At 66.0% G+C, this 57671-nt stretch carries 44 protein-coding genes and 1 pseudogene (2 of these 45 cut by a window edge); 12 read left to right on the forward strand and 33 right to left on the reverse strand.

Annotated elements, in window-relative coordinates:
* Nucleotides 1-492 carry the 3' portion of an MBL fold metallo-hydrolase gene (locus ACZLIB_RS18460; RefSeq protein WP_478468371.1) on the forward strand. The gene continues 309 nt to the left of window position 1, outside the view, so 492 of the gene's 801 nt are visible here — the last part of the coding sequence; its start codon lies off the left edge, out of view; the stop codon is at nt 490-492.
* A gap of 57 nt (nt 493-549) precedes the next feature.
* Here ACZLIB_RS18460 and ACZLIB_RS18465 read toward each other — a convergent pair whose 3' ends face one another.
* From ACZLIB_RS18465 to ACZLIB_RS18475, 3 genes are read right to left on the reverse strand one after another with little or no spacing between them, the layout of a single operon-like run.
* On the reverse strand, nt 550-1113 hold the full coding sequence (locus ACZLIB_RS18465) for a hypothetical protein (protein ID WP_032127863.1): 564 nt from the start codon (nt 1111-1113) through the stop codon (nt 550-552).
* Nucleotides 1110-2312 (reverse strand): M56 family metallopeptidase, encoded by a 1203-nt coding sequence (locus ACZLIB_RS18470; protein WP_478468373.1) that lies wholly within the window; start codon nt 2310-2312, stop codon nt 1110-1112. Before ACZLIB_RS18470 ends, ACZLIB_RS18465 begins: the two co-directional genes overlap by 4 nt.
* The gene (locus ACZLIB_RS18475; protein WP_014648244.1) at nt 2305-2670 is read right to left on the reverse strand and encodes a BlaI/MecI/CopY family transcriptional regulator; all 366 of its coding nucleotides are present in this window, start codon (nt 2668-2670) and stop codon (nt 2305-2307) included. Before ACZLIB_RS18475 ends, ACZLIB_RS18470 begins: the two co-directional genes overlap by 8 nt.
* 118 nt (nt 2671-2788) lie before the next feature.
* Between ACZLIB_RS18475 and ACZLIB_RS18480 the strand changes: the two genes are divergently transcribed.
* Together ACZLIB_RS18480 and ACZLIB_RS18485 are read left to right on the forward strand one after the other, a co-directional pair.
* Entirely contained in the window at nt 2789-3346 is a 558-nt protein-coding gene (locus ACZLIB_RS18480; RefSeq protein ID WP_032127861.1) for a flavin reductase family protein, read from the forward strand.
* A 34-nt stretch (nt 3347-3380) separates the two neighbouring features.
* Nucleotides 3381-5334, forward strand: a pseudogene (locus ACZLIB_RS18485) (acetyl-CoA hydrolase/transferase C-terminal domain-containing protein).
* Nucleotides 5335-5422: 88 nt separating this feature from the next.
* Here the strand turns inward: ACZLIB_RS18485 and ACZLIB_RS18490 are convergent.
* The 15 genes from ACZLIB_RS18490 to ACZLIB_RS18560 all read right to left on the reverse strand — a co-directional run bounded on the left by ACZLIB_RS18490 (nt 5423) and on the right by ACZLIB_RS18560 (nt 22439).
* The gene (locus tag ACZLIB_RS18490; protein WP_014038309.1) at nt 5423-5728 is read right to left on the reverse strand and encodes a HigA family addiction module antitoxin; all 306 of its coding nucleotides are present in this window, start codon (nt 5726-5728) and stop codon (nt 5423-5425) included.
* Between the two features lie 11 nt (nt 5729-5739).
* Nucleotides 5740-6018, reverse strand: a complete 279-nt coding sequence (locus ACZLIB_RS18495; protein ID WP_049422655.1) for a type II toxin-antitoxin system RelE/ParE family toxin — start codon at nt 6016-6018, stop codon at nt 5740-5742.
* 306 nt (nt 6019-6324) lie between these two features.
* Nucleotides 6325-8322: a transketolase gene (tkt, locus tag ACZLIB_RS18500; RefSeq protein WP_032127859.1), complete on the reverse strand. Its 1998-nt coding sequence runs from the start codon at nt 8320-8322 to the stop codon at nt 6325-6327.
* A gap of 475 nt (nt 8323-8797) precedes the next feature.
* Complete coding sequence (locus tag ACZLIB_RS18505; protein WP_049400752.1) at nt 8798-10117, reverse strand: dicarboxylate/amino acid:cation symporter; 1320 nt, start codon at nt 10115-10117, stop codon at nt 8798-8800.
* 57 nt (nt 10118-10174) lie between these two features.
* On the reverse strand, nt 10175-11890 hold the full coding sequence (locus ACZLIB_RS18510) for a BatD family protein (RefSeq protein ID WP_478468374.1): 1716 nt from the start codon (nt 11888-11890) through the stop codon (nt 10175-10177).
* On the reverse strand, nt 11887-13725 hold the full coding sequence (locus ACZLIB_RS18515; protein WP_478468375.1) for a tetratricopeptide repeat protein: 1839 nt from the start codon (nt 13723-13725) through the stop codon (nt 11887-11889). The genes ACZLIB_RS18510 and ACZLIB_RS18515 overlap by 4 nt, the downstream gene beginning before the upstream one ends.
* Nucleotides 13722-14726, reverse strand: coding sequence for a vWA domain-containing protein (locus ACZLIB_RS18520; protein WP_049400749.1), 1005 nt, complete (start codon nt 14724-14726; stop codon nt 13722-13724). Before ACZLIB_RS18520 ends, ACZLIB_RS18515 begins: the two co-directional genes overlap by 4 nt.
* The gene (locus ACZLIB_RS18525; protein WP_049400748.1) at nt 14723-15172 is read right to left on the reverse strand and encodes a DUF4381 family protein; all 450 of its coding nucleotides are present in this window, start codon (nt 15170-15172) and stop codon (nt 14723-14725) included. The genes ACZLIB_RS18520 and ACZLIB_RS18525 overlap by 4 nt, the downstream gene beginning before the upstream one ends.
* Nucleotides 15169-16098 carry a DUF58 domain-containing protein gene (locus ACZLIB_RS18530; RefSeq protein WP_049422629.1) on the reverse strand — a complete coding sequence of 310 codons (930 nt, stop codon included), beginning with the start codon at nt 16096-16098 and terminating at the stop codon, nt 15169-15171. The genes ACZLIB_RS18525 and ACZLIB_RS18530 overlap by 4 nt, the downstream gene beginning before the upstream one ends.
* A gap of 8 nt (nt 16099-16106) precedes the next feature.
* Entirely contained in the window at nt 16107-17132 is a 1026-nt protein-coding gene (locus ACZLIB_RS18535) for an AAA family ATPase (protein ID WP_032127852.1), read from the reverse strand.
* Nucleotides 17133-17303: 171 nt separating this feature from the next.
* Complete coding sequence (locus tag ACZLIB_RS18540) at nt 17304-19277, reverse strand: type IV pilus secretin PilQ (protein WP_049400745.1); 1974 nt, start codon at nt 19275-19277, stop codon at nt 17304-17306.
* 21 nt (nt 19278-19298) lie between these two features.
* Nucleotides 19299-19805 carry a pilus assembly protein PilP gene (locus ACZLIB_RS18545; protein ID WP_478469943.1) on the reverse strand — a complete coding sequence of 169 codons (507 nt, stop codon included), beginning with the start codon at nt 19803-19805 and terminating at the stop codon, nt 19299-19301.
* 26 nt (nt 19806-19831) lie between these two features.
* Complete coding sequence (locus ACZLIB_RS18550) at nt 19832-20488, reverse strand: type IV pilus inner membrane component PilO (protein ID WP_049400744.1); 657 nt, start codon at nt 20486-20488, stop codon at nt 19832-19834.
* A complete protein-coding gene (locus ACZLIB_RS18555) occupies nt 20485-21381 on the reverse strand; it encodes a PilN domain-containing protein (protein ID WP_049422632.1) in 897 nt (298 codons plus the stop codon). Before ACZLIB_RS18555 ends, ACZLIB_RS18550 begins: the two co-directional genes overlap by 4 nt.
* Entirely contained in the window at nt 21381-22439 is a 1059-nt protein-coding gene (locus ACZLIB_RS18560) for a pilus assembly protein PilM (protein ID WP_010484061.1), read from the reverse strand. Before ACZLIB_RS18560 ends, ACZLIB_RS18555 begins: the two co-directional genes overlap by 1 nt.
* 219 nt (nt 22440-22658) lie before the next feature.
* Here ACZLIB_RS18560 and ACZLIB_RS18565 point away from each other — a divergent pair, with 219 nt between their 5' ends.
* Together ACZLIB_RS18565 and ACZLIB_RS18570 are read left to right on the forward strand one after the other, a co-directional pair.
* Nucleotides 22659-25082 (forward strand): penicillin-binding protein 1A, encoded by a 2424-nt coding sequence (locus ACZLIB_RS18565; RefSeq protein WP_132810710.1) that lies wholly within the window; start codon nt 22659-22661, stop codon nt 25080-25082.
* A gap of 759 nt (nt 25083-25841) precedes the next feature.
* Nucleotides 25842-26486, forward strand: a complete 645-nt coding sequence (locus ACZLIB_RS18570; protein WP_012511978.1) for a hypothetical protein — start codon at nt 25842-25844, stop codon at nt 26484-26486.
* Nucleotides 26487-26767: 281 nt separating this feature from the next.
* Here ACZLIB_RS18570 and ACZLIB_RS18575 read toward each other — a convergent pair whose 3' ends face one another.
* The 7 genes from ACZLIB_RS18575 to ACZLIB_RS18605 all read right to left on the reverse strand — a co-directional run bounded on the left by ACZLIB_RS18575 (nt 26768) and on the right by ACZLIB_RS18605 (nt 38558).
* Complete coding sequence (locus ACZLIB_RS18575; protein WP_032127846.1) at nt 26768-27511, reverse strand: hypothetical protein; 744 nt, start codon at nt 27509-27511, stop codon at nt 26768-26770.
* Nucleotides 27512-27580: 69 nt separating this feature from the next.
* Entirely contained in the window at nt 27581-31984 is a 4404-nt protein-coding gene (locus ACZLIB_RS18580) for an ESPR-type extended signal peptide-containing protein (RefSeq protein WP_478468376.1), read from the reverse strand.
* Nucleotides 31985-32043: 59 nt separating this feature from the next.
* A complete protein-coding gene (locus tag ACZLIB_RS18585; protein ID WP_478468377.1) occupies nt 32044-32751 on the reverse strand; it encodes a pilus assembly protein in 708 nt (235 codons plus the stop codon).
* 18 nt (nt 32752-32769) lie between these two features.
* Nucleotides 32770-33903, reverse strand: coding sequence for a CfaE/CblD family pilus tip adhesin (locus ACZLIB_RS18590; protein ID WP_478468378.1), 1134 nt, complete (start codon nt 33901-33903; stop codon nt 32770-32772).
* A complete protein-coding gene (locus tag ACZLIB_RS18595; RefSeq protein ID WP_478468379.1) occupies nt 33900-36632 on the reverse strand; it encodes a TcfC E-set like domain-containing protein in 2733 nt (910 codons plus the stop codon). Before ACZLIB_RS18595 ends, ACZLIB_RS18590 begins: the two co-directional genes overlap by 4 nt.
* 61 nt (nt 36633-36693) lie before the next feature.
* Nucleotides 36694-37194 carry a CS1 type fimbrial major subunit gene (locus ACZLIB_RS18600; RefSeq protein ID WP_478468380.1) on the reverse strand — a complete coding sequence of 167 codons (501 nt, stop codon included), beginning with the start codon at nt 37192-37194 and terminating at the stop codon, nt 36694-36696.
* A gap of 605 nt (nt 37195-37799) precedes the next feature.
* Nucleotides 37800-38558 (reverse strand): alpha/beta fold hydrolase, encoded by a 759-nt coding sequence (locus tag ACZLIB_RS18605; RefSeq protein WP_478468382.1) that lies wholly within the window; start codon nt 38556-38558, stop codon nt 37800-37802.
* Between the two features lie 93 nt (nt 38559-38651).
* On the opposite strand from ACZLIB_RS18605, the gene ACZLIB_RS18610 reads away from it, so the two are divergent.
* Nucleotides 38652-39425 (forward strand): AraC family transcriptional regulator, encoded by a 774-nt coding sequence (locus tag ACZLIB_RS18610; protein WP_478468383.1) that lies wholly within the window; start codon nt 38652-38654, stop codon nt 39423-39425.
* Nucleotides 39426-39588: 163 nt separating this feature from the next.
* On the opposite strand, the gene ACZLIB_RS18615 is transcribed toward ACZLIB_RS18610, so the two are convergent.
* From ACZLIB_RS18615 to ACZLIB_RS18625, 3 genes are all read right to left on the reverse strand, one after another.
* On the reverse strand, nt 39589-40866 hold the full coding sequence (locus ACZLIB_RS18615; protein WP_032127838.1) for a citrate synthase: 1278 nt from the start codon (nt 40864-40866) through the stop codon (nt 39589-39591).
* A gap of 296 nt (nt 40867-41162) precedes the next feature.
* On the reverse strand, nt 41163-41405 hold the full coding sequence (locus ACZLIB_RS18620) for a type B 50S ribosomal protein L31 (RefSeq protein ID WP_032127837.1): 243 nt from the start codon (nt 41403-41405) through the stop codon (nt 41163-41165).
* Nucleotides 41406-41493: 88 nt separating this feature from the next.
* A complete protein-coding gene (locus ACZLIB_RS18625) occupies nt 41494-42432 on the reverse strand; it encodes a nucleoside hydrolase (protein WP_049400735.1) in 939 nt (312 codons plus the stop codon).
* 224 nt (nt 42433-42656) lie between these two features.
* Here ACZLIB_RS18625 and ACZLIB_RS18630 point away from each other — a divergent pair, with 224 nt between their 5' ends.
* Nucleotides 42657-43985, forward strand: coding sequence for a Fic family protein (locus ACZLIB_RS18630; RefSeq protein ID WP_065427838.1), 1329 nt, complete (start codon nt 42657-42659; stop codon nt 43983-43985).
* Nucleotides 43986-44038: 53 nt separating this feature from the next.
* On the opposite strand, the gene recG is transcribed toward ACZLIB_RS18630, so the two are convergent.
* The 5 genes from recG to gmk form a co-directional block, all read right to left on the reverse strand.
* Entirely contained in the window at nt 44039-46150 is a 2112-nt protein-coding gene (recG, locus tag ACZLIB_RS18635; RefSeq protein WP_478468386.1) for an ATP-dependent DNA helicase RecG, read from the reverse strand.
* A 7-nt stretch (nt 46151-46157) separates the two neighbouring features.
* Nucleotides 46158-46544, reverse strand: a complete 387-nt coding sequence (locus ACZLIB_RS18640; RefSeq protein ID WP_049461736.1) for a RidA family protein — start codon at nt 46542-46544, stop codon at nt 46158-46160.
* 176 nt (nt 46545-46720) lie between these two features.
* Nucleotides 46721-48883, reverse strand: a complete 2163-nt coding sequence (locus ACZLIB_RS18645; RefSeq protein ID WP_019661980.1) for a RelA/SpoT family protein — start codon at nt 48881-48883, stop codon at nt 46721-46723.
* 107 nt (nt 48884-48990) lie between these two features.
* Nucleotides 48991-49290 (reverse strand): DNA-directed RNA polymerase subunit omega, encoded by a 300-nt coding sequence (gene rpoZ, locus ACZLIB_RS18650; RefSeq protein WP_005410877.1) that lies wholly within the window; start codon nt 49288-49290, stop codon nt 48991-48993.
* A gap of 110 nt (nt 49291-49400) precedes the next feature.
* Complete coding sequence (gene gmk, locus ACZLIB_RS18655) at nt 49401-50066, reverse strand: guanylate kinase (RefSeq protein WP_014038334.1); 666 nt, start codon at nt 50064-50066, stop codon at nt 49401-49403.
* 290 nt (nt 50067-50356) lie between these two features.
* On the opposite strand from gmk, the gene fdnG reads away from it, so the two are divergent.
* The 5 genes from fdnG to selA form a co-directional block, all read left to right on the forward strand.
* Nucleotides 50357-53425, forward strand: coding sequence for a formate dehydrogenase-N subunit alpha (gene fdnG, locus ACZLIB_RS18660; RefSeq protein WP_478468387.1), 3069 nt, complete (start codon nt 50357-50359; stop codon nt 53423-53425).
* A 10-nt stretch (nt 53426-53435) separates the two neighbouring features.
* Nucleotides 53436-54353 (forward strand): formate dehydrogenase subunit beta, encoded by a 918-nt coding sequence (fdxH, locus tag ACZLIB_RS18665; protein ID WP_012481154.1) that lies wholly within the window; start codon nt 53436-53438, stop codon nt 54351-54353.
* The gene (locus tag ACZLIB_RS18670) at nt 54350-54997 is read left to right on the forward strand and encodes a formate dehydrogenase subunit gamma (protein WP_478468388.1); all 648 of its coding nucleotides are present in this window, start codon (nt 54350-54352) and stop codon (nt 54995-54997) included. The genes fdxH and ACZLIB_RS18670 overlap by 4 nt, the downstream gene beginning before the upstream one ends.
* 395 nt (nt 54998-55392) lie before the next feature.
* The gene (fdhE, locus tag ACZLIB_RS18675) at nt 55393-56376 is read left to right on the forward strand and encodes a formate dehydrogenase accessory protein FdhE (RefSeq protein WP_049400727.1); all 984 of its coding nucleotides are present in this window, start codon (nt 55393-55395) and stop codon (nt 56374-56376) included.
* A gap of 4 nt (nt 56377-56380) precedes the next feature.
* Nucleotides 56381-57671, forward strand: partial view of an L-seryl-tRNA(Sec) selenium transferase gene (gene selA / locus ACZLIB_RS18680; RefSeq protein WP_478468389.1) — the 5' portion only. Its footprint extends 134 nt past the window's final position; 1291 of the gene's 1425 nt are visible here — the first part of the coding sequence; its start codon is at nt 56381-56383; its stop codon lies off the right edge, out of view.

The following is a 57671-nucleotide window of genomic DNA, read 5'->3' on the forward strand; positions in this document are numbered from 1 at the left end:
TTCGCACCGCGCTACGGCCTGCAGCTTCCTGCGGCCGATGACATCTTCGATCACCTGTTCAGCGATGGCGAGACCTTCGCCCTCGGCGAACTGCGCGGCCAGGTGATCGCCGTGCCCGGGCACACCAGCGACAGCATCGCCTACCTGATCGGCGACGCGCTGTTCACCGGCGACTCGCTGTTCATGCCTGACGGCGGCACCGCACGCTGCGACTTCCCGGGTGGCGATGCCGCGCAGCTGTACCGCTCGATCCAGCGCCTGCTGGCCCTGCCCGAGGCCACCCGCGTATTCGTCTGCCATGACTACGGCCCGGGCGGTCGCGACGTCGCCAACGAAACCACCATCGGCGAACAGCGCGCGCACAACATCCACGTGCATGACGGCGTGGCCGAGGCGGAGTTCGTCAGCGTGCGCCAGGCACGCGATGCGACGCTGGAAGAACCCAAGCTGATGCAGCCCGCGGTGAAGGCCAACATCCAGGGCGGGGCCTGATCCACGCCGCTGCGCTCGCCGGGCATGGCCCGGCGCTGCCCCGGTCATCGCAAGCGGTCATTTTCCCTGCGTACGCACCACGTGCTGTCCCTTCACGATCTCGAAGGTGAAGGCATACTGCAGGGTGACCGCCACCGGCTCGACGCGCTCGGCGCCGCGACAGTCGCCACGGTCGGCAGGCACCTTGCCAGCCGCGAAGTGGCAGACCGCTGCGGACGAGTACTTCCACATCGCCACGGCTTCCTGCGCCGCCTGCAGCAGGGGCGCATTCTCGCCTGCAGCACCTGCCGCGCACTCCGGGCGATCGGTGAGCGGCACGCTGCGTTCGACGCTGCCCTGCGCATCGACCACCACCTGCAGGCAGATGGTGGTCGGTGCCAGCTCCGCACGCGGGTCACGATCACCGACCTCCGGATCCGGCGCCGCGTACAACTGCGGCATCCGGTAGCCCTCGCTCGCGCCCAGCGAATACGTCTGCACTTGCCCGCTGCCGCCACCGGCCTGCGGCTGCAGGCGCTGATGGCCGACATTCTCGCTGCGGGTATCAACGGTGGTCAGGCGATCCTGGGTCGCGCATCCTGCCAACAGCGCCGCCATCATCAACAGCGGCGCGGTCTTCACTGGGAGTCCTCGGTGTTGTCCATGGCATAGGTGATCGGAATCTTCACAGCCCCTGCAACGGGCTTTCCGTTCTTTATCGCCGGACGATAGGTCCAGCTCCGCGCAGCGGCGATCGACACCGCATCGAACACACCCGGATTGGTTGCGCTGAGCACTTGGACGTCAGTCGGATGGCCCTTGGCATCCACTTCCACGCGCAGGTTCACCACGCCCACCTGACGCTGTTCGAACGCGGACTTCGGATAGGACGGCGGCGTCATCTTGTCGACCTCTATCCCCCGATCCATGGCGGCCCCTGTCTGGCCGTCTGCGGCTGCACCGCCCTGGCTGGCCCACGCCACCGCGCCCATTCCCAGACACAACCCGACCACCAGCACCTGCCCCGACACCCACGGCAATGCCTTCCGCTTGGACTGCTTCAACATGGCGATACGCTCCTTCAACACGGGTTGGCTGCGCCAATGGCAGACCGCTGGCGCAACCGGATGGACCAGCTGCGCCTTCAGCAGCGTGCTGGCGTAGAGACCGCGCAGCGCAGGCTGCGGGGCAATGGTGCGGGCATCGCAGGCCAGTTCCTGGTCCCGCAGGAAGCGGCGTGCAGCCCATGGCACGAGCGGGTGGAACCAGAACACCGCGCGTGCCATCAGCAGCGCCCCATTGGCCCAGTGATCGCCATTGCGACGGTGGCTGCGCTCGTGCTGCAGGATCAGGCCCTGCTCCTGTGCGGTGAACTGCTGGTCGAAATCCGGGCCTACCACGATGCGCGGACGCCACAGGCCGACCAGCGCGGGCAGGCCCGGGTCGGCGCTGGCCTGCCAGCTGCCATCGGCGCGTGCACACAGTTGGCCCATGCCACGTTCAAAGCGCCGCTGCGCACGTAGATCGCGTAGCAGACAAAGGACCGCTCCCACCATCCATGCCAGCAGCAACAGCCCGGCCCACGGCAACGACTGCCCTGCCATGCCTTCGACGGCGCCGGGTACCACTTTCAGCGGCAGCGTTGGCACATGCTCCAGAAGTGCCACCTGCGGCAACGGCAGCATCAGTGCCAGCAGCAGCAACGGCAGCAGCCACCAGCTGCGGTAGGCCAACGCCACGCCCCCCAGCCGCACCAGCAAGGGTCGCAGCACCGCCAGCACGACCACGCCCACCGCCAGCCACAGGCTGGCCTGCCACAGCCCATCGAGCAGCTCAGTCATGGTCCAGCTCCTGGATCAGTTTCTTCAGTTCGGCGATGTCCTGCGCACTCAACTGGCCCCGTTCGCTGAAGTGCGCAACCAGCGGCGCAACGCGCCCTTCGAAGACACGACCAATGAAGTCCTGGCTCTGCGCCTCCACCCAGGCCTGCCGCTGCAGCAGCGGCCGGTACAGGTAGCGCCGGCCATCGCGCTCGGCAGTAATCGCGCCCTTGGTCAGCAGGCGGTTGAGCAGGGTCTTGATGGTCGGCTCGGCCCAGTCACGGTGGGCCAGTGCGGCGACCACGTCATCGGCGCTACGCGGTGCCTGCTGCCAGAGCACCTCCATCACAACGGCTTCGGCTTCGCTGATCGGAGTCATGGTTTACATCCGTAATCGACGACCTGATTACGCGCGTAATCGAATCGTCTGTCAAGCCCCTCGACTCCAGGTTCATCCCGGCTGCGCCAGCATCGATTCCTCCCGCCCCAGGCCCCGGATGAAAGCGCTGCCCAAGAAGGAATTCCCGGTCGAGCAGGCCCGCCGCTTCCTCGAACCCGGGCCGGTCGTGCTGGTCAGCACCGCCTGGCGCGGCCAGCGCAACCTGATGACGATGGGCTGGCACATGGTGATGGGCTTCTCGCCTTCGCTGGTCGCCACCTACCTGTGGGACGCAAACCACAGCCATGCGCTGGCGCGTGGCAGCGGCGAGTGCGTGATCAATGTGCCGGGTGTGGAACTGCTCGATACCGTGGTGGACATCGGCAACTGCAGCGGCCGCGAGGTCGACAAATTCGCCCGTTTCGAGCTTGATGCGCTGCCCGCGCGCGAGGTCGGCGCGCCGCTGGTCGGCCAATGCCATTCGTGCTTCGAATGCCGCTTGTACGACGACAGCCAGGTGGCGTCGAACAACCTGTTCATCTGGGAAATCGTACGCGCCCATGTTGCGCCCCGGCCGAAACTGCCGCGCACGATGCATTACCGGGGCGATGGGCAGTTCATGGTGTCTGGCGCCGAAGTCTCGCGTCGACGGCGGTTCAAGCCCGACATGCTGTAATGCCCGCACTCCCCCACACGCAGGACCGCCGCGCATGACCGAACACCTCACCGACCTGGACGCCGCCGTCGACTGGTTGTTTGCGCGCGTGGACGGGCCGCTGCGGATCGGGGCACCGCTGGCACTGGGCAAGCCGCATCGGCTGCTCAATGCCCTTTACGCACGCGTCGAGCACGATCCGTCGCGGCCGCTGCAGCTGTATACCGCGCTGTCGCTGAACCCGCCGAAGGCGCGCGGCAACGGCCTGGAAGCGCGCTTCATGGCGCCGTTCGCGCAGCGCCATTTCGGCGACGATTTCCCGCGCCTGGCCTATGCCGATGCGATCGCGCGCGACGCGTTGCCGGCGCATGTGCAGGTGGAAGAGTTCTACATGCAGTCCGGCGCCCTGCTCGGCTCGCGGCAGGCGCAGTCCAGCTATACCAGCCTGAACTACACCCACGCTGCCGATGCGGTGGCGCAGCGCGCGCCGCAGGGTGATCGTGCAGAAGGTGGCGATGCGACCGAACGACCGCCGGCTCTCGCTGTCGTGCAACAACGACATCACCCAGGACACGCTGGATGCGATGACCGCTCGCGGGCTGCCTCGCCCGCTGCTGATCGCCGAGATCGATCCGCAGCTACCCTACCTGGGTGGCTCGGCCACGGTCGATGTGTCGTTCTTCGATCTGGTGATCACCCCGCCACCACCGTACCCGGCGTTGTTCGGCCTGCCGCGGCAGCCGGTCGGCGATGCCGACTACGCCATTGGCCTGTATGCCAGCACGCTGGTGCGCGACGGTGGCACCCTGCAGATCGGCATCGGCACGCTGGCTGATGCACTCAGCCATGCGCTGGTGCTGCGCCACACCGACAACGCGCGCTACCGCCGCGTGCTGCACGCGCTGGATCCGCAGCTGGCCAGCCACCCGCTGGTGCAGGAAATCGGCGGACTGGACCCGTTCGAAGTGGGCCTGTACGGCTGCAGCGAAATGCTCAACGAGGGCTTCCGCCGGCTGGTGCAGACCGGCGTGATCAAGCGCAAGGTGCACGATGACCTGGCGCTGATGCAACGCATCGAGAACGGCAGCACCCTGTCCATCGACCACGCCACCCTGGCTGCCGAAGGCGAGTACCTGCATGGCGCCTTCTACCTGGGCTCGCCGGAGTTCTACGAGTGGTTGCGCACGCTGCCGGAAGACGAGTGCCGTGCGATCGGCATGCGCCGCATCAGCGAGATCAACCAGCTCTACGGCGGCAATGAGACGCTGGAACGCCTGCAGCGCCGCCACGCGCGCTTCTTCAACTCCTGCATGATGGCCACCGCGCTGGGCGCGGCGGTGTCGGATGCGCTGGATGATGGACGTGTGGTGTCCGGCGTGGGTGGCCAGTACAACTTCGTGGCGATGGCACATGCGCTGCCGGAAGCGCGCAGCGTGCTGATGTTCCGCGCCGCGCGAGATGACAAGGGCCAGCGCGAATCCAACGTGCGCTGGAACTACGGGCACACCACCATCCCACGCCACCTGCGCGACATTTACCTCAACGAATACGGCATCGCCGACCTGCGCGGCCTGACCGACGAGGACTGCGTGCATGCGATGACTGCAATCACCGAGGCCCCGTTCCAGGGCGGCCTGCTGCAGCAGGCACACGCCGCGCGCAAGCTGCTGGCGGCCACGCAACCGGATCCGCAGCGCCAGCAGCGCAACACGCCGCAGGCACTGTCCGCGGCACTGGCACCGTTCCGCGTCGATGGCAGCCTGCCCGACTATCCGTTGGGCAGCGACTTCAACGAGATCGAGCAGGTGCTGGTGAAAGCGCTGGGCTGGCTGAAGGCCAACACGCAGACCCGCGGCGACAAACTGCGTACCGTCTGGGCAGCGCTGCGGCAACCGGCTGGCGACGGCGATGCGGTGTACCTGCAGCGCATGGGCCTGCAGGCACCGAAGGATTTCGCCGGGCGCCTGGACGCGAGACTGCTGCGCCTCGCACTGGCACGCACCGCCTGAAAAAAGGGGACGGAGGGGATTAAGTCGTTTGTGCATAAACGACTTAATCCCCTCCGTCCCCTTTTTCTCATCCACGCATGGCGTAGATCTACCGCTCTATCCTCACTGCATCCTCAAGATACAGACGGGCAATCGGTGGATGCGCTCGGTGCTCGACCTGCCACAGGTCGTATGCCGCCTGCATCGCCAGCCACATGCGGGCATTGCCCAGACCTGCAAGCTCAAGGCGGAATGCAAGTTCCGCGGAGATGCCAGCGTGCCCGTTGATGATGGTCGACAGCTGTCCGCGCGAATAGCCAAGATGCTGCGCCAGCGCACTGATCGACATGCTTATCGCCGGCAGGATGTCTTCGCGCAGCGACTCTCCGGGATGCGGTGGATCATGCAACGGCATCGAGCAGACTCCTAGTGGTAATCAAGGTAATCGACCAGTTCGACGTCCAGCCCACGAAAGCGGAACACCAATCGCCAACTCGCCGAGACACTTACAGCCCAGTAGCCGCTATAGCTCCCGCGCAGGGGGTGCAGGCGATTTCCGGGCAGCCCCATGTCTCCAGGCAGCCGGGCTTGATCCAGCTGCAGAAGCAAACGCCGCAACCGAGCCACATGATCGGCACGGACTCCGGACATGTCGCCCCGCTCATAGAGCGCCTTCAGGCCCTTGTGCCTGAAGCTGACGATCATGCGGCGCCAGTGTAAGGCATCACCTTACACCCCGCAAATCCACCATGGGTTTCTGCGCCGCTCTTCTTGTCCATGACTACTTCCGGGGGTACCTCGGCAGGCCCTCCTTTTCGCAAGGAATGCAGGCTAGATGAAGAGGCCAACGCGACACTGGTGCCGCAGGGCGCAACATGCCGGACGAAAAAAGGGACGGAGGGGATTAAGTCGTTTGTGCACAAACGACTTAATCCCCTCCGTCCCCTTTTCTCTCGAGCAAAGAAAAGGCCGGCATGCGCCGGCCTTTCCCTTCCTGATTCGCGAGGCTGCTTACAGCGCCTTGGCCGCTTCCACCACGTGGGCGGTGGTGATGCCGAAGTGCTTGTACAGCTGGTCGGCGGGGGCCGAGGCACCGAAGGTGTCGATACCGATCACCGCACCGTCCAGGCCGACAAACTGGCGCCAGAAGCCGGTGACACCGGCTTCCACCGCCACGCGCTTGCGCACGGCGTTCGGCAGCACCGATTCACGGTAGGCCGCATCCTGGCGCAGGAACACGTCGGTGGACGGCATCGAGACCACGCGGGTCTTGAGGCCGGCCGCATCCAGCTGGGCCTTGGCTTCGGTGGCCAGCGAAACTTCCGAACCGGTGGCGATCAGGATCACGTCCGGGGTACCGGCGGCATCGGCCAGCACGTAGCCACCGCGCTCGATCTGGGCGATCTGCTCGGCGTTGCGCGGCTGGTGCGGCAGGTTCTGGCGGCTGAACACCAGGCAGCTCGGGCCGTCCTGGCGGGTGATCGCGGCCTTCCAGCTCACCGCCGACTCGACCGCATCGCACGGACGCCACACGTCGTTGTTCGGGATGTAGCGCAGCGAGGCCAGGTGCTCCACCGGCTGGTGGGTCGGACCGTCTTCGCCCAGGCCGATCGAGTCGTGGGTGTAGACGTGGATGGCGTGGGCCGGGATCAGCGCGCTCATGCGCACGCCGTTGCGGGCGTAGTCGCTGAACACCAGGAAGGTGGCGTCGAACGGAATGAAGCCACCGTGCAGGGCCAGGCCGTTGGCGATGGCGGTCATGCCGAACTCGCGCACGCCGTAATACACGTAGTTGGCGTTGGCGTCGTCGCTGGCAACCGACTTGCTGCCCTTCCACAGGGTCAGGTTGGAGTGCGCCAGGTCGGCCGAGCCACCGACGATTTCCGGCAGCAGCGGGGCGTAGGCTTCGATGGCCAGCTGCGAGGCCTTGCGCGAAGCGATCGTCGGGCCTTCAGCGGCCACCTGGGCGATGTAGGCATCGGCCTTGGCAACGAAGTCGGCCGGCAGCTCGCCGTGCGAACGGCGGGTCAGCTCGGACGCTTCAGCCGGGTACTGGCTGGCGTACTTGTCGAACAGCTGTTCCCACTCGGCCTGGCGCAGGGTGCCAGCGCCATTGGCGCGCCAGCCGTCGTAGATCGCCTGCGGGATCTCGAACGGACCGTATTCCCAGCCCAGCTGCTTGCGGGTGGCTTCCAGCTCGTCCTTGCCCAGCGGAGCGCCGTGGCTGGATTCCTTGCCCGCCTTGTTCGGCGAACCGAAACCAATGGTGGTGCGGCAGCAGATCAGGGTCGGCTTGTCGCTCTGCGACAGCGCGGCCTCGATGCCGGCCTTGATGCTTTCCGGGTCGTGGCCATCGACATCGCGCACGACGTTCCAGCCATAGGCCTCGAAACGCTCCGGGGTATTGTCGGTGAACCAGCCCTCGACGTTGCCGTCGATGGAGATGTGGTTGTTGTCCCAGAAGCAGACCAGCTTGTGCAGGCCCCAGGTACCGGCCAGCGAAGCGGCTTCATGCGACACGCCTTCCATCAGGCAGCCATCGCCCATGAACACCCAGGTGCGGTGGTCGACCACTTCCAGTTCCGGGCGGTTGAAGCGCTGTGCCAGCAGCTTCTCGGCCAGGGCGAAGCCCACGGCATTGGCGAAACCCTGGCCCAGCGGGCCGGTGGTGGTTTCCACGCCCGGGGTCTCGTGGCGTTCCGGGTGGCCGGCGGTGTGGCTGCCCAGCTGGCGGAACAGCTTCAGCTGCTCGATCGGCAGGTCGTAACCGCTCAGGTGCAGCAGCGCGTACTGCAGCATCGAACCGTGGCCGTTGGACAGCACGAAACGGTCGCGGTTGAACCAGTGCGGGTTGCTCGGGTTATGGCGGAGATAGTCGTTCCAGAGGACTTCGGCAATGTCGGCCATGCCCATGGGCATGCCGGGGTGGCCGGACTTTGCGGTTTCAACCGCATCGGCGGCAAGGAAGCGGATGGCGTTGGCCAACTGGCGACGGGTAGGCTGCGTCATGGTTCTGTCGGAATCGGGAGGCGGCCGCGGACGTGCGGGCGGCCTATTGTCCCATAGTCGCCGGGCGGGGGGTCGGTTCACCTTGCCCGGTCGTGCCGGCCGCTGGCCGGCAGTTGCGCAGAATTCAATGAAGATCATGAAGTTGCCGGCCAGCGGCCGGCACTACCCGCCCCCGGAGTTCGGGGGCTGCGCCATAGGCGCGGGGGTGTGGAAGCCGGTAAGGGGGGCCCACGATTCGCATCGCGAAACGTGGGAGCGGCAGCGCGCATGCGATGACGCGTACCCGGCCAGCGGCCGGCACTACCCGCCCCCGGAGTTCGGGGGCTGCGCCATAGGCGCCGGGGTGTGGAGGCCGGTAAGGGGGGCCCGCGATTCGCATCGCGAAACGTGGGAGCGGCAGCGCGCATGCGATGACGCGTACCCGGCCAGCGGCCGGCACTACCCGCCCCCGGAGTTCGGGGGCGGGAATCCGGTCTCAGTCCTGCTGCGGGCCCAGCGCCGGGCCATCGTGCGATTCGCCCTTGGCCACCAGGGTGGTCAGGGCCAGGTCGCCGGTCACGTTCAGCGCGGTACGGCACATGTCCAGGAAGTGGTTCACGCCCAGGATCAGGCCGATGCCCAGCGGGTTCACGCCCACCATCGCGCAGATCATCGCCACCACCGGCAGCGAGCCTGACGGCACGCCGGCCGTGCCGATGCCACCGAGGATGCAGACCGCCATCACCATGATCTGCTGGCCGATGCTCAGGTCCACGCCGAAGAACTGGGCCAGGAAGATCACCGTCACGCCCTCGAACAGCGCGGTGCCGTTCTGGTTGGCGGTGGCGCCCACGGTCAGCACGAAGCGCGACACGCGCTGCGGCAGGCCCATCTGGTCGGCCACGCGCAGCGCGGTCGGCAGGGTGGCGTTGCTGGAGGCGGTGGAGAACGCCATCACCGTCGCTTCCTGGGTATCGCGGAAGAACGACAGCGGCGAACGACCGGACAGCCATACGGCCGTACCGTAGCTCACCACCATGTGCAGGCCGAGTGCCAACACCACCACGCCCACGTAGGCACCGAGGCGGACGATCAGCTCGAAGCCGAACAGCGCGGCCAGGTTGAACATGAAGCAGGCCACCGCATACGGGGCCAGGCGGATGACCAGGTTGATCAGGGTCATCGAAATTTCGAACACGCCTTCGATGGCGCGGCGCAGCGGCGCGACCTTCTCGTTGTCGGTCAGCACCATGCCGATGCCGAACATCAGCGCGAAGAACATCAGCGACAGGATCGCGCCGTTGTCAGACGCGGCCTGCAGCACGTTGCTCGGCACGATCGACAGCAGCATGTCCATGCCCTTCGGCGTGCCGTGGATGCCCGCGACAATCTCCTTGCTGCGCTCGGCGTTCTCCGACAGCATCATCGCAGCGACCTGCGGGTCGACGCCGACACCCGGCTTGAGCAGGTTCACCAGCACCAGCCCGATGCCCACGGCAATGCCGGACAGCAGCACGGTATAGGCCAGGGTCTTCCAACCGATGCGGCCAAGGGCGCGGATGTCGCCCATCTCCGACACACCCATGATCAGCGCCGAGAAGATCAGCGGCACGATCAGCATGAAGATCAGGTTGAGGAACAGGCCCGAAGCCGGGGTGGTGATGTAGTCCATTACCCACTTGGCACCGGCCTGCAGACCATCGACGCTGCCGCCCAGGGCGTGCACGATCAGTCCCAGGATCAGGCCGATCGCAAAGCCGATGCCCATCTTCCAATGCAGGGGCAACTTCTTCTTGTCGGCAGCAGCTGCTGTCATGCGCGGGTTTCCTCGAAAAATGAATGCACTCTAACAAAGCGCGCAAGCGGCGCCGGTTCAGGTTCGCCGCGGCGGATACAGCGGCGCCAGGCCAGTGTCAGCGGTGCCGGCAGCCGCCGACCAGTGCGGTCCGTCACGGAAGGCCTCGCGCAAGCGCGCACGCAGCGACGCCAGGTCGCCCTGCCCACCCCAGCGCGCCTGCTGCAGGTCCTGCAGCACCTGTCGCTGTCCGGGGTCAGCCAGGCGGTCGATGACCTGCTCGATACGTTCGACACCGGCCATCGCACACAGCTGCGCTTCCACCTGATCAAACCCTTCACCATCCAGCGCGCGGCGCAGTTCGGCCACGCCGGCACGTCCAGTCGCCACAGCCGGCACAGCGCCCTTGGCCGCCACGGGCGCCGCCACGCGCGGGCGACGGCCTCGCTGCCAGCCCCACAACAGCGTCAACAGCCACAGCAACGCCAGGCCGATGGCGGCGCCCATCCACGGCCATGGCCGCTCGGACAAACCACTGGCGCGCGGATCGGTCGCCGCGATACGGCTGTCCTGGCCCTCGCCACCCGGCAGCACCGCATCGGTGTCGATCGGCGGCAGCGGTGCAGGTGACGCACTGCCAGCCCCGTTACCGGCCACCACGGCCAGCGTCAGGTCCGGCAGCTTCGCTTCCTGTGCCTTGCCATTGCGCACGTCCCACCACGGCAGGCGCGGCCCCGGCACCACCAGCGAACCCGGCTGGCGCGGCACGATGGAATAGCGGCGGGTGATCTTCAGCCGCGGCGTACTGCCATTGAAGGTCTCTTCGTACTGCGCAGGTTCGGCGAACACCTGCGCGGCGTTGCCGACGTCGGGCACCGGCAGATCGGTGAACTGCGCGCGGGTGGCGCCTTCGGCAATCGCCTCCACCACCACGTTGGCCGCCTCGCCGGTACGGGCGCTGGTCGGTGCACTGGTGTAGCGCAGCTGCAGGCCCTGCAGCGGCAGCCATGGCTGCGGCGCCTGTGCCGGTTGCGCCTGCACCTGCAACGTGCGATCGGCGCCGGTGGCATTCATGCGCCCGTCGCCGCCGCCGAAGAAGTCGTCAAAGAAGCCACCGGCACTGCGCCCGCTGAAGCGCGCACCGGCCAGCCGAAGCGCACCGCTGCGCTCGGGGATCAGCAGGAAGCGGCGCTCGACCACGTTGTAGCGGCGGCCGTTGACCTGTCGCACATCGGTGCGGTCATCGCCCACCCGCTGCAACGACGCGCCGGCCGGTGTATCCAGCACCAGTTCGCCGGAGGCCAGCTGCGAAGCGAAATACAACCGCACCACCACGCCTACGCTCTGCTGCACATACGGTGTCTCGTCATCGACAGCGGTTTCGATGAACGCCACCGCATTGCTGTCGGGACCTGCCACGGCAGCGGCATCCACCTGCAGGGTCAACGGTGCGGTACGTACGCTGCCCACCTGCAGGCCCGGCACCACCAGTGCACCGCTACGCCGTGGCGTGAGTGCCACGCCATACAGATTGCGCTGCTGCATGCTGCCATTGCTCCACGCTACCTGGCGGCTGCTGGTCTGCCCGCTGAGGTCGAAGTCGGTGCGCAACGGTGTGAAGTCAGGGGCGCCCTGGTCGCTCTCGACATTGAGCGTGACCGTGTCACCCATCGCGATGCGGTCGCGGTCCAGCCACGCACGCGGCTGCGCCCAGGCCAGCAGCGGCAGCCACAGCAGCAGCGCCGCCAGTACCTGTCGGGGCCAACGCCCGTGCATGTTGATCGCCCGCGTCATCGCCCTTCCCTCTTCCTGCGTTCGTTTTCCAGCTGGAACTTGGCCCGCAGCAATGCGCCCGGATCATCCGGCACGCGCCGCATCCACGCCTCCACCGCCTGCTGCTCCTCGCGTTGGCGTGGGGTGGTGCCGTCGCTGCCTGGCACGGGCTTGCCATCCTGATCGCCTTTGCCCTCACGTGCCTGCTGCATGGCCTGCTGCATGCGCTGGCGCTGCTGCTCATCAGCCTGGGCCTGCGCTTTGGCATCCTCCACCTGTGGTGGCGCCTGCTGTCCATCGCGGCCGCGCTCGCCGGGCTGCGGGCTCGACTGGTTCTTGTCGTCACCGGGATTGGGCTGGCCCTGCTGACCCGACTGCGGCTGTCCCTGACCGGGATTCTGCTGGCCCTGCTGCGGCTGCTGGCCCTGCGGATTCTGCTGGCCCTGTGAATCGTTCTGCTGCTTCTGCTGCCCGTTCTGCGGTGGCTTCTGCTGATCCTGGCCTTTGCCACCCGACGGCTTGCGCTTGCGCGCGGCATCGACCACGGCACGGTTGGCGACCGCATCGGCCATGCCGGGATGCAGTGCCAGCGCGCGGTCGTAGGCGGCAATGGCTTCGTCGTAGTTGCCCTGGCGGGCCAGCGTATTGGCCAGGTTGTACCAGCCCGCATCGCTGTCGATTCCCTCGAACTGCTTGCGGGCACTGGCGAAATCACCGTTGCGGTAAGCCTGCGCACCTTCGGCCAGACGCTGGTGCTGCACCTGGTCGGCGCGCTTCCACAGCGTGCCCTGCGCCGGCGGTGCGGCCGGCACCGCAGGCGCCTGCGCCTGCACATCACTCATCCATGGCAACAGGCCCACCGCCAGCACCGCCGCCAGCAGCGCGCGGCGACGGAAAGCGAGCAGCGCCAGCGGCATCACCGGTGGCAGCAGCCAGAACCCTTCATCACGCCATTGCTTGCCCTCGCCGGGCCGCTGCGCCGCAGTACCCTCGCGTGCATCAAGTACGCCCAGCGCACGCAGATCACTGTCATCGGTGGCGATGCGGGCATAGCGGCCTCCGCCTGCGGTCGCCACCGCACGCAGGCTGCCTTCATCCAGCGCGGCCTGGCGGATCTGCCCAGTGCCATCCCGGTACGCCGCACCGGCAGATGTGCCCAGCCCCAGTACCGACACCTGCATGCCGAGGCTGCGCGCCTGCGCTGCGGCCAGTGCCGCTTCATCATCCGCCTGATCGCTGACCAGCAGGATCTGCCCCCGCAATGCCCCGATCTGGCGCATCAACCGCGTCGCCCAGTCGATGCCACGGTCGGCGCGTTGTCCGTCGCGCGGCATCACATCCGGCGACAGCGCGTCCAGATACAGCGCGACGTTGCTGCCGTCATCGGTCAGCGGTGCCACGGTGTAGGCATCCTCGGCATAGACCACCAGGCCCACCTGGCCACCCTGGCGGGCACGCAGCAGCTCGCCCACTTTCGCCCGAGCCTGCAGCAGGCGCGACGGCGGCAGATCGGTGGCATTGATCCGGCTGGACAGATCCAGCACGACCAGCAGCGGTGCGCTGGCCTGGAACATCGGTTGTGCCTGCTGCCGCCAACTCGGCCCGGCCATGGCCAGCGCTGCCAGGGTCCAGCCCAGCAGCACGGCCCAGGGCAGGCGTGCACGGCGGCGCGTGCCCGCAGCCAGCAGATGCGGCAACAGGTGGGCATCCACCGCTGTTCGCCACACGTCGCTGCGCCGCTGCCGATACAACGCCACAGCGATGATCAACGGCAGCGCCAGCAACGCCCACAGCCATTCCGGACGCAGGAAGTGCAGCGCGTTCCAGTCGGGAAGATTCGAAACCAACGCGATCATCGGCGACGCTCCGGCCACAGCCAGGCCAATGCGCCCAGCAGCAAGGCCAGGCCCAGCGCCCATGCATAGCGTTCCTCGCGCGGTCGCAGGCTTGGTCCCTTCGCAGCGATCGGCTCCAGCCGGTCCAGTTCGGCATAGATGCCGGCCAGCTGTGCAGTGTCGCGGGCGCGGAAGAACTGGCCGCCGGTCATGCTCGCGATCTTCTTCAAGGTAGCCTCGTCGACCGGATCCTGGTCGGCGGAAATGGGAATACCGAACAGGCGCATGCTGCCATCACCGCCAAAGGCGACGGTGTGGATACGCACACCTTCGGCGCGCGCGACTTCGGCGGCACGCAGCGGTTCCAGCACGCCGGCATTGCTGACGCCGTCGGTCAGCAGAATCAGCACGCGCTGGCCTTCAGGCTGGCTGCGCAGGCGCTTCACCGCCAGGCCGATGGCATCACCGATGGCGGTCTCGCGCCCGGCCAGGCCGACCACGCTGTCGCGCAGCTGGTCGCGCACGCTGGCCAGATCGGCCGTAAGTGGCGTCAACGTGTAGGCGCGGTCGCCGAAGATCAGCAGGCCGATGCGATCACCGGCACGACGATCAAGGAAATCGGCCAGCACGGCCTTGGCCGCGGTCAGGCGATCCACCGCCTGCCCGCCCAGCACCATGTCGCCCTCGCCCATGCTGCCGGACACGTCCATCGCCAGCATCATCTGCCGGCCCTCCTGCGGCGGCGTGATCGCTTCACCCAGCTGTTGCGGGCGAGCCAGTGCGACGCACAGCGCGCACCAACCCAGCCACAACAGCAGCGTGCGCAGCCACGACACGTCAACGCGGCCGCCACCGGACAGCGCTTCCAGTTCCGTCGCCGCATAGGGCACCCGCAGCGCAGCGCCGGGATCGGCACGACGCTTCCACCAGCGCATCAGCAACGGCAACGGCAGCGCCAGCAGGGCCAACGGCCACGCCAGCTGCAGGTCCGGCCATGGCCAGTAACTTGCCAGCAGATTCATCGGCGCCGCTCCAGCAGCATGGCCAGATAGCGCTCGCGCGCCCAGCGGCGTACTGCGGCCACCTCGTTGACGTCCACGCGTGGGCGATAGGCACCTTCGGCCAACAGGCTTCGGCGTGCTTCCGGCAATGTGCCCTGCGGATCCACGCGCTGCCACCAGGCATCATCGCGCAGGGATTCACTGCCGGGCTGCGCCTGGCGTGCGGCGCGACGCAGCAGTCCGGCGATGGCTGCCAGTTCCGCAGCAGCATCGGCGGTAGATGCCAGCTCCTGATCGAACAGCTGCAACCAGCGTTGGCGGCGACGGCGACGTTGCCACCAGAAGAATGCAGCCACCGCCAGCAACAGCAGCACCACGCCGCCGATCATCAGATAGCCCGGTGCCGGCGGCCACCATGATGGAGCGGGTGGCACCTGCACATCGCGCAGCGGCAGGTTCGCGCTCATGCCGGCACCTCGGTCGGTGATGGCGCCAGCCAGGCATCGCTGGGCGCGTCGGTGGACAGCACCTGCACATCGACGCGGCGCGCTCCCAGCTGGCGCCGCAGGTCCTGCAGCGGTTCGACGAAGTGGGCCTGCCAATGAGCCTGGACCTCGCTGCGTCGCAGGTCGAGGCCGATGCGCTGCTGCAGGGTCTGGAACTGCAGCGCGGCTGACGGAGGCTGCAGTTCCAATGGATCCACCAGCAGCACCAGGCTGAGGTCGTGGTGCTGGGCCAGCGCACTCCAGCGCGCCGGCGGAATACGGATGGCCTGCTGCGGATCGGCCAGCACCAGCACACGTGCACCCGGGCGCAGGACGCGACCGGCATGGTCCAGCGCACGTTCCAGGCCAAGGTCATCGGCCGGGGGCTGCGCATACCAGCGGGTGAGCGCGTCCAGCACGCGCAATACGCCGCGCGGGCCGCCTGCCGGTGCAATCGGTGGTTCACGGTCGCTGCCACGCAGGGCGCCGATGCGATCGCCGCGACGCTGCGCCGACCACGCGGCGACGGCGCCCGCGCGTGCAGCCTGCACCGATTTGAAGCGCACGCGGGTGCCGAAGTACAGGGCCGGCGAGGTATCGGCCACGATCAGGCTGACCCGCTCGCGTTCGGCCTGGAACAGCTTGGTGTGGGCACGACCGGTCCGCGCGGTCACCCGCCAGTCGATATGCCGTGCATCATCACCGGCCACGTACTCGCGTGACTCGGCATATTCCATGCCACGCCCGCGCAGCGGCGACGGCGCCTGCCCGGCGTTGCCGGCACGGCCACGGCGTGGCGGCGGCGGTCGCTGAGCAAGGCGGCGCAGCGCCACCAGTTCGGACAGTTGCGGGCGCAGCCCGTCACCGTCACTGACGGAGGAGGCGTGGTGCAGGGATGGATCGGTCATGCGCAGGCTCAGGGTGCCGGCACCCGGGCCAGCAGCTCCTGCACCAGGCGCTCACCATCCCAGCCTTCAGCGGTGGCTTCGTAGCTGGGCAGCACGCGATGGCGCAGCACGTCGGCGGCAACCGCACGCACGTCATCGGGGGTGACGAAGTCGCGGCCGGCCAGCCAGGCGCGCGCGCGTGCACAGCGTTCCAGCGCGATGGAACCGCGCGGGCTGGCGCCCCAGGCAATGCGGCGGCCAAGGCCAGCGTCATAGCGCGACGGATCACGCGAGGCCAGCACCAGCTCGATCAGGTAGCGTTCCAGCGCCGGCGCCATGTGCAGGTCCAGCACTTCGCGGCGGGCATCGAACACATCCTGCATCGGCAGCTTTTCCGGCGCTTGTGCGGCTTCGCCCAACGCACCACGGGCGCGCTCGCGGGCCAGGCGCAGGATCTCCGATTCGGCGGCCTGGTCCGGGTAGCCGATGCGCACATGCATCAGGAAACGGTCCAACTGCGCTTCCGGCAGCGGGAAGGTGCCTTCCTGCTCGATCGGGTTCTGCGTGGCCATCACCAGGAACAGCGGCGGCAGCGCGTAGGTGTGGCGGCCCACGGTGACCTGGCGCTCGCCCATCGCTTCCAGCAGTGCCGACTGCACCTTGGCTGGCGCGCGGTTGATTTCATCGGCCAGCAGGATCGGATGGAAGATCGGGCCGGGTACGAATTCGAAGCGGCCTTCCTGCGGGCGCCAGATCTCGGTGCCGGTCAGGTCGGCCGGCAGCAGGTCCGGGGTGAACTGCACGCGGGCGAAGTCGGCCTCCAGGCGCGAGGCCAGCGCGCGGATCGCCGTGGTCTTGGCCAGGCCCGGGGCACCTTCCACCAGCAGGTGGCCATCGGCCAGCAGCGCGATCAGCAGGCGTTCGACCAGCGCGGCCTGGCCGACGATCTCGGCCGACAATGCGTCGCGCAGCTGGCTGAAAGCGGCATGCAGGCGGGAGGTGGCCGGCGCGGACGGCGGCGAGACGGTTTCGGGCATCGGCGGTGGCAGGTTCATGGGGGCCTTTGACCGGCGCGGGACGGCACGGGTTCCCGACATCATCGCAGGGTGCCCTGCGAATGGCATCAAGAACGGCTGAACGGCCCATCCACGCATGGCGTGGATCTACGGGCGGAAACGAGAAGGGCCGCGCAGGGCGGCCCTTCTGCGTTTCGCGGAGGCGCGGGCTCAGTTCTGCTTGGCCACGCGCAGCACCTTCGGGGTCACGAACACCAGCAGCTCGGCCTTGTCCTTGTTGCGGCCGCGCTTCTTGAACAGGTTGCCCAGGAACGGCACGTCGCCCAGGAACGGCACCTTGCTGATGCTGCTGCGGTCGGTGAACTCGTACACACCACCGATGACCACGGTCTGCCCATCCTCGACCAGCACCGCGGTGTTGACCTCACGGCGGTTGATCGACGGTACCGTGCCATAGCCCTGCAGTTCGATCAGGCGGTCGACTTCGTCCTTCTTCACCTGCATGTTGAGGAACACGCGGTTGTCGTTGGTGATGGTCGGGGTCACCCGCAGTTCCAGCACCACTTCCTTGAACTGCACGTTCGGGGTGGAACCGGCGCCACCGGCAGCACCGGTGCCACTGATGGTGACGTAGCCGATTTCCTTGCCCTGCTTGATCATCGCCTCGCGCTGGTTGGTGGTGACCACGCGCGGGTTGGAGATCACCTCACCCCGCGACTCTTCCTGCATGGCCGACAGCTCCACGTCCAGCAGGTAGCCTGCGTTGAGGATCGACAGCGCCAGCGAACCCGGATTGCTGGCCGTAGCCACCGGCAGGTTCCAGTTCAGGCCACGCTTGATGGTCGGGCCGCTGGGAACCGGCGCCGGGCCGACGCTGCCACCGGCCTGCCACTCACGGACCGCCTTGGCGTTGGCCAGTGCGGTATCGACCTGCGACTTGCGGGTTTCCTCGTTGGCAGCGAGGCTGCCGCTGAAGTACACGTTGTCGCGGCTGCCGCTGATGCCGAACTTCGCACCCAGCTCGCGGGCGAAGGTGTCGGTCGCGATGACGATGCGGCTTTCGATCAGCACCTGGTCGACCGGGCGGTCGATCACGCTGATCAGCTCGCGCATGCGCGCGATCTTCTTCGGAATGTCGCTGATCATCAGCGTGTTGGTGCGCTCGTCGGCGACGATGCGGCCCCGCCCGGACAGGAAGCCACTCTCCTCCTGCGACGAGCCGCCACCACCGCCATTGCCGCCACCACTGCCGCCACCGATGCCCTTGGCCTCGGTCAGCGCTTTGAAGATCTGCGTGGCGCTGTGGTAGTTGATCTGGACGTAATCGGTGACCAGGTCTTCGCGGTTCTCGATGGCGATGCGCGCGTCTTCCTTCTCCTGCTCGAACTTGGCCAGCTCAGCCTGCGGAGCGACCCAGATCACGCTGCCATCGCGACGCTTGTCCAGGCCCTTGGCACGCAGCACGATGTCCAGCGCCTGGTCCCACGGCACGTTGACCAGGCGCAGGGTCACATTGCCCTGTACCGAATCGGAGGCCACCACGTTGAGATTGGATTCCTCGGCGATCAACTGCAGCACGGTGCGCACCGGCACGTCCTGGAAGTTGAAGGTCACCGGCTTGCCGGTGAAACCGCGCTGGCCGACGGCCTTGGCAGCCTGGGTGACGCTGCCGGCGGTCACTGCACCGACGGCGGCTGGCGCCTGCCGCGGGCTGATCTCCACCACGTACTCGTTGCCGCTCTGGTAGGCCAGTGATTCGACTGCACCGCCGGTGCTCAGCACCAGCTGGGTACCGGCACCGGACGGCTTGGCGTCGATGCGCTGCACCGGCGTAGCGAAGTCGATGACGTTCATCGGCTTCTGCAGGTTGGCCGGCAGTCGGGCATTACCGACATCGACCACCACGCTGTTGCCCTGCGTACGCAGGTCCGGAACCGCGCCCTGGCCGTCAAACTGGACGATCAGGCGCCCGGCGCCATCATCGCCGCGCTTGAAATCGATCTTGGCCACCGACAGGCCGGCCGGCGCTGCCGCCGGTGCCACGGTGGCGCCCACCGGCTTTTCCGCCGGTGCGGCGGCCAGCGCCGGAGCGCAGGCCAGCATCAGCGCGACTCCCAACGCGCTGACACGGTTCAAGGTAAAGCGCCGGATGGGACGCAGCCCCTTGGCTTGGTGAAAGGTCATCGTGCTATCCCCAGTAAACGATCATTGATCTTCAAGCGAGAGCGTTGCCGGCCGTTCCAGCCAGCCACCCGCGCCATCCGGCACCAGTTCGATCAGCTCCACGTGGTCTTCGAAGACCGCCGTGACCCGCCCGTCGCTCTGCCCCAGGTAGCCGCCCGGGCGTACCCGGTAGGTCACCTTGTCCGGCCCCATCACCAGCACCACGGTGGCGGCTCCGGTGCCGATGGTGCCGACCATGTCCAGTGCGTCCAGCGGGAAGCCTTCCAGCGGCTCCTTGCGCCGGTTCGGATCCGGACGCAATCCGCCATTCCCCTGCTGCGGATTGGTCCAGGCATCGGTGAACGGGTCGCGCAGACCCTGTGCGGAGTATTCGAAGGTTTCGAACTGCTGCATCACCGGCAGCGGCTCCAGCGGCTGCGCCGGCCGGGCACGCTCGCCTTCCACCCACTTTTCAAGATTCGGCGCATCACCCGGCGTGCTGGTCACATCGCGGCCGCATGCGGCCAGCATCAGCACGACGGCAGCCATCCCACAACGCGCAAAGAGGGAACGGATCACTTCTTCTCCTCCTTGCCGGCGTCAGCCGCCTGCTGTGCCTGCACTTCGGTCTCATCCAGATAGCGATAGGTCTTGACCGTGCCGGACAGCTCCAGCGCACCGCTGCGGGCGTTGCCGCTGGTCTTGTCCTTGGGCTTGAGGTTGATGTCGTGCATGGTCAGGATGACCACGCGCGGCAGCGACGCCACGCCACTGACGAAGGCACCGAACTGGTGGTAACTGCCCACCATGCGCAGCTTGATCGGCTTCTCGGCATAGAACTCCTTGACCTGCTCCTGCTCCGGCTCGAACAGCTCGTTGGTCAGGCCGCTGGACAGCGCAGTCTGCGAGATGTCGATGATCAGGTCCGGCATTTCGGTCTTGCTGGGCAGCTGCCGCAGCATCTGCTGCAGCACCTGTTCCATCTGTGCCAGCTGCTGCTTCAGCGGCGCCAGGTTCACCGCACGCTCCTGCTGCTTGGTGAACTCCGAACGCAGCTCGACTTCCTTCGATTCCAGGCCGGCCAGTTCCTCGCGCTTGCCACTGATCAGCAGCATCCACGCCACGAACATGATCACCAGCGCCAACAGCGAGCAGAAGACGATCTTGGCCTTCTGCGGCCAGTTGCCGATGTCGTTGAAATCCAGGTTCTTCAGATCGATTTTCTGGCTCATGCGCGATCCCCCTGCAGCGGGGCGTTGAAGGCCTGCGGCGGCTGCGCCAGGCGGCTGCCCTCGGGCTTCGGCGCAGGCTTTGCAGCCGGGGCTGCCGGCTGGTTCGGCGTAGCCGGGGCCGGGGTGGCAGCAGGTGCGTTGACCGGCGCGGCGGCGGGTGCGGGTGCAGCCGGTGCAGCAGCGGGCTGGCCTGCGGCCGGTGCAGCAGGTGCCGCTGCATCCGGGCCGGCTGCAAGCGGTGCCACTGCGGGCGGAGCCGGCGTTGCCACCGAACCATCGGCGTTGAGGCCTGGCGTACCGGCCACTTCCTCACTCTGTGCCGGCAGCTTCACCTTGACCACGAACACATAGGGCAGCGCCTTGATGTCGGCCAGCGGGCCCACCTTGCCGTCCTTGTCCTTCTCGGGATCACGCGCTTCGATGATCGACAGTTCCGGGTTGGTCATCCAACCGGAGGTCTCCAGGTTGCGCATGTACGCCGAAACACGGGCATTGGACTGGGTACGGCCTTCCAGGGTCAGCACGTCGCCTTCCTGCTTCAGCGCGGTCAGCACCAAGCCATCGGGAATCGTGCGCACCAGCGCATCGAACAGGTGCACCATCTGCGAGCGCTTGGCCTGCAGTTCCTCGATCACCTTCTTGCGGGCCAGCAGGCGTTCCTTCTGCGCGTCGAGGCGGTCGATCTCCTTGTTCTGTTCCTTGACCTTCTCGATCTCGGCTTCCAGATAGGCGTTGCGGTCCATCTGGCCGCTCACCTGGCGGTCGTAGTAGAACCAGATCACCAGCGACAGCAGCAGGCCACCGATCGCGGCCATGCCCAGCATTGCGTAGAACTCGCGCTGGCGTTGCTTGCGCCGCTCGGCGCGCCAGGGCAATAGATTGATGCGTGCCATCAGTCGAAGCTCCTCAGCGCCAGACCGGTTGCGATCATCAGCGCGGGGGCATCCTGGGCCAGCGCATGCGCGTTCACCTTCGGCCCCAGGGTCATCTGCGCCAGCGGGTTGGCGACCACGGTCGGCACGCCCAGCTGTTCCTCGACCATTTCCGGCAGACCGCCCAGCACGGCGCAGCCGCCGGCCAGCACGATGTGATCAACGCGGTTGAACTCGCTGCCTGCGTAGAAGAACTGCAGCAGGCGGCTGATCTGCTGGACCGTGGCTTCCTTGAACGGCTCCAGCACTTCCATCTCGTAGCTTTCCGGCAGCCCGCCCTGGCGCTTGGCCAGGCCGGCTTCCTCGTAGCTCAGGCCGTAGCGGCGCATGATCTCGTCGGTCAGCTGCTTGCCACCGAATACCTGTTCGCGGCTGTACAGGCTGCGGCCGCCGCGCAGGACATTGAGGGTGGTCATGGTGGCGCCGATGTCGACCAGCGCGACCACACCCTCGATGGATACCGGCAGCTCGCTGGCGACCAGGGCATAGGCGTTCTCGACCGCGAAGGCCTCCACGTCCATCACCTTGGCCTGCAGGCCACCCAGCTCCAGCGCCGACTGGCGCAGTTCCACGTTCTCCGAACGCGACGCGGCCAGCAGCACCTGGACCATCTCCGGGTTGTTCGGGATCGCCCCGATCACCTCGAAGTCCAGGTTCACTTCCTCGATCGGGTACGGAATGTAGTTGACCGCTTCCAGCTCGATCTGGGCTTCCATGTCGTTCTCGTCGAGCTCGGCCGGCATCGGGATCACCTTGGTGATCACCGCCGACCCAGCGACGGCGGCAGCGGCCAGCTTGGCCTTGCTCCCCGAGCGGTTCATCGCGCGGCGGATGGCCTCACCCACGGCCTCCACTTCCACGATGTTCTTCTCCACCACCGCATTCGGCGGAAGAGGTTCCACAGCGTAATGTTCCACACGAAAACGATTGCCACTGCGGGACAGCTGCAAAAGCTTTACCGCAGTCGAACTGATGTCGACGCCTACAAGCGGCGACTGACTTTTTGGGATGAGCCCCACGGTTTCTCCCCTGCCGACGGGCACTTGGACGCAAGACCTGCGCCCGAGCATTAATAACGTATTCTTAGCAAATGGCAACGGCCCTGCTGTGAAGTCCCTCACGGATTCACCATGCAGCCCCTGACTGTTCCCCTTGCGCTCCCCGGTGCCGACCCCAGCCGCCACCTTGCGTAATCTATACTCTGCGACCACGAAATTCGCAATCGGAATCTGAACCCGATGACTCGACTCCGCCGCTGGCTGCGCTGGATCTTCCTGATTGTCCTGGTCCTGGCGCTGATCGGCGCGGCCGCCGTGGGCGGTCTGTACTACGCCGTGTCCTCCAAGCTTCCCGACGTGCAGACCCTGCGCGACGTGGAAATGCAGGAGCCCATGTACGTCTATGCCGCCGACGGCAAGCTGATGGCGGTGTTCGGCGAGACCCGCCGTACCCCCATCACCATGAAGGACGTGCCCGAGCGCCTGAAGCAGGCGTTCCTGGCCACCGAGGATGCCCGCTTCTACGAGCATGGCGGTGTGGACTACATGGGCATCGGCCGTGCGGTGTGGCTGCTGGCCACCACCAACGACAAGCGCGTGCCGGGTGGCTCCACCATCACCCAGCAGGTGGCCCGCCAGTTCTTCCTCAGCTCCGAGTACAGCTACACCCGCAAGCTGGCCGAGATCCTGCTGGCGCGGAAGATCGAGTCCGAGCTGAGCAAGGACGAGATCTTCGAGCTGTACCTGAACAAGAGTTTCTTCGGCAACCGCGCCTACGGGGTGGCCGCCGCCGCCGAGTTCTACTACGGCAAGAAGCTGAACGAGCTGGACCTGGATGAAATGGCCTCGCTGGCCGGCATCCCCAAGTTCCCGTCTTCGGGCAACCCGATCTCCAACCCGGAACGTGCCCGCCAGCGCCGCGACAACTATGTGCTGCAGCGCATGGCCGACCTGAAGTTCGTCAGCCAGGCCGAGGCCGATGCAGCCAAGGCCGTGCCGATGCACGCCACCGCGCATGAACCGCCGGTGCAGGTCGATGCCCCCTACGTGGCCGAGCTGGTGCGCCAGGAAATGATCGCCCGCTTCGGCGGCGATGTGGTCAACAAGGGTTACCACGTCACCACCACCATCGATGCCACTCTGCAGACCGCCGCCAACCAGTCGGTGCGCGACGGCCTGCTGCTGTACGACCACCGCCACGGCTGGCACGGCGTGGAGAAGCAGGTGCAGGTGGGTGCCGGCGAAGACGCCGCTGCCCTGGCCGAGCACCTGCGTGGCATGTACGGCCAGGCCGGCCTGCTGCCGGCCATCGTCGCCAGCACCGGTGCCGATGGCAGCGCAACGGTGGTGCTGGCCAACCGCAGCGAGATCGTGCTGCCGGCCGGCGCCGCCAAGTGGACCAACAAGACCCCGGGCAAGCTGGTACAGCGCGGCGACATCGTGCGCGTGCGCGCCGGGGCCAAGGAAGGTGAGTGGCTGCTGGACCAGATCCCGCGCGGCCAGTCCGCACTGGTCTCGCTGGATGCCCACAACGGCGCGTTGAAGGCGCTGGTGGGTGGCTTCAGCTTCTCCGGCAACAAGTTCAACCGCGCTACCCAGGCCCGTCGCCAGCCGGGTTCGAGCTTCAAGCCGTTCGTCTACGCCGCCGCCTTCGACAAGGGCTACAACCCGGCCTCGATCGTGCTCGACGCCCCGGTCGTGTTCCGCGACCGCCGCGGCAAGACCTGGGCCCCGCAGAACGACGGCGGCGGCTTCCGCGGCCCGATGCGCCTGCGTGAGGCGCTGGTGCAGTCGCGCAACCTGGTCTCGGTGCGCCTGCTCGATGGCATGGGCGTGGACTACGCGCGCAAGTACATCAGCGAGTTTGGCTTCGCCGAATCGGAACTGCCGCCGAACCTGTCGATGTCGCTGGGTACCGCCTCGCTGACCCCGCTGTCGGTGGCCCGCGGCTACGCCGTGTTCGCCAACGGCGGCTCGCGCGTGGATACGTGGCTGATCGACCAGGTCAATGACCGCGACGGCAACCTGGTGTTCAAGGAAAACCCGGCGCTGGCCTGCCGCGACTGCGCCGGCAGCAGCGACCAGCCGGTCAACCAGGTGGTGGACGGCTTCAACTTCGGTGCTCCGGCCCCGAAGGTGGACCCGGCCGCTGCCGCCAAGGCCGAAGCCAAGACCGAAACCCCGGCCGCGCCGGTCAACCCCGATGCCCGCACCGCCCCGCGCGCGATCGACGCCCGCACCGCCTACCAGCTGGTGTCGATGATGCGCGACGTGGTCCAGCGCGGTACCGGTGCCCAGGCCAAGGTGCTCGGCCGCGAGGACGTGGGTGGCAAGACCGGCTCCACCAACGACCACCGTGACGCCTGGTTCTCCGGCTTCGGCGGCCCGTACGTGACCACCGTGTGGGTGGGCCGCGACGACTTCCGCTCGCTGGGTTACCGCGAATACGGTGGCAAGGCCGCCCTGCCGATCTGGATCGACTACATGCGCACCGCGCTGAAGGACACCCCGATCGCGCAGAACGACCCGCCCAGCGGCATGGTCCAGGCCACCCTCAACGGCGCCACCGAGTGGGTGAAGGTGGAAGACATGGACCGCCTGACCGACTACGACCTGAACCTCAATACCCCGCAGGCCGACGCCGCCGCGTTCGATATCTTCTGAGGAAGGGTTCGGTAGGTGCCGCTCTGGTAGATGCCAACCTTGGTTGGCGCCGATGCGGCTCTGGTAGCTGCCAACCTTGGTTGGCACCGATGCGGCTCTGGTAGATGCCAACCTTGGTTGGCGCCGATGCCGCCCCGGTAGTTGCCAACCTTGGTTGGCGCCCTGTGCCGACCAAGGTCGGCATCTACCAAAGCGTGGGTGGGGCCAACCTCGGTTGGCACCGATGCCGCCCCGGTAGTTGCCAACCTTGGTTGGCGCCCCGTGCCGACCAAGGTCGGCACCTACCAAAGCGTTGGTGGGTGCCAACCTCGGTCGGCACCGATGCCGCCCCGGTAGTTGCCAACCTTGGTTGGCGCCCCGTGCCGACCAAGGTCGGCACCTACCAAAGCGTTGGTGGGTGCCAACCTCGGTCGGCACCGATGCCGCCCCGGTAGTTGCCAACCTTGGTTGGCGCCCTGTGCCGACCAAGGTCGGCACCTACCAAAGCGTGGGTGGGTACCAACCTCGGTTGGCACCGATGCCGCCCTGGTAGATGCCAACCTTGGTTGGCGCCCCGTGCCGACCAAGGTCGGCACCTACCAAAGCGTGGGTGGGGCCAACCTCGGTTGGCACCGATGCTGCCCTGGTAGACGCCAACCTCGGTTGGCGCCCCGTGCCGACCAAGGTCGGCACCTACCAAAGCGGTTGCATCCGCCATACCCACGCAGATGTCACATCCGTGCGCTAGTCTGTAGCCAGGTCGCAACAGGGAGTCATCGCATGCATCGCGCCCGTCAGCATGCTGCCAGCCAGACCCGCGAGCGGCGCCACCGCCTCGCCCACGAAGCCGCCCGCCTGATGGCCGAAGGCGGCATCCGCGACTACCACCAGGCCAAGTTGAAGGCCGCCAGCCGGCTCGGCATCCACGACGATGCCTCCCTGCCCCGCAATACCGAGATCGAGGACGCCCTGCGCGAGTACCAGCGGCTGTTCTCCGGGCCCCAGCACGGCAACGAACTGCAGCGCCGCCGTGAAGCCGCCATGCGTGCCCTGGAGTTCCTGCACGGCTTCGCCCCGCGCCTGGCCGGTCCGGTGCTGGACGGCACCGCCGACGCCAACAGCCCAGTGCAGCTGCACCTGCACAGCGACGACCCGGAAGCCGTGCATCGCTTCCTGGACGAACACGGCATTCCCGCCGAATCGCGGACACGCCGCCTGCGCATGGACCGCGAGCGCTGCCTGGACGTGCCGGTGTGGGTGTTCAGTGCCGAAGAGCTGACCTTCGACCTGGCCGTGCTGCCCTACGACGCCCTGCGCCAGGCGCCGCTGTCGCCGGTGGATGAGAAGCCGATGCGACGCGCGTCGGTGGCACAGTTGCGGCAGGTGCTGGCCGAAGCGGAGATCACCGCGTACATCGGCGGGTGATGGTAGCGCCGGTCCATGGCCGGCGAGCGCAGCGGTGCCTGCCTTGGGGGGGTGCGGACCGTTGGTCCGCACTGTGCTTCGGGCATTTCGATGGCTGACCGGAGAGCAGTCGAGCATGGCTCGACTCTACAGGGGCGCTGCACCCGTGTTTGGTAGGTGCGGACCGCTGGTCCGCACTGTGCTTCGTGCATTTCGATGGCTGAGCGGAGAGCAGTCGAGCAAGCTCGACTCTACAAAAGCGGTGTTACCTGCTCTGGCAGATGATGCCCATCTTGCTCCCGCTACCAGACAAAACGGGTATCGCGCAGCGGGTCGCTGAGCAGCCGCGGCAACCACGGTGCGGGGGCACGCTGCGGATATTCCCGCATCATCTGTGCGTGCATGGCCTGCAGGTCCCGCAACACCCAGGACTGGTAGTAGATGTCGTTGAATCCATCCGACCAACCACTCTTCACCCGCTCATGCTCGTCTGCCTCCAACGACGGCATCTGGTCCAACGACACCTCCAGGATCGTCGCCAGCGCCGCATTGATCTGCGCATTCTCCACACCGGCCTGGCGCACGTAGTCCAACCGATCCAGCACCCGCCGGCAATCGTAGGGAAAGCACCCACCTGTGGCCATGATGTAGTCAGCGATGTCCGCCAGCATGTCGGCTTTCAGCCGCCACACAACTTCGCTGTCCATCACCTGCCGTACCCGCATCGTGCGCAGCGTGCTTGCCCGCACCTCCTCCGGCGTAGTGAACGGAGCACCCGGCGTGCTGCCGGCGTGGCGCACCAGCACGATGCGATGGATCGCCTCCCTGGTGACACCTTCGATGCGCAGCGCCGCTGTCTCCGGGTGCACGCGCGGCGTCGGCACGCTCAGCATCCGCCACATGTACCACAGCACCAGCAACAGACCGGCGATGCACAGTCCGCTCATCAGCGTCCACAGATCCAGGTTCCGTGTGTAGTAGCGATAGCGCGCCCGCCAGATGTAGAACGTGCGATAGCTGATGATTCCCTTTACCCATCTGTACATCGCCATCTCCTGGGCGAGGACCCCGGCGCGGCGGGGTGGATTACGCGCGTCACGCCGGGGCTCCATGGCTTACCAGCCGATGCCCACACCGACGCCCATGCTGCGCTCACCGCTGTTGGTGAACGCCCCATTGAGGCTGAAGGTGGCCGAGCCCTTCTCGTTGAGCACGCGCTGGTAGCCCACCGCCATCGCCGACTCACCCTCGCTGTAGCCCACGCCTGCACCGAGGCGGTTGTAGGTGGCCAGGCCGGCGGTGTTCATCGCCATCGCGCTCTGCGCACTGCTCATCGCCGCCATGCGGTTGAAGCGCTTGTCCATCTTGTCCAGGCGGCGCTCGAAGTTGCTGATCGCACCATCGGTGTACTCGTTGGCACGGGCCAGCATCTTCTCCAGCTCAGCGGTGTCCACCTGCGGCTTCGGCGATTCGTCCTTGTTGGCCTTCGGCTGCGGTGCGGGCTTGTCACCCTCGCCTACCGAGGCGACCTGCTGGGAGTCCTTGCCTTCCGGCACCACAGGAGTTTCCTCAGTCTGCGGCTTCGGCACCGAGGACGACGCCAGTGCACGCGGTGCCGGGGCATCGTCGATGCGCTGCTCCAGACCGTCCATGCGGCCGTTGAGCTGCTGCTGCATCGAATGCAGCTGGCCGCCATTGACCGCATCACGGCTGCCGGCCGCGATCAGGCCGTTGGCCACGTTGGAGATGACCATGCCGTTGGCGCCGGCGAGGGTGAGCTGGTTGACACCGTCGGCGCGCACCGAGGGGGTGTCCTGGAAAACGGAGCGGAGCTGGGTTTCGACCTTGTCCACGCGCGAGGCGTTGGTGACGACCGCACCATCCAGTGCCTCCAGTGCGCCATTCAAGGTGGACTGTGTCTGGCCCTGGACGTTGAAGCGCGGGCCGACGATGTTGCCGTTGGCATCCACCTCGCCGCCGAGAGCGGAAAGCGCACCACGCAGCTGGCCGACGGTGGCGGCGTTGTGGTTGGCGGTGCCGTTGGCGATGTTTACGAGGCGGCGTTCAGTTCCTGCACTCCCAAAGGATGCAGTTCCTGCCTCAGTAGCTTCAGACCCCACGCCCAGCGCCAATGATCCGTCTGCGCCCGCATGGACTCTTGAACTTGCTCCAATTGAAACTCCGTTCGTCGACGCGACATGTGCACCAGCCCCCACCGCGAAGCCATTCAAAGCGTTCGCTGACACGGAAGATCCACGACCTATAGCGACAGAATTTACGCCCAACGAAGAGGCGAACGAACCGATAGCCGTCCCTCCCTCGCCCTGCGTGCGAGCCGAGTCACCAATTGCAACACCCAAGAAACCTGCGAAGGCATCCTCGCTGAGCTGATCCGTATTGATTTTGAGGAAGCGCCCCTGATACTCAATCTCGGATACGCGATCAGTCATCGCAAACAACTGGCGCCCAGTAACTACGTCTCGACTATCGGCAGAGAGGGAGCCATCGGCCACGCCAGTCAAACGCGCACCACCGAAGTCGATCGGGCCGTTTGCATCCAACCCACGCACTGCCTGCTGCCCCATCTCCCGCTCCTTGCGCATCGCCTCCAGATCATTCCGATTCTGCGAGATCTTCTGCTCTGCGGCGTACAGCTGGTTGCCTGTTACGGCATCACGGCTTCCTGGCGCTACTCGGCCGTCGGCAAGATTGGTCAGCACCATGCCATTCACGCCATTCAGCGCGATCTGGTTCATACCGTCGGCACGGACCGAAGGTGAATCCTGGAAGATCGAGCTGAGCTGACCTTCCACCTTGTCCGCGCGACGGCCGGCGGTGATGACGGCGCCATCGAGTGCCGTCAGCGCGTCCTCGACGGTGCTCTGCGTTCCGCCCTGCACCGTGTAGGTCGGGGCGATGATGTTGCCATTGGCATCCATGCCTGCGGCGCCGCCGAGCGTGACGAGGGAATCCTTCAGCTGGGCAACGGTGGTGGCGTTGTGGTCAGCAGTACCGCGCGCGACGTTCACCAGACGGCGAAAAGCAGTTGCACTTCCAAATGAAGCCACTCCGGCCTCATTCGCCTGAGAGCCTTCGCCAATCGCCAGCGAACCATTCGCTCCTTTGCCCACCTTTGCTCCAGCACCGATAGCAACGCCTCCCCGGGCGCCATCTCCCGCAATGCCAACCTCAGCTCCAGCACCTAGTGCAAATCCACTATCGGAATCCTCATGCACGACTGAAGCGCGGCCAATGGCCACGGAGTTTCTACCGAGTGCCTTTGCCAGAGTCCCCACTGCAGTTCCCCCATCGTTGCCGGTCCTGGCTGAGTTACCTACAGCGACCCCGGCCAGCCCAGCCTCGGCGCGTTCGCTAGTGGGCGCCACGCCAATGCTCAGAAACTGACTTGCGTCTTCCAGAACTGAGATCCGTGAATTGGATGAATACAGTTGTTTCCCGGACACAGCCTCAGCACTGCTGGCGCTCAACATACCATCCGCCACACCACTGATCTTCCGATTGGCATTGGCGCTGTTGCGCACGTCCAAGGTCGTGCCACTGTTCTTCTCGCCCAAACGCACATTGCCAGTCGCCGATACCTGCGCCACCAGTCCGCCCAGCGCTGCTGTCTCAGCCAGCGCCTTGGCGGCATCCGTCTTTGCCACGCCAGCTTCCGTGCCCGCAGACCTGGCAATGCCCTCCACCGCCGCCACCTTGTCATTGGTCGCGTTTAGCTGCCTGCCGTTGACGGCCTCATAGCTGCTGGCGCTGACCACTCCATCAGCCACACCAGTCAGCTTCCGATTCGCGTTCGTGCTATTGCGTACATCCAGTACGGTGCCGCTGTTCTTCTCACCGATCCGGACATTACCGCTGGCACTGGCCTGGCTGAGCAGTCCGTTGAGCGTTCCTACCTGGGTCAGAGCGGTGTTTGCGCTGGTCTTGGCCGCGCTGGCATCACCCAGTGCGGTACTGACGTTGCTGTTGGTGGCGTTGAGCTGCCGGCCCGTCACCGCATCGGTGCTGGTGGCGGACAATGTTGCATCCGCAACACCGGTGATCTTGCGGCTCGCATTGGCGCTGTTCCGCACGTCCAATACGGTGCCGCTGTTTTTCTCGCCCAGCCGGACATTGCCCGAGGCAGAGGTCTGGCTCAGAAGCCCGGAGAGAGTGTTGGCCTTGGTCAGCGCGCTGTCTGCGCTGGTCTTCGCGGTATCAGCAACGGATCGTGCGGCCGTGACATTGCTGTTGGTGGCATTCAGCTGCTTGCCTGACACAGCTTCTGTGCTTGTGGTGCTGAGCGTAGCGTCTGCCACGCCGGTGATTTTGCGGTTGGCGTTTGCGCTATTGCGCACATCCAGCACGGCACCGCTGTTGCTTGCACCCACTCGGACGTTGCCCGAGGCGGACGTCTGACTCAGCAGTCCAGAGAGCGTGTTCGCTTTCGATAACGCACTATCCGCGCTGGTCTTCGCGGAGTCAGCAATGGATCGTACGGCTGTGACATTGCTGTTGGTGGCGTTGAGCTGCTTGCCCGAAACGGCCTCGGTGCTTGTGGTGCTGAGCGTGGCGTCAGCCACACCCGTGATCTTGCGATTGGTATTCGCGCTGTTGCGGACATCCAGCACCGTACCGCTGTTGCCGCCACCCAGGCGGACATTTCCTGAGACAGAGGTCTGGCTTAGAAGGCCTGAGAGCGCATTGGACTTCGACAATGCATTATCTGCCACGGCTCGTGCCGTAGTGACCGCACTGTTGGTCGCATACAACTGCTTTCCGGTGACGGCATCAGTACTGTAAGCGGTCAGACGCGCGTCGGCCAAGTTGACGATGCGCCGCTTGGTGACACTGTTGCCGACGGAGACGGTGTCAGCTTCATCGGCCACAGACCTGGCGCCGAGCGCGATGGCGTTCTTTGCGCGAGCCACGGAATTCGCACCGAATGCAACCGCATCGTCAACCGTAGCGCGCGAACCACTACCGATGGATACGGCATTCTGGGCAAGTGCTTTCGCCTGGTTTCCCATCGACATTCCGCCGATGTAGTGAGCCTCGGCGTAAGCACCAATCGCCACATTGTGGCCTCCATTGGTCTTCGACCCCATGCCGATTGCTACGCTGTCAACTCCCCAGGCTCGTGCCGTATGGCCCAGAGCAACCGTCTTATGATCCATAGCTTCAGAGCCGTAGCCAATGGATACGGAATAGTCCCCGATCGCCAACCCTCCACCAGCATCATAACTTCTTGTGCCATATGCATTTACGCCCAGGGAACGGGAGGACAGGCACTCATGCTCGAATCTGTTCGCTTCGTGCTCACAGTCAGTGCCGAGCTCCGACGGGCTAGCCTGAGCACCTCCAACAATGGCAATTGCCACTGAAAGGACCGCCAGAGTCGGAGCATTCAATTTCTTCCTATGAATGGCCCCTGCGGTGGATGCGCCAGCAATGGAAAGTTCACTTGCAACAACCCAGCATTGCTTCGCTGTGCTCCAGATACGACGGTAGATGTGATTCATGTTCTCTCCTTAACAGGACAAGGGAAATGAAGCCCCGCACTTGAACGGGGCGATGAAGGTCAGGCGCTCGGCGCCAGGGTCGTTACGTGATCGCGGTAGCTGTCGTTCGACAGTCGGTACTGCAGCTGCAGGGTGCTGCCCGGCTGAAGCTGGAACGGCAAGGTCAGCGCAGCGTCGGGGTAGAGGCTTCTGGACAACTCAAGCGGTGTGCACACACCACTGGTACTGCACTCGGCAGCACCGGTGATGCCCACACGCAGCGTGCCGGTGTTGCGCAGGGTGTTGCCCTGCAATTGCAGATCCACGCTGCCTTTGGCAGGCACTACGTTCACCAGCGCGCCCCAGACCAGGCTGACGCCGACGTTGGCCTGCGCCGCCTGCTCATCGCCTTCCAGAATGGTGCCGTCGGGGCCCTTCACCCCTTCGAAGTAGATGCGGTAGGCCGCCTCTTTCTCCACCGTCTGCAGCGGAATCACCCGGATCAGGCGATTGCCTCCCCCGCTGAGTGCGAACTTGCCGGGTGTGATGGCAATCGCCGCATCGGCAGCTTCCACTTCAATCTCTTCCTCGCCCACCTGTGCCGGGTTGCTGATGCGCAGCAGGCGTGCCTGCACGTACTGCGGCTGGGTGGATTGCGAGTACACGCGGATCTTCGTGCCATGCTTGGCATCCACCGCCGCGCGCATCGGATGAATGGACAGATTGGCCTGTGCCGGCGAGGCCAGCAGTGCGCTCAACGGCAACAGGCAGAACAGCAGCTTCTTCATGATGAGCCTCCGTGGGGATCAGGGTTTGGCGGTCGGCACGCGCAGCTCTACCGTCAGCTCGCCGTCGTAGAGACCGGGGCGTTTGCTGGCGATGGGCGTAGGCGGTGTTTCCAGCGTCAGTGGCGTGGGCACGCAGTACACCGGTTGGCTGATGCCCGGCAGCAGCACCATGCGCAGCTGTGCGCTGTCGATGCCGCGCAGCAGCTGTTCCTCACCATGCTTCATCGCCAGCAGGTTGCCGCCGTAGCTCAGGCCGACCTGGTAGTCGAGGCGCTGGGTATCGTCGCTGCCGCCGTCCTGATGCCAGACCGCAAAGTCCCGCCCAGGCGGTGGGCGCGGCCCGCTGTCGCGCACGGTGACGCCGAGGAATTCGCTCTGCGAACCCACGCCGTCGTAGAGGCACATGTCCACGTCCTTGCGTCCGGCGACGACCTTGCGGATAGGGTCATAGCGCAGGTCCATGTTGACCAGGGGTGCGATGCCATCGAAGCCCGGGAAGTAGATCGAGATCGCGTCGTAGTCGGTGACGGTGAAGTCGAAGTTGAAGACTGCCGTGGCTACCGGTGCGGCGGATGGGTCGGCTTTGATGTTCAGGCGCATCGTGGCCTTCCAGTGGCCGGCGACGAGCTTGGAGAGCTCGGCCGAGGGAAGCTCAAGATTGGCGCCGGTACCAGCTGGTTGACTCGAATCGCATTTGAACCAGTAGGATGCATTCAGACGCCTCCTGGATAGGTCCCAGTAATCAGTGAAGCAGGACCAATCCGACATGACCCTCTGCAGATATCCCTGTGCTCGAAGCTCACTACGCAAGCCGGTTCTCTGCTCTACGAACAGCAGATCAATGTCACTTATGCCAACCGACGCTTCCGGCTCACCATCTACGGCGCATTTCCCAAATTCACTATCAGAAGCAGACCCACAAACCACATGGATCTGCCCGTACTTCATCGCCAAGTCGTGACTGAACCCCAGCACCGTCCGCGGCGCCCACAGCTCCACATCCCCCGGCACGGCCGAGCGATCCCACGACATCACGATGTCCCGGCTCTGATCCGCCGGATGCGTTTCCGGCGGCCACTGCGCCCATGCCCTCGGCGCCAGCACCACCAGCGCACACACCAGCATCAACACCAACAACACACGCCGGTTCATGGCGTTCCTCCTGCAGCAGCGGTCTGGGGCGTGGCGGCAATCAACGCGCGTTCCTGCAGCAGACGGGTCACGCGGGCCTGCTGGCGGATCTCCGGCGGCAGCTGGGCCACGGCCAGCGGCTCGCAGTGCACGGCGCCGACCAGCAGCACCACCTGGCGGCGCTCGCGCACCTGCAGCGGGCAGTGCAGCAGGCGGTCGTCCTGCAGCAGGTACAGCGTTGTCTCGCGACGCGGGAAATCGGCAACGAAGCCGCCGTTGGCGCTGGTGCCGGGCACCGGCGCGTTGAGGATGCGGGCGCCGCCCAGCGGCGCTCCGGCTAGATCCTTGGCGTTGCCGATGAAGGTGTAGGTCACCTCGATCGGCACTGGCATGCGCATCAGCCGCCCGGGGCTGAGGAACAACGGCCGTGCGCCACCCACGCCGGACACGCGGATGGCGGCGATGCTGTCCAGCGTGCTGGCGTCCTGCACTTCGGCCCGGTGCGACTGGTACGACGACAACGGCAGCAACCGGCGCTCGCCAATCTGCAGGCGTTGCCTGCGCAGGCCGCCCACCTGCAGTTCGGCCGCCACGCCACGCAGGTCGATGTCGTCGGTGTCGGCCACCTGCACGGCCAGGCCAGCATCGGCACCGTTGCTGCCGCTCCAGTAGAAGCCGCGCTTGCCCAGTGCAAAGCCGGAGCTGTGCATGCCGCTGTAGGCGGTCTCGCTGCGGCCGCGCTGCTGGTAGTGCGCCAGCGTGGCGCCGCTCTGGCCCAGGCTGTTCTGCAGCTGGCCGCTGAGCGTGGCGCTGTAGCGGTCGCTGTTGTTGGCGCGCAGTTCGGCTGACATCTCGCGGTACTGCGCATCGACTTCCTGGCGCAGGCTGTGGCCGACGCTGTAGTTGATGTCCGGGCGCTGATGCTGCGGCTGCCGCACGTCCACGCTGTAGCGGCGCTGGCCGCTGCCGGCGGTGCCGCGCAGCAGTCGGGTCAGGCTCAGGTTGAAGTAGATGCCGCGGTCGCGCTGGTCACTGCCGCGCAGGCTGTCGCTGGCGCGCTGATGCCACACACCCACGCGCGTGGAGACGCTGAAATCCTGCCAGCGATGGCTGCGGCTGAAGCTGGCCTGCCAGGTGCGGCTGAGCTGCGGCTCGCGGCGCGGTTGCCACGGCGGTGGCGGTGGCAGCAGCGGGTCCAGCCCGGCCAGCGGATCGTCTTCCGCACCCGGCAGAATGCGCCCCGCGCGCCAGGTCTGACGCCGCGTGTAGCCCACATAGGCGCTGCCACCGGCCAGCGGCAGCGCCATCGAGGCGCTGAGGGAATTGGTACAACCCAGCTGATCACGGGCATCGGCCTCGAACTGGCAGGCCTTGCCGCGCATGCGCTGCTGGTAGATGTTCCAGGACGCGGTGCGGCGGTACGACAGCTGGTGCTGCTGGCCGGTGCTGCCATCGTTGCCGCGCATGCCGCCGAAGCTGGCGCGTAGTTCCTGGGTGGCATACAGGCGGCGCAGGTCCACGCGCAGCTCGCCGTAGCGGAAGCCGCCCAGGTCGGCGGCGCCGGCCACCATCGCCACGTCGCGGCCCAGCGGCACGCGCATGCCGGCCACCGCCACGCGTTCGCCATCGAAGCGATCACTACGGCGCTCGTTGCGCTTGCCGCCCTGCACGAACCACTGCCACTGGCTGTTGGTCCAGTCGCCGCCCTTGTCGAACGGCGCGTCTTCGCTGCGCACCAGCACGCCATCTTCGTAGATGCGCAGGGTGACGTTGTAGTTGCCGAACGGGAAGTTGCGGGTGTCGATCTGGTTGATGCCGGCCTGCAGGTAGGAGGTCTGCAGCAGGCGCGTGCCGTCGTAGGCATCCACGCGTGCGTCGCGCGCCAGCAGCACGGTCAGCGGCGTGGCCTGCACGGCGGCATCGGAATCCACGTAGGCCTGGGTGGTGCCCACGCGCAGGCCCTGCAGGCGGTCCAGCGGCAGCATGCTGAAACTGAAGGTGCCGCCCTGCGGGCTGGACAGGTTGCGGCGGTCCATGCGCCCGGCCTGCAGGTAGTGCGCCTGCCCCAGGTCATGGCGGTAGTAGACGTTGTCGAACTGGAACGTGCTGTCACTGCCACGGCTGCGGTAGCGTTGCTGGTTGAAGTTCCATTCGGCGGAGACATGCCCGCGGTCGAACAGGCCCAGCACGCCGGTGCCACGCGCGGACAGCGTCTGGTAGTCGCGGCTACCGCTGACATTGATCACCTGCTGGTGCAGGAAGGCGTTCTCGGCGTTGGCGCTGACGGTGTGGAAGCGTTCGGCGGCCGGCTTGCCGGGAATCCATTGACGGGCAACGAACAGGCGCACCGCGCCCTCGCCTTCGTCGTACAGAGCGCGCACGGCGGCGGGGTCGTCCGGTGGATCGAGATAGCCGCAGCCGGCGGTGGCGCCACCGAAGCGGCAGGCCAGGTGGCTGTTGCGCGGCATGGGCTGGGACAACGCGGGCAGTAGCGCGGCCTGCGCCTCGACGGGCAGATCCAGCGCCTGCAGCACGCCTGCCGGATCTTCCAGCTGCACGTGTTCAAGGGTCACGCGCACCGGCGACAGCCCGGCCGAGCGGCCGAACAGCTGGATGTCGAGTTGTTCGGTCTGGCCTTCGACCAGATCCTCGAAGCCGGGCGGGACGCCGCGCGCCGCCGCCAGCGGCGTTGCCAGCGCCAGGGCGAGCGCGACCGCCAGCCGGGTGATGGCGGGGGCGTGTGGGGTCATGGGGGTACCGCTGGAGAAACGGCCGGCCCGATTCAGGGGCCGGCGCGGGAGGTGCGTTGAATCAGGGCTTCTGGCTCAGCACGACGTTGACGACACCCTTGTAGGTACCCTTGGTGGCGATCGCCGCCGGGGTGGTCTGCGCGATGGTCAGCGGCATCGAGATCGACGCACCCGGGGTGGCGCCTGCCCCGGTGAACAGATCGGCTGCAGCGTATTCAATCGGGGTGAGGCCCAGATCGCGACCGTTGAGGCTGACCGTCATCGGCACGGTGACCTTGCCGTCACCATTGGCGAGCACGAATGCGCCACCGATCTTGGCTTCGATATCGGCGTCCTGATCGTTGGTGTGGATGCGAACGCGCTGGGTGTTCGGCAGCAGGCCACGCATCGGGTCATGGGTCAGGGTCACCAGATCCGGCAAGGCACTGCCGTCATCACGCAGCAGGGCCAGGGTCGGGTCGACGTCGGCGTAGACGGAGATCTTGGTTTCCACGGCATGCGCGGACAGCGAAGCCGTGGCCAGCGCTGCAGCGAGCGCGGCCTTCTTGAGAATGGCGTGCATGTGTTGTCTCTCTCGGACAAGGGGGAATGAGAAAGCCCCCCTCCCCTAAGGAGAAAGGGAGGGAGGCGCCGCCCGCAGAGGTGGTTGCGGGCGACGGAGAGAATGTTAGGAACCCATTGTCCTGCAGGCCATTCAAGCATTCCTAAAACTTTGAACGTTAAGAAGGATTCTTGAAGGCGCTCAATGTTTGAGGGTTATGCAATTTCCCTCATTCGGTAAATGCAAAAAACCTCATTGCCTTGCTTTTGTAGAGTCGAGCCATGCTCGACTGCTGTTCGCGCCGCTCGCGCTATGCGTGCGAGTCGAGCATGGCTCGACTCTACAGTGGTTCATCCACGCATGGCGTGGATCTACAGACAAGGTTATGCAACTTCCCTCACGCGTTGAATACAACAAACCCCATTGCCTCGCCTTTGTAGAGTCGAGCCATGCTCGACTGCTGTTCGCGCTGTGCGCGCGAGCCTCAGCCTGCGGGCACCACGGTGGCCCGATCAACAACGGTGTCGGTCGGCTTGAACCGATGCGTGTCGACCTCGCCATGCGGTTCCACCACCGTACCCATCCGATGGCCTCCGTCGGCAGATCGTCGTCGATCTCCTCTTCGATCAAGGCGATGACAACAGGAAGGACTCCATTGCCTCCACCAGTACCAAGGGTGTCTCATTCATCGGGTAGTGTCCTGCATCCTCCAGAACCTCCAGCGTGGCCTGCCGGTAGCGGCGCAGATAAGTGCACTCCATCAGTGATCGGTTGAAGGTCGGATCGTGCCCGCCTATCAGCACCTTCAACCGGTGCTCGCCGACGATGTCGTTGCTGAAATCGGTATCTGCCCACGCGGGAAGATAGGCAGCAAACGCGTCGGGCGTTGAGTGCTCCATTGAATAACGGGCCTTCCAGTCCAACCAGGCTGCAGGCAGCCGCCCGCCGGTACTGCGATCGATGATGGCCCTTCGGCTGGCCACGCTGCCGGCAGCGCTCTCCAGAAGTCCTCGCGTGGATGCGTCATAGGCAATGCCACCACAGGGGACGGGTGCGATGGCCAGCATGGAGCGCACCCGCTGGGGCGCGAGCACGGCGATGCGCTCGATCGCCATGCCTCCCATGGAATGCCCCGCTACGCTGAACGTTTCCAGCTGAAGTGCATCGGCGAGCGAGAGCGCGTCACGGGCGATTTCGTCGATGCTGTACTGCCCCGCCACATCGCGCATGCCGCCGTAGCCACGGCAGTCCATGAAGATGTAGCTGAAGTGGTCGCGTGACAGCCATGGCTCGATCGGTTCGAACGCGTGTGCGTCGCCGAACCAGCCATGCAGGACCAGGACGGAGTGAGGCCCCTGCCCCACGCGATGAAAAGTGTTGGCCATGAAGAATTGCCGCAGTGAGGAGGAGTGTTGATGCTAGGCAGCGCAGGCCCAGCCCACCGTCGATGACAGGTCAACCGCTATAGAATCCGGGCCATGCGCAATTCGCTGCTCGATCCCTATGAAGACCTGCCGCGCGATGTCGTGGTCACCTCGAACGACTTTGCAGCGTCGTCCACCTTTCCGCGCCATGCCCATCGACGCGGGCAGTTCGCGTTCGCCGCGTGCGGCACCATCAGCGTGACGACACCGCAGGGGCGCTGGCTGGTGCCGCCACAGCGCGCCTGCTGGGTACCCGCCGGGCTGGTGCACGAGATGACGATGCGCGGGCCGGTGACGATGCTCAACGCATTCCTTTCCATCGAGGCGGCTGCTGCAGTGGCGATGCCGGCGCAGTGCCACGTGTATGCCGTTTCGCCGTTGCTGCGGCAGCTGCTGGAAGGCGCAGTGGACCTGCCCGCGCTGTACGACGAGGACGGGCGTGCGGGCAAGCTGATGCAGTTGCTGGTCGCGGAGATCGCGTCGATGCCGATGCTTTCCCTGCATGCGCCATTGCCTGCCGATGCGCGCCTCGCGCGCGTCTGCCGGGCGCTGTTCGATGCGCCCTCGCTCGCCATCGGGCTTGATGAGGTGGCTGCGGATGCAGGCATGAGCCGGCGCACCTTCACGCGGACGTTCCGCGCAGGTACCGGGGTGAGTTTCGCCGAGTGGCGGCAGCAGGTATGCCTGCTGGCGGCCATCGAACGGCTGGGCCAGGGGCAGGCGGTAACACGCGTGGCATTGGACCTGGGGTATGCGAGCCCCAGCGCGTTTTCTGCCGCGTTCCGGCGTGAGCTGGGGTGTTCGCCGAGCCGGTATTCCGAGGTGTAGTGCTCTGCTTTTGTAGAGTCGAGCCATGCTCGACTCAGCAAGAGCAGTCGAGCATGGCTCGACTCTACAAAAGCGTGCCAACCAAGGTTGGCAGCTACCAGAGCCGAAGCAAAAAAAACGCCCCGCGGATGCGGGGCGTTCTCGGCACAATCTACGCGGGCGATCAGCCCTGGTAGTCGCGCACGTCGCTGCCGGTGTAGACCTGGCGCGGACGGCCGATCTTCATTTCAGGGTCAACCTGCTGTTCCAGCCAATGCGAGACCCAGCCGGAGGTACGGCCCAGGGCGAACATGACGGTGAACATTTCGGTCGGGATCTGCAGCGCCTTGTAGATGATGCCGCTGTAGAAATCGACGTTCGGGTACAGCTTGCGGGCAACGAAGTACTCGTCCTGCAGCGCGGCCTGTTCCAGCTTCACGGCCACGTCCAGCAGCGGATCCTGCACGCCCAGCTGCTTGAGCACCTTGCTGGTCATCTCGCCGATGACCTTGGCGCGCGGGTCGAAGTTCTTGTAGACGCGGTGGCCGAAGCCCATCAGGCGGAAGCCGGAGGTCTTGTCCTTGGCCTTGACCACGGCGGACTCGACGTTGTCGGCGCTGCCGATCTCTTCCAGCATCTTCAGCACGGCTTCGTTGGCACCGCCGTGGGCCGGACCCCACAGCGCGGTGACGCCAGCGGCAACCGACGCGTACGGGTTGGCACCGGTCGAGCCGACCAGGCGCACGGTCGAGGTCGAGGCGTTCTGCTCGTGGTCGGCGTGCAGGATGAACAGCAGGTCCAGCGCCTTGACCACGTCCGGGTTCAGATCGTACTGGCCATCAGCCGACTCGAAGGTCTGCTTCAGGAAGCGGCTGACGTAGTCCAGCGAGGTGTCCGGCTTGTTGGCCGGCAGGCCCTTGCCGTGGCGGTAGATCAGCGCCGACAGGGTCGGCACCTTGGCGATCAGGCGCACAGCGGCCTGGCGGCGCTGTTCGGCGTCGGACAGGTCCAGCGAGGCGTGGTAGATGCCCGACAGCTGCGCGATGGCGGCGGTCAGGATGGCCATCGGATGTGCATCCTTGGCGAAGCTGCCGATCAGGGTGTTGATCGACTCATCGACGTTGGCTTCAGCCGCCAGCTCGTCGGTGAAGGCCTTCAGCTGCTCGGCGCTCGGGCGCTCGCCGTTGATCAGCAGGTAGGCCACTTCGACGTAGCTCGACTTTTCCGACAGCTGTTCGATCGGGTAGCCGCGGTACAGCAGCACGCCCTTGTCGCCGTCGATGTAGGTGATGGCGGACTTGCAGCTGGCCGTCGCGGTGAAACCGGAATCGTAGGTGAAATACCCCGTTTCCTTGGTCAGCTTCGCGATGTCGACGCAGTCGTTGCCAAGGGTGGGTTTGATGACGGGCAGAACGACCGACTTATCGCCGGCGTTGAGCGTGACCTGATCAAGATCGGACACTGTGTGCGCTCCTTCATGGGAAGGCGCCTGCCCAAGCGCATTGGTCAGGCACGTGAATGACGTCCTCGGCCTGTGCCGGGGATCAGGTCATTATCGCACAGCAGCATTTGCCCGGCGCTAGACAGAAGTCGTATACGACAGGCGGCCAGACGCCGGCCGTTGAGCGGCCCGGATCGGCAAAAGCGTTGTCACACGAACGCAGTGTTCCGCCCATCCAAACGCCCGTTGGGTTGGCGTTGGGGAAAAACAAACGGCCGCGCAGAGCGCGGCCGTCGGTTCGAAGCTGGATCGACAGATCAGCGCGCGTAGCGCTTCTGGAACTTGTCGATACGGCCCGAGGTGTCGATGACCTTGTGCTTGCCCGTGTAGAACGGGTGCGAAGCAGAGGAAATTTCAACCTTGACCAGCGGGTATTCGTTGCCGTCTTCCCACTTGATGGTTTCCTTCGTCGCCATGGTCGAGCGGGTCAGGATCTTGAAATCGGAGGTGACGTCATGGAAGACGACGTCGCGGTAGTTCGGATGGATATCGGCCTTCATGGGCTCACACCGTAAATGGGCTGGTGGTCAAGAGCGGCATTATAAGCACCGGTTGCCGCTCGGGGCAACCGGTGCGGGTCAACAGACTTCAGTCCGCGCCCAGGGCCTGGCGCACCAGGGCCTCGAAACGCTGCTGGTCGTAGGCCATCAGCAGATCGCAGTTGTCCGGCTGGCCGGTCTGGCGGTTCCAGTCGATGATGGTGGCGCCGCGGCTGAACGTACCGTTCAGCTCCACGTTCAGCGGCCGCGATTCGACCTGCAGCTGCCCTTCCGGGTTCAGCGCCCAGGCCATGGCGACCGCATCGGCGGTATACCAGCGGCCACCCTTGCTGTCCTCGGACAGGCCACGGGTCTTGCGCGAGATCAGCTCGTAGAAACGGGCGCGATCGGAATCAGCCTGCAGCCACTTTTCAGCATCCTGCAGCGGCAGGCCATGGGCAACGGTGGCCTCCCAGTCCGACACCAGCAGGTGCTTGAACGAAGTGAACACCACGTGCGCCGCTTCCGGATCGAACGCGATGTTGAATTCGGCCGCCGGGGTGATGTTGCCGTGGCAGGTGACCGCACCGCCCATCACCACGATGCGCTTGATGCGCTCGGGAAGGGTCGGGTCCAGCTTCAGTGCCAGGGCCAGGTTGGTCAGCGGGCCAAGCATCACCAGCATCAGTTCACCGGCGTGCTCGTGCGACAGGCGCAGGATGGCCAGTGCGGCGTGCTCGGCTTCAGCCTGGCGGCTCGGCGGCGGCAGGTCCACGTCGCCGTAGCCGTCACGGCCATGCACGTGGGCGGCGTCAACGGAGGGATGCAGCAGGGGATCCGGGCTGCCGGCAAACACCGGTACGTCGGCGCGGCCGACGATGTCGCAGAGCTTGAGGGCGTTGCGGACGGTGTACTGCAGGCCGACATTGCCGGCGGCGATGGTCAGGGCGACCACGTCATGCCGTTCATCGGCAAAGGCCATCAGCAGGGCCAGGGCGTCGTCCACACCGGGGTCGGTGTCGATCAACAGGGGGATCTTGTGGGTCATCGTTGCCGTCTTCAGATCGGCAACGAAGTGTGGACCGGGATGATGACCGTTGCAATACCGGTCTGCCCCGGCGGCAAAGATGTAGTGGAGAGGGTTGGATCCGTTGCCCCCACCAACGCCCCGCCCAACGCACTCACGAACATGAACAGATTCTAGTTCGGGTCGCTTGGAGCGCCCAACATCATTTGCTATAAAAAGTGTTGAACATTTTATAGAAAACAACCATGAAGCTGCCCGCGCCAGCTCCCGATCTGGCAACCCTCACCCGGAAGTACATGGAGACCCTCGGTACCATCCTGGACGCCCGGATCGGGCCCGAGGTGAACGGCGCCTATGAGCACTGGGACAAAGTCCGCCACAGAGCGCCACCGGCGGGCCTGAACGCGGAGCAGTGGTGGCTGGGCATCACGTGGACGCGCGCAGCATTGCTGAAGCCGCTACCGCTGTTGCTGGACAAGACGCAGCAACCCTTCAAGCTGGCACTTACCGATTCAATGCAGCGGCACCTGCACTACATTGATCGGGAGGCCGCAGGCTCGGTGAAGGGTGTGGATGCTGCCAGCGGCCAAGGACGGTTCCTGATCCGCTCGCTGATCGAGGAAGCGATGACCTCATCGCAGCTGGAGGGCGCCTCGACCACGCGGGCGGTGGCAAAGGAAATGCTGAGCACAGGCCGTGCGCCGCGCGACCAGTCCGAGCGCATGATCTACAACAACTACGTGGCAATGAACGTGATCCGCGAGCGCGGCATACGCCCGATCACTCCCGGCGAGATTCTGGAGCTGCACAGCATCCTCACCGACGGCACGCTGGAGCTTCCAACCGACAGCGGGCGTTTCAGAACCGCCGAAGACAACGTTGCGATCTTCGATCGCGGCTCACCACCTACGCTGCTGCACATCCCTCCTCCGGCCGAGGAAGTGCCCGCACGGATCGAGCGGCTGTGCACGTTCATCAATGAGGAAAGCACACCGTTCATCCATCCTGTCGCCAAAGCCATCGCACTGCATTTCCAGATTGGCTATGACCATCCTTTCGTGGATGGCAATGGCCGTACGGCACGCGCACTGTTCTACTGGGCGATGATGAATGCCGGATATTGGATGACCGAGTACTTCTCCATTTCCAGCGTGTTGAAGAAGTCCCCAGGCAAGTACATGCGGGCCTACCTCTACACCGAAAGCGACAACCGGGATCTTGGCTACTTCGTGGCGCAACAACTGGAGGCGATTGAGCAATCGATCCAGGGTTTGCATGCCTACATCGCCAGGAAGCATGCGGAGGATCAGGCAGCGCGACGCGTGCTGCGAACCGCCCGGCTTGGCGGTGTGCCTCTCAATCATCGACAGCGCGCGTTGCTGGCCAACGCGCTGAAGGATCCTGACCGGACCTACACCGTCGCCAGCCACCAGGCGGCACACACCATTACCTATCCGACCGCGTTGAAGGATCTGAACGGATTGGTGGCTTCCGGGCTTGTCAGCAAAGAGCGCGTCGGGAAGGCGTCCGAGTATCTCGTGCTACCCGGTCTGTCGGAACGTTTGGCGCTGTAGATCCACGCCATGCGTGGATGTGTGGACCAGGGTCCACACCCACCAATGCGGCATTACGCCGAGGCGTAACGCACGGCGGTGCCGATCCAGCGTTGCACCACGCGATCGGCCAGCGCGGGTTGCTGGGCCAGCAGGCGTTCGGCCAGGTCATGCACGCCGGGCAGCAGGCTGGCATCGCGGGCCAGATCGGCGATGCGGAAGCCAGCCAGGCCGGTCTGGCGGGTACCGAGCAGTTCGCCCGGGCCACGCAGCTCCAGATCCTTCTCGGCGATGACGAAGCCATCGTTGGTTTCGCGCATGGTCTGCAAACGCTCGCGTGCCATCTGCGAAAGCGGCGCCTGGTACAGCAGCACGCAACGCGATACCGCCGAACCACGACCGACGCGGCCGCGCAGCTGGTGCAGCTGGGCCAGGCCGAGGCGCTCGGCATTCTCGATCACCATCAGCGAAGCGTTCGGTACGTCCACGCCCACTTCGATGACCGTGGTCGCCACCAGCAGTTCGATCTCACCCGCCTTGAACGCCACCATCGTCGCCAGCTTCTCGGCGGCCTTCAGGCGGCCATGCACCAGCCCCACGCGCACGCCCGGCAGCAGCGCCTGCAGCGATTCGTAAGTGGCCTGCGCCGGCGTGGCGTCGAGCTCTTCGCTTTCCTCGATGAGCGTGCACACCCAGTACACCTGCCGCCCTTCCTGGCAGGCCAGCGCGATCCGCTCGATCAGCTCGGGACGACGATCGTTGTTGAGTGCGACGGTCTGCACCGGCGTGCGGCCCGGCGGCAGTTCGTCAATGGCCGACACATCCAGATCCGCGTATTCGGACATCGCCAGCGTGCGTGGAATCGGCGTGGCAGTCATCACCAGCTGGTGCGGCACGCTGTTGCCGCCCGCGCCCTTGTCGCGCAGGGCCAGCCGCTGGTGCACGCCGAAGCGGTGCTGTTCGTCGACGATGGCCAGGGCCAGATCCTGGAATACCACCGCCTCCTGCATCAGCGCGTGGGTGCCGACCACCACCTGCGCCTCGCCGTTGGCAACCTGCTCCATCACCTTGGCGCGCGCCTTGCCGGTGACCTTGCCGGCCAGCCAGGCGATACGCACGCCCAGCGGTTCCAGCCAGCCGCGCAGGTTGTTGAGATGCTGCTCGGCCAGCAGCTCGGTGGGCGCTGCCAATGCGACCTGCTTACCCTGCTCGACTGCCAGCATCGCGGCCAGTGCGGCGACCACGGTCTTGCCGGAGCCGACGTCGCCCTGCACAAGCCGCAGCATCGGGCTGGGCCGTGCGAGGTCTTCACGGATCTGCTTGAACACGCGCGCCTGTGCGCGGGTCAGCGCGAACGGCAGCTGTTTCAGCAGCGCCTTGGCCAGCTTGCCGGGGCCGGCCAGCGGCGGCGCATGGTGCGCCTGCAAGGCAATGCGCTGGCGGCGCAGGCTGAGGTGATGGGCCAGCAGCTCTTCCATTGCCAGACGACGCTGCGCCGGATGGGTGCCTGCGGCCAGCGCGGCCAGATCGGCATCCGGCGGCGGCCGGTGCACGGTCAGCAGCGCGCTGCGCAGTGACGGCAGGCCGAGGCCATCCAGCCAGCCGCTGGGCAGCAGTTCCAGCGTGCTTTCCTCGGGCAGGCGGTCCAGCGCCTGGCCGATCAGCTTGCGCATGGTCATCGGGCCGACACCTTCCACGGTGGGATACACCGGGTCGAGGCGGTCGCCGAGTTCGGGATCGTCATTGCGGCCCAGCACCTGGTAGCTGGGGTGGACGATTTCCAGGCCGAGGTGGCCGGGTTTGGGCGTGCCGAAGCAGCGCAGCCGGTTGCCGACTGCGAACTGGCCGACCTGCTGCTGGCGGAAGTGGAAGAAGCGCAGCACCAGGGTGCCCTGCCCTTCATCCTCCACGGCGACCTTCAGCATCGGCCGGTAGCGCATGCCGCGCTCGACCGCGACCACCCGCCCTTCCACCTGCGCCGGTACGCCGTTGCGCAGGTCTTCGATGCGGGTCAGCCGGGTCCGGTCTTCATAGCGCAACGGCAGATGAAGCCAGAGATCCTGCAGCGTGGCCAGGCCACGCGCCTGCAGTTTGGCGGCCACGGCCGGACCGACGCCGGCGAGCATCGCCAGGGATGCTTCGCCGGACGGTGACAGGACCGGGGTGACCGCCGCCTTGCGTGCCACGTGGCGGTCAGTCGATGACCATCACCGCGTCGACCTCGAAGTTGGCGCCCTTCGGCAGGCCGGAAACTTCGATGGTGGAACGGGCCGGGTACGGGGCCTGGAAGTAGTCCTGCATGACCGCATTGACCTTGGCGAACTCGCCCAGGTCGGTCAGGTACAGGCCCAGGCGCACGACCTTGTCCAGCGAGCCGCCAGCGGCTTCGGCCACGGCCTTGAGGTTGTCGAAGGCGCGGCGGGCCTGCGCTTCGACGTCACCGGCGCCGACGACGTCGCCGGTAGCCGGATCGAGCGGGATCTGGCCGGAGAAATACACGGTGTTGCCGGCGCGCACGGCCTGCGAGTACGGGCCGATGGCGGCGGGGGCCTTTTCGGTGTTGATGATCTGGCGGGACATGGGTCGCTCCGGTGCTTGGGGGAAAACAGAGCGGTGATTGTACCGGGTGGGGGCGCATCCACGCATGGCGTGGATCTACCGCGCCGCTTCGGTAGTGCCGGCCGCTGGCCGGCAACCCATGAACGTCGGAAGCACCGCGAAGTTGCCGGCCAGCGGCCGGCACTACCGGGTTCGTATTACTGGCGGCGTACCGACTGCACGACCGACAGGCGGCGCAGGCGGCGCATCACTTCGGCCAGATGGTTGCGGTCGCGCACCTGGATGTTGAACGCCAGCACGGCGGCGTTGAAATCACGGTCCAGGTAGTCCACACGCTCGATGTTGGAATGGCTCTGCGCGATGGCGGCGGCCAGCTGCGCCAGCACGCCGGTGCCGTTCTCCACTTCCACCACCAGCGAGGTGTCGTAGTCGCCGGAAACGGTGGTGTCCCAGCCGATCGGCACCCAGCGCTCGGGCGACTTGCGCAGTTCGGCCAGGTTGGGGCAGTCCATGCGGTGCACCACGATGCCCTTGCCGGCGGTGTGGTAGCCCATGATCTCGTCGCCGGGAATCGGCTGGCAGCAGCCCGCGAAGGTGACCACGCCGCGCTCGCTGCCGTTGATCAGGATCTTTTCCTGCGAGTGGTGGCGCGAATGCGGGCCGCCACGCAGTTCGGCGTAGGCCATCAGCGCCTGTGCAGCCTGCGTCGGCATCCAGTTGCCCAGTGCGACCTCGGCCAGCAGCGCCTCCAGGCGCGGGAAGCGGTGCTCGGCGAGGAACGCATCCAGGCGCCCCTTCGGCAGCCGCTCCAACGAGGAATCCATCGCCTCCAGCGCACGGTCGAGCATGCGGTGGCCGAGCTGCACGGCGTCTTCGTGCTCCAGCTGCTTGAGCTGGTGGCGGATGGCGGTGCGCGCCTTGCTGGTAACCACGAATTCCAGCCACTGCGGTTTCGGCGTGGCCGAGCGTGCGGTGATGATCTCCACCGACTGGCCCGACACCAGCTTGGTGCGCAACGGCACCAGCTTCTTGTCCACGCGCGAGGCCACGGCCATGTTGCCGACGTCGGTATGCACGGCGTAGGCGAAGTCCAGCGCGGTGGAATTGCGCGGCAGGGCCAGGATCTTGCCCTTCGGGGTGAACAGGTAGACCTCGTCCGGGAACAGGTCGACCTTGACGTTGTCGAGGAACTCCAGCGAGGAACCGGCGGCACGCTGCGAGTCGATCAGTTCAACGATCCAGGCGTGTGCGCGGCTCTGCGCGCTGTTCGGTGAATCGCCGCCGAACTTGTAGGTCCAGTGCGCGGCCACGCCACGTTCGGCGATCAGGTCCATCTCTTCGGTGCGGATCTGCACTTCGATGGGCGAACCATACGGCCCGAACAGCACCGTATGCAGCGACTGGTAACCGTTGGCCTTGGGAATGGCGATGAAATCGCGGAAACGCCCATCCAGCGGCTTGAACGTGGCATGCACCGAACCCAGCGCGTGGTAGCAGCTGGGCACGCTGCGCACCACCAGGCGGAAGCCGAACACGTCCATCACCTGGTCGAAGGTTTTGTTCTCGTCGCGCATCTTGTTGTAGATGCTCCACGGGGTCTTGATGCGGCTGACCAGGCGGTGCTCGATGCCTTCCTTCGCCAACCGCTGCGACAGCTGCACTTCCACCTGCGCCAGCGCTTCACGGCGGACCACCGGCTGGCTGCGGATGTGCTTTTCCAGGATCGCGTGGCGCCACGGATACAGCGCCTTGAAGCCGAGGTTCTGCAGCTCGCTCTTGACCAGGCTCATGCCCAGGCGCTGGGCGATGGGCGCATAGATCTCCAGCGTCTCGCGGGCGATGCGGCCGCGCGCTTCGCGGCTCTGCGCGCCCAGCGTGCGCATGTTGTGCAGACGGTCGGCCAGCTTGATCATGATCACGCGCAGGTCGCGCGACATCGCCAGCAGCATCTTGCGGAAGCTCTCGGCGGCCGCTTCCTGGCGGTCGCGGAACTTCAGCTTGTCCAGCTTGGTCACGCCGTCGACCAGTTCGGCCACGGCTTCGCCGAACTCGGCAGCCAGCGCTTCACGGGTCAGCGGGGTGTCTTCGATGGTGTCGTGCAGGATCGCGGCGATCAGCGCCTCCACGTCCAAGCCGAGCTCGGCCAGCACCTGGGCCACGGCCACCGGATGGGTGATATAGGGCTCGCCCGACTTGCGCGTCTGCCCGGCGTGTGCGGCGGCTCCGACTTCCCAGGCACGGCGCAACAGCGGCAGCTGTTCCGGCGGCAGGTAATGGGCGGCGCGTTCAAGCTGGAGGACGTAGTCGGGTACGGCGGCAGCGGGGGCTGCGGCGACCTTGGCAGTGGGGCCTGGGTTCATGCCCGAAGCCTATTCCAGCGCGACGTTTACGGCAAATCCTGAATGCGAAACAGCCCGCACGGGGCGGGCTGTTCGGCACATCCAAACGATTACGTTGATCGATGCGATCAATCGTCGTTCTTGGACATGTCTTCGTCGGCGACCACTTCCGCGGCAGCCCACTCCAGCGCTTCGCGCTCGGCGCGCTCACGCTCGGCCTTCTCGACTTCGTCGATCAGCGCGTTGTCGATCTTGCGGGCGGCGATTTCGCGCAGCGCCAGCACGGTCGGCTTGTCCTCGGTCTCGCTGTTGTCCAGCGTGGCCTGCACGCCGTTGGCGAGCTGGCGGGCACGCTTGGAAGCCATCATGACCAGTTCGAAACGGTTGTTAACGACTTCCAGGCAATCTTCTACGGTGATGCGGGCCATACGGGCTCCCGGCGACCGGTCGGCCGCTCAGTCGAATGAGGGAAAGGGGACGGAGTGTACTGGCAGGGGCTGGACAAAATCAAGCCAACCCCTACCCGATTCTTTTGGAATCAGTCAGTTGCGCCCGGATCGGGGGTCAACAAGGCCTGGATCAGGCCTGCGTGGCGGACCTTCTGGGCCTCCCGGCGCAGGCGGCTGGCGGTGAAGATGGCGCACAGCTCGTCCACGGCGGTGTCGAACACCTCGTTGACGATGACGTAGTCGAACTCGTTGAAGTGCAGCATCTCGTCACGGGCTGCGCCCAGGCGCTGGGCGATGACCGCCTCGCTGTCCTGGCCGCGCTTGCGCATGCGGTCCTGCAGGGCCTGCTTGGACGGCGGCAGGATGAACACGGTGACCGTGCCCGGCACCAGCTGGCGTACCTGCTGCGCGCCCTGCCAGTCGATTTCCAGCAGCACGTCCTGGCCGGCGGCCAGCTGCGGCTCCACCGACTGGCGGGCGGTGCCCTTCCAGTCACCATGCACCCAGGCATGCTCGAAGAAGTCGCCGGCGGCGATCATTTCCTCGAACTTCTCCGCAGAGACGAAATGGTAGTGCTGGCCATTCACTTCACCCGGGCGCATCGCGCGCGAGGTGAAGGAGATCGACAGGGCGATCTGCGGGTCACGCGCCAGGGTGGCATTGACGATGCTGCTCTTGCCGGCGCCGGACGGGGCGGCAACGATGTACAGCGTGCCGCGCGCAACGGCGTCCGACGGCTTCGACGGGGCGCTCATGCGCGGAACCCAACTGGTTGATTTCGCAAAATTTTTCCTCGGTGTTCCAGATCCGGCGCGGAGGATCGCGCCAGGACGGCGGGGGCTGCGCGGAACATCCTGGAACCAGGCCCGGCAGACGCTTCCCCGGGGGGCGGGCACGCAACTTTACCAGAGCGGCCGCGTTGCGCGCCCGTCCGGCAGGCGCCGGGCCTTGTGCCACATGGGCGTGCGGGGGCCTGTGCTATAACCGGGCCGTACCCAACGACAGCCCGGAGGCCTGCGCCTCCCCGCCATCCCAGGAGAACGGCATGCCATCGATGAGCCGCCGCCAGTTCCTGAAAGTGACCGGGACAACCCTGGTCGGCTCCAGCCTGGCATTGATGGGCTTCGCGCCCGGCATCGCGCTCGCGGAGGTCAGGCAGTACAAGCTGACCCGCGCGACCGAGACCCGCAACACCTGTACGTATTGTTCGGTGGCCTGCGGCATCCTGATGTACAGCCTCGGCGATGGCGCCAAGAACGCCGAGCCGAGCATCTTCCATATCGAGGGTGACCCGGACCATCCGGTCAACCGCGGCACGCTGTGCCCGAAGGGTGCCGGCCTGGCCGACATCATCCACAGCAAGTCACGCCTGCTCTACCCCGAGTACCGCGCACCGGGCTCGAACGAGTGGAAGCGGCTGAGCTGGGACGATGCGCTGGACCGCATCGCGCGGCTGATGAAGGAAGACCGCGATGCGAACTTCGTGCAGAAGAACGAGGCCGGGCAGACGGTCAACCGCTGGCTGACCACCGGCATGCTCGCCGCCTCGGCGACCAGCAATGAAACCGCGGTGCTGACCCACAAGGTCGTGCGCTCCCTTGGCATGCTGGCATTCGACAACCAGGCACGTGTCTGACACGGCCCGACGGTGGCAGGTCTTGCCCCGACGCTAGGCCGTGGTGCGATGACGAATCACTGGGTCGACATCAAGAATGCCGACCTGATCCTGATCATGGGTGGCAATGCCGCCGAGGCACACCCGTGCGGGTTCAAATGGGTGACCGAGGCCAAGGCACACAACAAGGCCCGGCTGATCGTGGTCGATCCGCGCTTCAACCGCTCGGCCGCGGTGGCCGACGTGTATGCGCCGATCCGTACCGGCACCGACATCGTGTTCCTGGGCGGCCTGATCAACTACCTGTTGACCGAGGACCGCATCCAGCACGAGTACGTGCTGAACTACACCGACATGTCGTTCCTGGTGAAGGACGAGTTCGCCTTCAAGGACGGCCTGTATTCGGGCTACAACGAGGAGAAGCGCAGCTACGACCGTTCCAGCTGGGACTACGCCTACGGTGACGATGGCTTCGTGCGCAGCGACCCGACGCTGAAGGACCCGCGCTGCGTCTACAACCTGCTCAAGCAGCACTACGCGCGCTACACCGTGGAGATGGTCGAACGCATCTGCGGCACGCCCGCCGACAGCATCCGCCAGGTCTGGGACATGATTGCGTCCACCGCCGGCAAGGACAAGGCGATGACCATCCTGTACGCGCTGGGCTGGACGCAGCACTCGATCGGTGCGCAGAACGTTCGTGCCGGCACCATGGTGCAGCTGCTGCTGGGCAACATCGGCGTGGCCGGCGGTGGCATGAACGCGCTGCGCGGGCATTCCAACATCCAGGGCCTGACCGACATCGGCCTGATGTCCGACCTGCTGCCCGGCTACCTGACCCTGCCGAAACAGGACGAGCAGGACTACGAGGCCTACATCGCCAAGCGCACGCAGAAGCCGCTGCGCGCCAACCAGATGTCGTTCTGGCAGAACTACCCGAAGTTCCACGTCAGCCTGATGAAGTCGTGGTGGGGCGACGCCGCTACCGCCGACAACAACTGGTGCTTCGACCATCTGCCCAAGCTCGACAAGCCGTACGACATGCTGCAGGCGTACGAGCTGATGAACGAGGGCAAGATCCACGGCTACATCTGCCAGGGCTTCAACCCGCTGGCTTCGGCGCCGAACAAGGGCAAGCTGATCAGTGCGTTCTCCAAGCTGAAGTTCATGGTCAGCATGGACCCGCTGGAAACCGAGACCATCGCGTTCTGGCAGAACCATGGCGCGCTGAACGACGTTGACCCGAGCACGATCCAGACCGAAGTATTCCGCCTGCCGACCACTTCCTTCGCCGAGGAAAACGGCGCGGTGGTGAACTCCTCGCGCTGGCTGCAGTGGCACTGGAAGGGGGCCAATCCGCCGGGCGAAGCGCGCAGCGACATCGAGATCATGTCCGAGCTGTTCCATCGCATCAAAGCGATGTACGAGAAGGACGGCGGTGCGTGGTGGGAGCCGGTGCGTGACCTGGCCTGGAAGTACTCCAACCCGGAACTGCCGACGCCGGAAGAACTGGCGATGGAATACAACGGCAAGGCGCTGGCCGACGTGTTCGATCCGAAGGACCCGACCAAGCTGGTGCGCAAGGCTGGCGAGCAGCTGGCCGCATTCGGCGACCTGCGCGACGACGGCAGCACCTCCTCCGGCTGCTGGATCTACATCGGTGCCTGGGGCCCGACCGGCAACATGATGGCGCGGCGTGACAACAGCGACCCCACTGGCATCGGCAACACGCTGGGCTGGGCCTGGGCGTGGCCGGCCAACCGCCGCGTGATGTACAACCGCGCCTCGTGCGACGTGGCCGGCCAGCCGTTCGATCCACGCCGCACGCTGCTGGCCTGGAACGGCAAGAACTGGGGCAGCGTGGACGTGCCGGACTTCAAGGCCGACGAAGATCCCGCCGGCGGCATGGGCCCGTTCATCATGAACCCAGAGGGTATCGCCCGCTTCTTCGCCAAGGCCGGCATGGCCGAGGGCCCGTTCCCGGAGCACTACGAACCATTCGATACCCCGCTGCGCAGCAACCCGCTCAGCCCGGGGCAGGCACTGACGCTGAACAACCCGGCGGCACGCGTGTTCGCCAGCGATCGCGCACAGATCGGTTCGCCGGACGAGTTCCCCCATGTAGCCACCACCTACCGCCTGACCGAGCATTTCCACTTCTGGACCAAGCACGGCAAGTTGAACGCCATCATCCAGCCCGAGCAGTTCGTCGAGATCGGCGCGGCGTTGGCCGATGAGCTGGGCATCAACAACGGCAGCCGCGTGCGGGTCAGTTCCAAGCGCGGGCACATCGAAGCGGTGGCGATGGTGACCAAGCGCATCAAGGCCCTGCAGATTGATGGCAGAACCGTGCACCAGGTGGGCGTGCCGATCCACTGGGGCTTCCTCGGTGCGGCCAAGCCCGGATACATCGCCAATACGCTGACCAACGCCATCGGTGACGGCAACTCGCAGACGCCCGAATCGAAGTGCATCCTGGTCAAGGTCGAGAAGGTGTAGGAGACACGCCATGTCACTGCAATCCCTGGACATCATCCGCCGCTCGGCCACCACCACGCCCTCGCCGGAGGCGCGTGGCGCGCACACCGGCCAGGTCGCCAAGCTGATCGATGTGAGCAAGTGCATCGGCTGCAAGGCCTGCCAGGTCGCCTGCATGGAGTGGAATGATCTGCGCGACGAGGTCGGCAGCTGCGTTGGCAGCTACGACAACCCGCCCGACCTGAGCGAACAGTCGTGGACGGTGATGAAGTTCCGCGAGTACGAGGACGAGAAGGGCAAGCTGGAGTGGCTGATCCGCAAGGAAGGCTGCATGCACTGCAGCGATCCGGGCTGCCTGAAGGCCTGCCCGTCGCCGGGCGCGATCATCCAGTACGCCAACGGCATCGTCGACTTCCAGGAAGAGAACTGCATCGGCTGCGGCTACTGCGTGACCGGTTGCCCGTTCGACGTGCCGCGCATCTCCAAGAAGGACCACAAGGCCTACAAGTGCACGCTGTGTTCGGACCGGGTGGCGGTGGGCCAGGAACCGGCCTGCGTGAAGACCTGCCCGACCGGTGCGATTACCTTCGGCAGCAAGCAGGCAATGACCGAGCATGCTGCCGGCCGCGTGGAGGACCTGAAATCGCGTGGCTACGAGAACGCCGGCCTGTACGACCCGCAGGGTGTGGGCGGCACCCATGTGATGTACGTGCTGCAGCACGTGGACAAGCCGGAACTGTATGCCGACCTGCCGAAGGACCCGCGCATCAGCCCGATGGTGGAGGTGTGGAAGGGCGTGGCCAAGCCGCTGGGCGTGCTGGCGATTGCCGCTACCGCCTTCGCCGGCTTCCTGCATTACATCGGCATCGGCCGCAACACGGTCAATGACGAGGAAGAAGAGGAAGCCGAGCACGAGGCGAAGAAGATCGAAGAGGAGCAGCGGCCATGAAGTACGCCCCGCACCCGCGGCAGATCATCCGCTACCGCGCGCCGACCCGCATCAATCACTGGATTGTGGCGATCTGCTTCGTGTTGACCGCGCTGTCCGGATTGGCGCTGTTCCACCCTGCCCTGTTCCCGCTGACCCAGTTGTTTGGCGGTGGGCCATGGACGCGCATCCTGCACCCGTTCATCGGCCTGGTGATGGTGGTGGGCTTTGCCTTGCTGGCGTTCCGCATGTGGCGCGACAATCTGCCGACCGCCGACGATGGCAAGTGGATGCGCGGCATGCGCGATGTACTGCGCAACGAGGATGAGAAGTTGCCGCCGGTGGGCCGCTTCAATGCCGGCCAGAAGCTGCTGTTCTGGGCCATCATCGGTTGCCTGTCGGCGCTGCTGCTGACCGGCTTCGTGATCTGGCGGCAGTACTTCAGCCACTTCTTCCCGATCGGGGTGATCCGCTTCTCGGTGCTTGCCCATGCGCTGTTCGGCTGGGTGCTGGTGTGCGCGATCGTCGTGCACATCTATGCAGCGATCTGGATCAAGGGCTCGGTGCGGGCGATGACCCAGGGCAAGGTGACCTACGGGTGGGCATACAAGCATCACCGGCAGTGGTTCCGGGACATCCTGCGCGGACGGCGGGAAGAGGGGTAGCGGCAGGGCCTGCGGCCCTGCACCCGCTGGATCAACGTCAACATCAACGTCAAGAGCGGGTTTCCTGAGGGATGGCGGGGTGGGGCCGGTCGCGGGGGCCGCTGCAAGTACGTCCATGTAAGCTCGGTCGCCGCATCCATGCGGCTCACGCCCCCGCAACCGGACCCACCCCGCCTTCGACAGACTTCTGCGATCTGTCGGGACGGCGTTCTGCGTTGCTGTTGGTGGGTGTCGACCTTGGTCGACACGATGAACACGGCAACAACCGATGGGGTCAGATCCGTTTTCCTATGGAAAACGGATCTGACCCCAACCATTTCAAATGGCCAGCTGTGCGCTGGACGCCGGCGCTGACAACGGCGAGGATGGAGCCTGGTTCTTCTGGCTGGCCCTGCATGGCGCAACGCATCCTTGAACCCGGTGAGATCGAGACGCTGGCCTCGCGCGATGTGCCGCGCATCATCCTGCCCGATACCGCGTCGCTGTTTGCCGGACGTGCGGACCGCCTGCGCAGTCTGGCTGCACACAGTGCCATCGGTGGTTACCTGCAGCTGCTGGCGGCGTTGGCCGATGCGCAGCAGGCGCTGCTGGAGGATCTGACACCGCAGCAACGCGAGGAACTTCAGGCACAGGCGCGTGCACAGCAGTCGAGTGCGGCGGCCGGCGCCGGGATGCCGTTGCGGCCGGCCAACACACTTCAGCTGGATGGCTGTTGGCGCGGCTGGCTGCGCACGCTATGCCAGCACTGCGCTGAAGAAGCCGGCCTGCCGGCGGAAACCCGCCAGGAACTGCAGCGCGTTGCTGCTGCCGATGACGGGTGGCTGGATGCGCAGGCGCATGCGGTGCTGGAGCGCGATGACGCGCCGTCGGTGGATGCGGTGGCTGCGCTGCTGGTGATGAATGCGCTGCAGGTCTACTGGGCGGTGCTGGCGGACAGCTTCCGCCCCACCGAGCTGAAGCCGCTGGCCGATGCACCGGGGCTGTGCCCGCTGTGCGGCACCCTGCCGGTGGTCAGCGTGGTGCAGGCGCGGCCGCCCTATGCCTCCTACCGCTACCTGTCGTGCTCGCTGTGTGCCTGCCAGTGGCACTACGTACGCGTGCAGTGCAGCCAGTGTGGTGCCGCCGGCAAGGACATCGCCTATCGCGCCCTGGCCGATGTGGACGGCGACAGCGGCGAGGCGGTGCGCGAGAGCGCGGTCCGTGCCGAGACCTGCGACCACTGCCACAGCTACCGCAAGATCCTGTATCTGGAAAAAGACCCGTCGCTGGAGCCGGTGGCCGACGACCTCGGCACGCTGGCGCTGGACCTGCTGCTGGGCGAGGAAGGGTATGCGCGTGCCAGCCAGAATCCGCTGCTGTGGCAATCCGACGGCGAGTGAGGCGATGACAGCCACGCCCCCCACCCCGGCATCGGTTTCCGCCCTGCCCTCGCTGGACCGGTTGCTGCGTCTGCCTGCCTTGGCAGCACTGATCGAGGGCCACGGCCGCAGCCGTATCACCCAGCTGCTGCGTTCGCACCTGCAGGTGCTGCGCGACCGTATCAGCGCCGGCCAGCTCTCGGCCACGCAGCTGCAGGAAGCGGTTGACGGCCCGGCGCTGGTGGCAGCAGTCGAGGCCGCACTGGCCGCTGACGCACGGCAGGATCTGCAGCCGATGTTCAATCTGACCGGCACCGTGCTGCACACCAATCTCGGCCGCGCCTTGCTGCCGGATGCCGCCGTGCACGCGGTCACCCGCGCGATGACCGCGCCGGTGGATCTTGAATTCGACATCAGCCGCGGCCGTCGCGGCGACCGCGATGCACGGGTGCAGGCATTGATCTGCGAACTGACCGGCGCTGAAGCCGCCACTGTGGTCAACAACAATGCGGCGGCGGTCCTGCTGCTGCTCAACAGCCTGGCCAACCGTCGCGACGTGGTGGTGTCACGCGGCGAGCTGGTGGAGATCGGTGGCGCCTTCCGCATTCCCGATGTGATGCGCAGTGCCGGCGCGCGGCTGCTGGAAGTGGGCACCACTAACCGCACTCACCCGGCCGACTTCGCCAATGCCATCAGCGCGCGCACTGCACTGCTGATGGAGGTACACGCCAGCAACTACGCGATCACCGGCTTCACCGCCAAGGTCGACACCGCGGCAATGGCGGCCATCGCGCACGAGCATGGCCTGCCGCTGGTGGTGGACCTGGGCAGTGGCAGCCTGTGTGATCTGGCGGCCTTCGGCCTGCCGCACGAGCCCACCGTGCAGGAAACGCTGGCGGCCGGCGCCGACCTGGTGTCGTTCAGTGGCGACAAGCTGCTGGGTGGTCCGCAGGCCGGCATCATCGCCGGCCGCGCCGACCTGATCGCGCGGATCAACCGCAACCCGCTGAAGCGGGCACTGCGCATGGACAAGATGGGCCTGGCCGCACTGGAAGCGGTGCTGGCCCTGTACCGCGAGCCGGAGCTGCTGGCACAGCGACTGCCGACCCTGCGCACCCTGTCACGCACGCAGGAGGTCATCGATGTGCAGGCCCAGCGCCTGCTGCAGCCGATGCGTTCCGTGCTCGCGGCCGACTACGATCTTGAACGGTCACCAATGCAGAGCCAGATCGGCAGCGGCGCCCAGCCACAGGCGCAGCTGGCCAGCGCCGGACTGCGTATTACCAGCGCGCGCCGTGGCGGACTGGATCGCCTGG

This window comes from Stenotrophomonas sp. 220_Sma (assembly GCF_056487375.1).

Coding starts and splice junctions, on each gene's coding strand:
- ACZLIB_RS18595 (WP_478468379.1), bottom strand. CDS start 36,632: ATGACCCCACACGCCCCCGCCATCACCCGGCTGGCGGTCGCGCTCGCC.
- ACZLIB_RS18620 (WP_032127837.1), bottom strand. CDS start 41,405: ATGAAGGCCGATATCCATCCGAACTACCGCGACGTCGTCTTCCATGAC.
- ACZLIB_RS18640 (WP_049461736.1), bottom strand. CDS start 46,544: ATGTCCCGCCAGATCATCAACACCGAAAAGGCCCCCGCCGCCATCGGC.
- ACZLIB_RS18565 (WP_132810710.1), top strand. CDS start 22,659: ATGACTCGACTCCGCCGCTGGCTGCGCTGGATCTTCCTGATTGTCCTG.
- ACZLIB_RS18530 (WP_049422629.1), bottom strand. CDS start 16,098: ATGACCGATCCATCCCTGCACCACGCCTCCTCCGTCAGTGACGGTGAC.
- fdxH (WP_012481154.1), top strand. CDS start 53,436: ATGTCACTGCAATCCCTGGACATCATCCGCCGCTCGGCCACCACCACG.
- ACZLIB_RS18490 (WP_014038309.1), bottom strand. CDS start 5,728: ATGCCGTTGCATGATCCACCGCATCCCGGAGAGTCGCTGCGCGAAGAC.
- ACZLIB_RS18580 (WP_478468376.1), bottom strand. CDS start 31,984: ATGAATCACATCTACCGTCGTATCTGGAGCACAGCGAAGCAATGCTGG.
- ACZLIB_RS18535 (WP_032127852.1), bottom strand. CDS start 17,132: ATGAACCTGCCACCGCCGATGCCCGAAACCGTCTCGCCGCCGTCCGCG.
- ACZLIB_RS18605 (WP_478468382.1), bottom strand. CDS start 38,558: ATGGCCAACACTTTTCATCGCGTGGGGCAGGGGCCTCACTCCGTCCTG.
- ACZLIB_RS18610 (WP_478468383.1), top strand. CDS start 38,652: ATGCGCAATTCGCTGCTCGATCCCTATGAAGACCTGCCGCGCGATGTC.
- ACZLIB_RS18505 (WP_049400752.1), bottom strand. CDS start 10,117: ATGACAGCAGCTGCTGCCGACAAGAAGAAGTTGCCCCTGCATTGGAAG.
- ACZLIB_RS18510 (WP_478468374.1), bottom strand. CDS start 11,890: ATGACGCGGGCGATCAACATGCACGGGCGTTGGCCCCGACAGGTACTG.
- ACZLIB_RS18480 (WP_032127861.1), top strand. CDS start 2,789: ATGAAAGCGCTGCCCAAGAAGGAATTCCCGGTCGAGCAGGCCCGCCGC.
- ACZLIB_RS18515 (WP_478468375.1), bottom strand. CDS start 13,725: ATGATCGCGTTGGTTTCGAATCTTCCCGACTGGAACGCGCTGCACTTC.
- tkt (WP_032127859.1), bottom strand. CDS start 8,322: ATGACGCAGCCTACCCGTCGCCAGTTGGCCAACGCCATCCGCTTCCTT.
- rpoZ (WP_005410877.1), bottom strand. CDS start 49,290: ATGGCCCGCATCACCGTAGAAGATTGCCTGGAAGTCGTTAACAACCGT.
- ACZLIB_RS18475 (WP_014648244.1), bottom strand. CDS start 2,670: ATGACTCCGATCAGCGAAGCCGAAGCCGTTGTGATGGAGGTGCTCTGG.
- ACZLIB_RS18550 (WP_049400744.1), bottom strand. CDS start 20,488: ATGAGCCAGAAAATCGATCTGAAGAACCTGGATTTCAACGACATCGGC.
- ACZLIB_RS18645 (WP_019661980.1), bottom strand. CDS start 48,883: ATGAACCCAGGCCCCACTGCCAAGGTCGCCGCAGCCCCCGCTGCCGCC.
- ACZLIB_RS18630 (WP_065427838.1), top strand. CDS start 42,657: ATGAAGCTGCCCGCGCCAGCTCCCGATCTGGCAACCCTCACCCGGAAG.
- gmk (WP_014038334.1), bottom strand. CDS start 50,066: ATGAGCGCCCCGTCGAAGCCGTCGGACGCCGTTGCGCGCGGCACGCTG.
- ACZLIB_RS18600 (WP_478468380.1), bottom strand. CDS start 37,194: ATGCACGCCATTCTCAAGAAGGCCGCGCTCGCTGCAGCGCTGGCCACG.
- ACZLIB_RS18545 (WP_478469943.1), bottom strand. CDS start 19,805: ATGGCTGCCGTCGTGCTGATGCTGGCCGCATGCGGCCGCGATGTGACC.
- ACZLIB_RS18540 (WP_049400745.1), bottom strand. CDS start 19,277: ATGACCTTTCACCAAGCCAAGGGGCTGCGTCCCATCCGGCGCTTTACC.
- ACZLIB_RS18520 (WP_049400749.1), bottom strand. CDS start 14,726: ATGAATCTGCTGGCAAGTTACTGGCCATGGCCGGACCTGCAGCTGGCG.
- ACZLIB_RS18585 (WP_478468377.1), bottom strand. CDS start 32,751: ATGAAGAAGCTGCTGTTCTGCCTGTTGCCGTTGAGCGCACTGCTGGCC.
- ACZLIB_RS18575 (WP_032127846.1), bottom strand. CDS start 27,511: ATGTACAGATGGGTAAAGGGAATCATCAGCTATCGCACGTTCTACATC.
- fdhE (WP_049400727.1), top strand. CDS start 55,393: ATGGCGCAACGCATCCTTGAACCCGGTGAGATCGAGACGCTGGCCTCG.
- ACZLIB_RS18625 (WP_049400735.1), bottom strand. CDS start 42,432: ATGACCCACAAGATCCCCCTGTTGATCGACACCGACCCCGGTGTGGAC.
- ACZLIB_RS18570 (WP_012511978.1), top strand. CDS start 25,842: ATGCATCGCGCCCGTCAGCATGCTGCCAGCCAGACCCGCGAGCGGCGC.
- ACZLIB_RS18525 (WP_049400748.1), bottom strand. CDS start 15,172: ATGAGCGCGAACCTGCCGCTGCGCGATGTGCAGGTGCCACCCGCTCCA.
- ACZLIB_RS18495 (WP_049422655.1), bottom strand. CDS start 6,018: ATGATCGTCAGCTTCAGGCACAAGGGCCTGAAGGCGCTCTATGAGCGG.
- ACZLIB_RS18590 (WP_478468378.1), bottom strand. CDS start 33,903: ATGAACCGGCGTGTGTTGTTGGTGTTGATGCTGGTGTGTGCGCTGGTG.
- ACZLIB_RS18670 (WP_478468388.1), top strand. CDS start 54,350: ATGAAGTACGCCCCGCACCCGCGGCAGATCATCCGCTACCGCGCGCCG.
- ACZLIB_RS18470 (WP_478468373.1), bottom strand. CDS start 2,312: ATGACTGAGCTGCTCGATGGGCTGTGGCAGGCCAGCCTGTGGCTGGCG.
- ACZLIB_RS18555 (WP_049422632.1), bottom strand. CDS start 21,381: ATGGCACGCATCAATCTATTGCCCTGGCGCGCCGAGCGGCGCAAGCAA.